General features: G+C 36.4%; 57 protein-coding genes and 1 pseudogene (1 of these 58 running past the window's edge). 45 read left to right on the forward strand and 13 right to left on the reverse strand.

The genetic code is table 11. From position 1 onward, the window contains the following. Positions 1 to 471 precede the first annotated feature (471 nt). The 3 genes from QRN68_RS01750 to QRN68_RS01760 all read left to right on the forward strand — a co-directional run bounded on the left by QRN68_RS01750 (position 472) and on the right by QRN68_RS01760 (position 2552). The gene (locus tag QRN68_RS01750; RefSeq protein ID WP_285394902.1) at positions 472 to 1140 is read left to right on the forward strand and encodes an SMI1/KNR4 family protein; all 669 of its coding nucleotides are present in this window, start codon (positions 472 to 474) and stop codon (positions 1138 to 1140) included. Between the two features lie 162 nt (positions 1141 to 1302). Further along, complete coding sequence (locus QRN68_RS01755; RefSeq protein ID WP_285394903.1) at positions 1303 to 1770, forward strand: hypothetical protein; 468 nt, start codon at positions 1303 to 1305, stop codon at positions 1768 to 1770. A gap of 503 nt (positions 1771 to 2273) precedes the next feature. Then, positions 2274 to 2552 (forward strand): YuzB family protein, encoded by a 279-nt coding sequence (locus QRN68_RS01760; protein WP_285394905.1) that lies wholly within the window; start codon positions 2274 to 2276, stop codon positions 2550 to 2552. Positions 2553 to 2627: 75 nt separating this feature from the next. On the opposite strand, the gene namA is transcribed toward QRN68_RS01760, so the two are convergent. Both namA and proC read right to left on the reverse strand, forming a co-directional pair. Beyond that, entirely contained in the window at positions 2628 to 3638 is a 1011-nt protein-coding gene (namA, locus tag QRN68_RS01765) for an NADPH dehydrogenase NamA (protein WP_285394907.1), read from the reverse strand. A 45-nt stretch (positions 3639 to 3683) separates the two neighbouring features. After that, positions 3684 to 4490, reverse strand: coding sequence for a pyrroline-5-carboxylate reductase (gene proC / locus QRN68_RS01770; protein ID WP_285394977.1), 807 nt, complete (start codon positions 4488 to 4490; stop codon positions 3684 to 3686). A gap of 563 nt (positions 4491 to 5053) precedes the next feature. Here proC and QRN68_RS01775 point away from each other — a divergent pair. The 13 genes from QRN68_RS01775 (at position 5054) to QRN68_RS01835 (ending at position 19632) form a co-directional block, all read left to right on the forward strand. Next, on the forward strand, positions 5054 to 6001 hold the full coding sequence (locus tag QRN68_RS01775) for an MBL fold metallo-hydrolase (RefSeq protein ID WP_285394909.1): 948 nt from the start codon (positions 5054 to 5056) through the stop codon (positions 5999 to 6001). Positions 6002 to 6009: 8 nt separating this feature from the next. Continuing rightward, positions 6010 to 6765: an SDR family NAD(P)-dependent oxidoreductase gene (locus QRN68_RS01780; RefSeq protein WP_481817422.1), complete on the forward strand. Its 756-nt coding sequence runs from the start codon at positions 6010 to 6012 to the stop codon at positions 6763 to 6765. Between the two features lie 845 nt (positions 6766 to 7610). After that, the gene (locus tag QRN68_RS01785; RefSeq protein WP_285394910.1) at positions 7611 to 8804 is read left to right on the forward strand and encodes an argininosuccinate synthase; all 1194 of its coding nucleotides are present in this window, start codon (positions 7611 to 7613) and stop codon (positions 8802 to 8804) included. A gap of 117 nt (positions 8805 to 8921) precedes the next feature. Beyond that, positions 8922 to 10295, forward strand: a complete 1374-nt coding sequence (argH, locus tag QRN68_RS01790; RefSeq protein WP_285394911.1) for an argininosuccinate lyase — start codon at positions 8922 to 8924, stop codon at positions 10293 to 10295. Between the two features lie 208 nt (positions 10296 to 10503). Then, on the forward strand, positions 10504 to 10902 hold the full coding sequence (locus tag QRN68_RS01795) for a carboxymuconolactone decarboxylase family protein (protein ID WP_285394912.1): 399 nt from the start codon (positions 10504 to 10506) through the stop codon (positions 10900 to 10902). A gap of 394 nt (positions 10903 to 11296) precedes the next feature. Continuing rightward, a complete protein-coding gene (locus QRN68_RS01800; RefSeq protein WP_285394914.1) occupies positions 11297 to 11674 on the forward strand; it encodes a GntR family transcriptional regulator in 378 nt (125 codons plus the stop codon). Positions 11675 to 11681: 7 nt separating this feature from the next. Next, complete coding sequence (locus QRN68_RS01805; protein ID WP_285394915.1) at positions 11682 to 12761, forward strand: DUF1648 domain-containing protein; 1080 nt, start codon at positions 11682 to 11684, stop codon at positions 12759 to 12761. Between the two features lie 13 nt (positions 12762 to 12774). Then, positions 12775 to 14034 (forward strand): alpha/beta hydrolase, encoded by a 1260-nt coding sequence (locus QRN68_RS01810; protein ID WP_285394916.1) that lies wholly within the window; start codon positions 12775 to 12777, stop codon positions 14032 to 14034. Positions 14035 to 14408: 374 nt separating this feature from the next. Next, a complete protein-coding gene (locus tag QRN68_RS01815) occupies positions 14409 to 15146 on the forward strand; it encodes an ABC transporter ATP-binding protein (protein ID WP_285394979.1) in 738 nt (245 codons plus the stop codon). Next, positions 15115 to 16683 (forward strand): putative ABC transporter permease subunit, encoded by a 1569-nt coding sequence (locus QRN68_RS01820; RefSeq protein ID WP_285394917.1) that lies wholly within the window; start codon positions 15115 to 15117, stop codon positions 16681 to 16683. Before QRN68_RS01815 ends, QRN68_RS01820 begins: the two co-directional genes overlap by 32 nt. Before the next feature lie 164 nt (positions 16684 to 16847). Continuing rightward, complete coding sequence (locus tag QRN68_RS01825) at positions 16848 to 17168, forward strand: hypothetical protein (protein WP_285394919.1); 321 nt, start codon at positions 16848 to 16850, stop codon at positions 17166 to 17168. A 424-nt stretch (positions 17169 to 17592) separates the two neighbouring features. Next, on the forward strand, positions 17593 to 18441 hold the full coding sequence (locus tag QRN68_RS01830) for a MerR family transcriptional regulator (protein ID WP_285394920.1): 849 nt from the start codon (positions 17593 to 17595) through the stop codon (positions 18439 to 18441). Between the two features lie 87 nt (positions 18442 to 18528). After that, positions 18529 to 19632, forward strand: coding sequence for a C45 family autoproteolytic acyltransferase/hydrolase (locus tag QRN68_RS01835; RefSeq protein WP_285394921.1), 1104 nt, complete (start codon positions 18529 to 18531; stop codon positions 19630 to 19632). 72 nt (positions 19633 to 19704) lie between these two features. Here the strand turns inward: QRN68_RS01835 and QRN68_RS01840 are convergent, their stop codons facing one another. Next, positions 19705 to 20292 carry a hypothetical protein gene (locus tag QRN68_RS01840; RefSeq protein WP_285394922.1) on the reverse strand — a complete coding sequence of 196 codons (588 nt, stop codon included), beginning with the start codon at positions 20290 to 20292 and terminating at the stop codon, positions 19705 to 19707. A gap of 343 nt (positions 20293 to 20635) precedes the next feature. On the opposite strand from QRN68_RS01840, the gene QRN68_RS01845 reads away from it, so the two are divergent. From QRN68_RS01845 to QRN68_RS01890, 10 genes are all read left to right on the forward strand, one after another. Beyond that, the gene (locus QRN68_RS01845) at positions 20636 to 21358 is read left to right on the forward strand and encodes an ATP-binding cassette domain-containing protein (RefSeq protein ID WP_285394923.1); all 723 of its coding nucleotides are present in this window, start codon (positions 20636 to 20638) and stop codon (positions 21356 to 21358) included. After that, positions 21355 to 22104, forward strand: coding sequence for an ABC transporter permease (locus QRN68_RS01850; protein WP_285394924.1), 750 nt, complete (start codon positions 21355 to 21357; stop codon positions 22102 to 22104). The genes QRN68_RS01845 and QRN68_RS01850 overlap by 4 nt, the downstream gene beginning before the upstream one ends. An 8-nt stretch (positions 22105 to 22112) precedes the next feature. Next, a complete protein-coding gene (locus tag QRN68_RS01855; protein ID WP_285394925.1) occupies positions 22113 to 22493 on the forward strand; it encodes a group-specific protein in 381 nt (126 codons plus the stop codon). Positions 22494 to 22500: 7 nt separating this feature from the next. Further along, positions 22501 to 23004 (forward strand): RNA polymerase sigma factor, encoded by a 504-nt coding sequence (locus tag QRN68_RS01860; RefSeq protein WP_481817423.1) that lies wholly within the window; start codon positions 22501 to 22503, stop codon positions 23002 to 23004. Further along, the gene (locus tag QRN68_RS01865) at positions 22997 to 23245 is read left to right on the forward strand and encodes a hypothetical protein (protein ID WP_285394927.1); all 249 of its coding nucleotides are present in this window, start codon (positions 22997 to 22999) and stop codon (positions 23243 to 23245) included. The genes QRN68_RS01860 and QRN68_RS01865 overlap by 8 nt, the downstream gene beginning before the upstream one ends. Positions 23246 to 23451: 206 nt before the next feature. Then, positions 23452 to 24243, forward strand: a complete 792-nt coding sequence (locus QRN68_RS01870; protein ID WP_285394928.1) for a nucleotidyltransferase domain-containing protein — start codon at positions 23452 to 23454, stop codon at positions 24241 to 24243. Between the two features lie 71 nt (positions 24244 to 24314). Further along, the gene (locus QRN68_RS01875) at positions 24315 to 24467 is read left to right on the forward strand and encodes a YpzG family protein (protein ID WP_285394929.1); all 153 of its coding nucleotides are present in this window, start codon (positions 24315 to 24317) and stop codon (positions 24465 to 24467) included. Positions 24468 to 24612: 145 nt separating this feature from the next. Next, positions 24613 to 25488, forward strand: a complete 876-nt coding sequence (locus QRN68_RS01880) for a YwqG family protein (protein WP_285394930.1) — start codon at positions 24613 to 24615, stop codon at positions 25486 to 25488. A 17-nt stretch (positions 25489 to 25505) separates the two neighbouring features. After that, on the forward strand, positions 25506 to 25979 hold the full coding sequence (locus QRN68_RS01885; RefSeq protein WP_285394931.1) for a hypothetical protein: 474 nt from the start codon (positions 25506 to 25508) through the stop codon (positions 25977 to 25979). 232 nt (positions 25980 to 26211) lie between these two features. Next, positions 26212 to 26550: a cupin domain-containing protein gene (locus QRN68_RS01890; protein ID WP_285394932.1), complete on the forward strand. Its 339-nt coding sequence runs from the start codon at positions 26212 to 26214 to the stop codon at positions 26548 to 26550. Between the two features lie 48 nt (positions 26551 to 26598). Here QRN68_RS01890 and QRN68_RS01895 read toward each other — a convergent pair whose 3' ends face one another. Next, on the reverse strand, positions 26599 to 27084 hold the full coding sequence (locus tag QRN68_RS01895; RefSeq protein ID WP_285394933.1) for a GNAT family N-acetyltransferase: 486 nt from the start codon (positions 27082 to 27084) through the stop codon (positions 26599 to 26601). 69 nt (positions 27085 to 27153) lie between these two features. On the opposite strand from QRN68_RS01895, the gene QRN68_RS01900 reads away from it, so the two are divergent. Continuing rightward, the gene (locus QRN68_RS01900; protein WP_285394935.1) at positions 27154 to 27582 is read left to right on the forward strand and encodes an NUDIX hydrolase; all 429 of its coding nucleotides are present in this window, start codon (positions 27154 to 27156) and stop codon (positions 27580 to 27582) included. An 82-nt stretch (positions 27583 to 27664) separates the two neighbouring features. Here QRN68_RS01900 and QRN68_RS01905 read toward each other — a convergent pair whose 3' ends face one another. Both QRN68_RS01905 and QRN68_RS01910 read right to left on the reverse strand, forming a co-directional pair. After that, a complete protein-coding gene (locus tag QRN68_RS01905; RefSeq protein WP_285394936.1) occupies positions 27665 to 28825 on the reverse strand; it encodes an aminotransferase class I/II-fold pyridoxal phosphate-dependent enzyme in 1161 nt (386 codons plus the stop codon). A 2-nt stretch (positions 28826 to 28827) separates the two neighbouring features. Then, on the reverse strand, positions 28828 to 29943 hold the full coding sequence (locus QRN68_RS01910; protein WP_285394937.1) for a methionine biosynthesis PLP-dependent protein: 1116 nt from the start codon (positions 29941 to 29943) through the stop codon (positions 28828 to 28830). A gap of 199 nt (positions 29944 to 30142) precedes the next feature. Between QRN68_RS01910 and QRN68_RS01915 the strand changes: the two genes are divergently transcribed. Beyond that, positions 30143 to 30691, forward strand: coding sequence for a Rossmann-fold NAD(P)-binding domain-containing protein (locus QRN68_RS01915; RefSeq protein WP_285394938.1), 549 nt, complete (start codon positions 30143 to 30145; stop codon positions 30689 to 30691). 84 nt (positions 30692 to 30775) lie between these two features. Here the strand turns inward: QRN68_RS01915 and mscL are convergent, their stop codons facing one another. Next, the gene (gene mscL / locus QRN68_RS01920) at positions 30776 to 31165 is read right to left on the reverse strand and encodes a large conductance mechanosensitive channel protein MscL (protein WP_285394939.1); all 390 of its coding nucleotides are present in this window, start codon (positions 31163 to 31165) and stop codon (positions 30776 to 30778) included. Between the two features lie 169 nt (positions 31166 to 31334). Here mscL and QRN68_RS01925 point away from each other — a divergent pair, with 169 nt between their 5' ends. Next, complete coding sequence (locus QRN68_RS01925) at positions 31335 to 32033, forward strand: lytic transglycosylase domain-containing protein (RefSeq protein WP_285394940.1); 699 nt, start codon at positions 31335 to 31337, stop codon at positions 32031 to 32033. Positions 32034 to 32238: 205 nt separating this feature from the next. On the opposite strand, the gene QRN68_RS01930 is transcribed toward QRN68_RS01925, so the two are convergent. Beyond that, the gene (locus QRN68_RS01930; protein ID WP_285394942.1) at positions 32239 to 32496 is read right to left on the reverse strand and encodes a GlsB/YeaQ/YmgE family stress response membrane protein; all 258 of its coding nucleotides are present in this window, start codon (positions 32494 to 32496) and stop codon (positions 32239 to 32241) included. Between the two features lie 167 nt (positions 32497 to 32663). Next, positions 32664 to 32961: pseudogene (locus QRN68_RS27015) on the reverse strand (cysteine hydrolase family protein); the annotation flags it as partial. 679 nt (positions 32962 to 33640) lie between these two features. Here QRN68_RS27015 and QRN68_RS01935 point away from each other — a divergent pair. The 14 genes from QRN68_RS01935 to QRN68_RS02000 all read left to right on the forward strand — a co-directional run bounded on the left by QRN68_RS01935 (position 33641) and on the right by QRN68_RS02000 (position 52609). After that, a complete protein-coding gene (locus QRN68_RS01935; RefSeq protein WP_285394943.1) occupies positions 33641 to 34816 on the forward strand; it encodes an amino acid deaminase/aldolase in 1176 nt (391 codons plus the stop codon). Next, positions 34804 to 36126, forward strand: a complete 1323-nt coding sequence (locus tag QRN68_RS01940; protein WP_285394944.1) for a D-arabinono-1,4-lactone oxidase — start codon at positions 34804 to 34806, stop codon at positions 36124 to 36126. Before QRN68_RS01935 ends, QRN68_RS01940 begins: the two co-directional genes overlap by 13 nt. A gap of 357 nt (positions 36127 to 36483) precedes the next feature. Beyond that, entirely contained in the window at positions 36484 to 38154 is a 1671-nt protein-coding gene (gene ilvD, locus QRN68_RS01945; RefSeq protein WP_285394945.1) for a dihydroxy-acid dehydratase, read from the forward strand. Positions 38155 to 38612: 458 nt separating this feature from the next. Continuing rightward, positions 38613 to 40379 carry a biosynthetic-type acetolactate synthase large subunit gene (gene ilvB, locus QRN68_RS01950; protein ID WP_285394946.1) on the forward strand — a complete coding sequence of 589 codons (1767 nt, stop codon included), beginning with the start codon at positions 38613 to 38615 and terminating at the stop codon, positions 40377 to 40379. Then, positions 40376 to 40891, forward strand: coding sequence for an acetolactate synthase small subunit (ilvN, locus tag QRN68_RS01955; RefSeq protein ID WP_285394949.1), 516 nt, complete (start codon positions 40376 to 40378; stop codon positions 40889 to 40891). The genes ilvB and ilvN overlap by 4 nt, the downstream gene beginning before the upstream one ends. Positions 40892 to 40989: 98 nt before the next feature. After that, positions 40990 to 42024 carry a ketol-acid reductoisomerase gene (gene ilvC, locus QRN68_RS01960; protein ID WP_053483880.1) on the forward strand — a complete coding sequence of 345 codons (1035 nt, stop codon included), beginning with the start codon at positions 40990 to 40992 and terminating at the stop codon, positions 42022 to 42024. Beyond that, on the forward strand, positions 42011 to 43549 hold the full coding sequence (locus tag QRN68_RS01965) for a 2-isopropylmalate synthase (protein WP_285394950.1): 1539 nt from the start codon (positions 42011 to 42013) through the stop codon (positions 43547 to 43549). The genes ilvC and QRN68_RS01965 overlap by 14 nt, the downstream gene beginning before the upstream one ends. Before the next feature lie 187 nt (positions 43550 to 43736). Continuing rightward, positions 43737 to 44837: a 3-isopropylmalate dehydrogenase gene (leuB, locus tag QRN68_RS01970; protein WP_285394952.1), complete on the forward strand. Its 1101-nt coding sequence runs from the start codon at positions 43737 to 43739 to the stop codon at positions 44835 to 44837. 16 nt (positions 44838 to 44853) lie between these two features. Then, positions 44854 to 46263, forward strand: coding sequence for a 3-isopropylmalate dehydratase large subunit (gene leuC, locus QRN68_RS01975; RefSeq protein WP_285394953.1), 1410 nt, complete (start codon positions 44854 to 44856; stop codon positions 46261 to 46263). A 36-nt stretch (positions 46264 to 46299) separates the two neighbouring features. After that, complete coding sequence (gene leuD / locus QRN68_RS01980; RefSeq protein WP_285394954.1) at positions 46300 to 46890, forward strand: 3-isopropylmalate dehydratase small subunit; 591 nt, start codon at positions 46300 to 46302, stop codon at positions 46888 to 46890. A gap of 697 nt (positions 46891 to 47587) precedes the next feature. Then, positions 47588 to 48799, forward strand: coding sequence for an MFS transporter (locus QRN68_RS01985; RefSeq protein ID WP_285394956.1), 1212 nt, complete (start codon positions 47588 to 47590; stop codon positions 48797 to 48799). 428 nt (positions 48800 to 49227) lie between these two features. Continuing rightward, on the forward strand, positions 49228 to 50106 hold the full coding sequence (gene rbsK, locus QRN68_RS01990; RefSeq protein WP_285394958.1) for a ribokinase: 879 nt from the start codon (positions 49228 to 49230) through the stop codon (positions 50104 to 50106). Between the two features lie 307 nt (positions 50107 to 50413). After that, on the forward strand, positions 50414 to 52264 hold the full coding sequence (locus tag QRN68_RS01995) for a dynamin family protein (RefSeq protein ID WP_285394960.1): 1851 nt from the start codon (positions 50414 to 50416) through the stop codon (positions 52262 to 52264). A gap of 144 nt (positions 52265 to 52408) precedes the next feature. After that, positions 52409 to 52609, forward strand: coding sequence for a hypothetical protein (locus QRN68_RS02000; RefSeq protein WP_285394961.1), 201 nt, complete (start codon positions 52409 to 52411; stop codon positions 52607 to 52609). A gap of 107 nt (positions 52610 to 52716) precedes the next feature. Here QRN68_RS02000 and QRN68_RS02005 read toward each other — a convergent pair whose 3' ends face one another. Beyond that, the gene (locus QRN68_RS02005) at positions 52717 to 52881 is read right to left on the reverse strand and encodes a hypothetical protein (protein WP_285394962.1); all 165 of its coding nucleotides are present in this window, start codon (positions 52879 to 52881) and stop codon (positions 52717 to 52719) included. A 558-nt stretch (positions 52882 to 53439) separates the two neighbouring features. Here QRN68_RS02005 and QRN68_RS02010 point away from each other — a divergent pair. Then, positions 53440 to 53826 carry a DUF5643 domain-containing protein gene (locus QRN68_RS02010; protein WP_285394963.1) on the forward strand — a complete coding sequence of 129 codons (387 nt, stop codon included), beginning with the start codon at positions 53440 to 53442 and terminating at the stop codon, positions 53824 to 53826. A gap of 151 nt (positions 53827 to 53977) precedes the next feature. Here QRN68_RS02010 and QRN68_RS02015 read toward each other — a convergent pair whose 3' ends face one another. From QRN68_RS02015 to QRN68_RS02025, 3 genes are all read right to left on the reverse strand, one after another. Then, positions 53978 to 54487, reverse strand: a complete 510-nt coding sequence (locus tag QRN68_RS02015) for a ferritin (RefSeq protein ID WP_285394965.1) — start codon at positions 54485 to 54487, stop codon at positions 53978 to 53980. A 219-nt stretch (positions 54488 to 54706) separates the two neighbouring features. Then, on the reverse strand, positions 54707 to 55315 hold the full coding sequence (locus QRN68_RS02020) for a Bax inhibitor-1/YccA family protein (protein ID WP_285394966.1): 609 nt from the start codon (positions 55313 to 55315) through the stop codon (positions 54707 to 54709). Positions 55316 to 55918: 603 nt separating this feature from the next. Further along, positions 55919 to 56680, reverse strand: a complete 762-nt coding sequence (locus QRN68_RS02025) for a TerC family protein (protein WP_285394967.1) — start codon at positions 56678 to 56680, stop codon at positions 55919 to 55921. A 421-nt stretch (positions 56681 to 57101) separates the two neighbouring features. Here QRN68_RS02025 and QRN68_RS02030 point away from each other — a divergent pair, with 421 nt between their 5' ends. Continuing rightward, a protein-coding gene (locus tag QRN68_RS02030; protein ID WP_285394968.1) for an ABC transporter ATP-binding protein crosses the window boundary here: on the forward strand, positions 57102 to 57671 show its 5' end (the start). Its footprint extends 1188 nt past the window's final position; only the first 570 of its 1758 coding nucleotides appear in the window; its start codon is at positions 57102 to 57104; its stop codon lies off the right edge, out of view.

The raw sequence follows: 57671 nt of genomic DNA on the forward strand, positions 1-57671 counted from the left end.
GGATTTGGATGGTTTACTACCGCCCAACCATTATAAAGGATTTTTTTATGCATAGCCGTTATTACAGAAAATTCTGTTTTTATAAATTCATTGAATTATTTTAATGCGACGCTAGTGAAACCTTTCAAGTATATTATTTTGTTCAGAAGAATTTAAAAAAGAAGCTGAAAAACATAAATTAAAGGGCATTATCTTTGTCCCTTCAAATGAAGCTGATGTGTATAAACCTTAGCATTATTGAGATTATTCAGAAACAGAAATTGAAAAAATAAGAAAAACTGTTGTATTTATCATTGTGAGTAGTATGTTAATGTGAAATTAATACTGATGGCTATACTAGAATGAAATTTAAACTTACATCAAAAGAGTAGCATGAATCCTAGAAACCGGATGTTATTGTTACTCCTATTTTAGATGTAATTTTATTTTATAGATGTTTTTCAAAATTAAGCAAGGGGTTCTTTGAAATTAATGAAAAGAAAGGGAGTTAGTATGTCGAGCGTAGAGCGAGCGTTAAAACGTTTTATACAAACAACTAAAAAATTTCCTAGAAGTTCACCTGTTATAAAAACAGGAGAATTTCATTACAGATCAGATCTTTTAACTTTAGAAATAAGTAAAGAAATACAGCTTTCTCCGGAATTAGAATATTTTTATAAAAAATGCGAAATAATTTGTGATGTTAGAGATGATGGATATCATTTAGACGGTATAGGTATCGATTTTGGAGATATTGACCTTTATCTTTACTCACCTGATAATTTGGAGCGTAGGCAAGAAGGATTTCGATGGATTGGATCCGAGAAAAATGAAAATCCAAATTGGGATCCAAATTGGATTGTATTAGCAGACAAGGATGATGATCCAATTGTAGTTGTTACAAACCAAGAAGGTTCACCTGTTTTAGCAAGCTATGAAACGAGTGATTTATTTCCAGTTGCAGATTCTTTTTCGGATTTTCTAGATTCTCTTTCGGTGATATTAGTATTAGTGCATGAGAAATTTGAAGGAGAGATAATGGACGAAGAAACCTTTGAATTCTATGATGATTTTATTGTAATGTTAAAATCTTCTTTGAATAATATTTTGAAAAAAGAAGAGTATGTTGAAAATTTGATTAAGTATTTGTATATCGGTTAGTTGAAATTACGGGAGGTAGAGGTTTAATCTGTACAGCGCCCTTATTACATATATAGCACGGAAGTAGATTCAATGGAAACTAGGAAACAATTATAAAGACTTGAAAAATTACAAGTAAAGTTAAAACAAAAAAATCTGAAGAAGTTCCCAGGGGGAAGAATCATGCCAGAAAATTGGTTAGTTTGTCAGGATGATCTTAAAGTGCGCACATTAAAAAGTGAAGAAATGGATGAAATAAAGCGTTTATCTGTTTTGAGTCAGGAAAAATTAGAAATAGTAGATATTGATAATTATTTAATGTCACTCGACAATATTAAATCAGCGTTGTCTCATTATAGAGATAATAAATTAATAGACGAAGAAGTGGAAGAGATAGCATTTGAAATTGGTTCATTATATGGATTTATTGTAGAAAAAAAATACGGTTGGAAATGGAGGCATATAGAGAAAAATGAAAATAGAGGTTATTGTGTAGTCTCTGAGGATGAAACGTTTTGTTGTCCAGTGCATAACTATATCTATACTATTTTAACTGATGGAAATAAAAGTAACAATGTTAAGTTATTGTTTAATATGTTGGAAGTTATTCATGAAGAAAAGGTGAATGGTTTATATAATTTTATCAGTTAAGAGCTTATTCTAGCACTATTAGTATTTACTTTTACTTGCAAAACAAATGTAAAGAATAACTCAAAAGACCACCTTTAAATATGTTTTTTTAACAGGCGTGTTGATTGGGGAAAAATAGGTTTATTATTGAGCAATAAAAGGATTTTTTTGTTACTATTTTGCTAATATATTTCTATTTTAACTGATTGCAGCGTAGGGCTACTCGACTCCGGCGGGAAAGTGAGTAGCCCGTAGCGGAAATCAGAGCCTTCAAATTAATAATAATGGATAAAAATGGTTAATCAACACACCTGTTTTTTTAATTGAATTTTCGCGTATTTATTGTCTCACTTCATCTAGGACAAGGCTTTTTTGCTAAAACGTTAGAGGTTTTAATCTTAAAGCTTTTAACTAATGCATTCAGCTTTACAGAACTAAAAAAATCAAACGTATAAAATTTGTTTAGGATGGAATATATTTCATTTTCATTGATAGTTGTTTGAGAGAGTAGGGGAAATCAAAAGATGGTATTTTCTCTTTTCAAGAAAAAGAAAGAGCCGCAGCAATTGAAAAATAGAGTGGAGTTTTGTATTACAAACTTATCCCTAGGTGCGGCAGATGCCTATGATGTATTAATTGAAAGATCCGATATTGAAATTGAAGAATCCGGCTGTACATCCCATTGTGAAATTTGTGAGCAAGGGATCTTCGCTATCGTCAATGGAGAAGTCGTCACTGCAGATGATGCAGAGACGTTAGTGAAGGCAATTGATGAAGAAATTACACAAAATCCTCTTTATTGAATAAAAACAGCTTGTTAACATAAATCAACAAGCTGTTTTTTTACATTATAGTGAATAGTCACTATACCGTTATTTTTACCAACCTCGTACGTATTGCACTGGAGGTTGAACTTCTTTTCCTAATTCCTTAGCAGCATGCAGTGGCCAATAGGGCTCGCGAAGGAGAACGCGTGCTAAGAAAATTAAGTCAGCACGATTATTTTGTAAAATTTCCTCTGCTTGAATGGCTGTCGTAATAAGGCCGACTGCACCAGCTGGGATATCAGCACCGTGCTTAATCGCTTCAGCATGAGGCACTTGGTAGCCTGGAAAAACATTAATATGTGCTTGCACGACACCACCTGTAGAAACATCCACAAAATCGACACCCTGTGATTTCATCCAGCGACTGAAGATGATAAAGTCATCCATTGTTGTACCATCTTCTGCATAGTCTTCAGCGGAAACACGCACAAGCAAAGGACCTTCCCAAACACTACGAATAGCATCGATAACTTGACGTAATAAGCGATAACGATTTTCCTGTGAGCCACCATATTGATCATTGCGTTTATTCGTTGCAGGTGATAAAAATTCACTAATTAAATAGCCATGTGCGCCATGTATTTCAAGTACATCAAAGCCTGCTTTAGATGCACGAACAGCTGCTAGCTTAAATGCTTCTATAACATATTCAATGTCTTCTAATGTCATCTCAGTTGGTGTTTTATAAGCATCACTAAATGCTATGGCTGATGGTGCAAATATTTCTCCCTCTACAGTTGCTTTACGGCCAGCGTGTGCAAGTTGTATACCTGTTTTGGCTCCGTATGCCTTCATGCCTTGAACTAATTGACTGAAACCTTCGATGTGAGCGTCATCCCAAATACCAAGATCGTTACTAGATATACGCCCCTCTGGTACGACACCAGTAGCTTCGACAATGATTAAACCAACTTGACCAGCCGCTCGTGTTGCATAATGTACTTGGTGAAATGGTGTAACAAGGCCATCATCCTGTGCCGAGTACATACACATCGGTGCCATAACAATACGATTTTTTAATGAGATAGTTTGTAATTGATAAGGTTCGAATAATTTAGTCAAAATAAAGCCCCCTAATTCCCAGTAATATACTTTATTTTGCACTCATTACTTACTATTTGCAAGTGAACGTGATCGAGCTTCAGCTTCTTTAATACATGCTTCAATGGCCTCATTAAAATGATATTGTTCAAGAGCCTTAATTCCAGCTTCCGTTGTGCCACCTGGACTTGTTACTTTTCGGCGCAAGACATCAGGCTCGTCAACAGATTGCTTTAACATTTCAGCAGTGCCAGCAAGTGTTTGTGTCATTAATAGTCGTACAGTATCCTTTGGGAGCCCCACCTTTGTACCGACTCGTTCAAAGGCCTCCATTAAATAATAAATATAAGCTGGACCACTACCTGAAAGGGCCGTTACTGCATGTAGTTGATCCTCATCCACTTCAATGACTGAACCAACCGCCTCTAAAAGCTGTAAGAAAATTGAGCGCTGTGCTGCTGTTACTTTGTCATTAAATGCAATCCCACTTGCAGACATCCCAATAGTGGCAGATGTATTAGGCATAACACGTGCGACTGGACGAGTACCTAAATGTTCTGTAATAGTAGTAATAGCAATCCCTGCTAAAATAGAAAGAACGGCTGATTGCTCTGTAATTTTGGGCTTTAACATATGCATCGCTGCCACGGCATCCTTAGGTTTCATTGCTAAAATGATTAAATCAGCCTGTTGATAAATATCATGACTAAAATTGCAATTCACACCATATGTGTCGTGTAAAAAATGTAAACGTTCTTTGTCTGAGCGATTGGTGACGTAAATTTCTTGTGCTGTAAATACCTTTTGCTTAATCCAGCCCTGAATCAATGCCTCTGCCATAGAGCCTGCACCAATAAATAGTATTTTTTTCATGAATAAAACCTCCAGTTCAAAATCAATTTCGCCTTGGCGTAATTGTAGCTGCCGCGTTGCTTTCGCTACAGAAAACATTTGTAGCTGCCGCGTTGCTTTCGCTACAGAAAACATTTGTAGCTGACGCTTCGTTTTCGCTACTAAAACATTTGTAGCTGCCGCTTCACTTTCGCTACTAAAACATTGCTGAATAAAGATAAAAAAGCGTTCTCGTCCTTATATAGAAGGACGAAAACGCTAATGTTTCCGCGGTACCACCTTTGTTTGCCAATTGGCACAACTCACAGCCCTTTTATCGCAAGGGAAACGGTTATGTTTTCATAACTGCTCAGAAGTAGGTTCGGTAATGGGAGCGGGTGATGTTACTTTCAGCAAATGTAACACTCTCTAATACACCTTCACCAAATACGTACTTGGCTTCATCAACGCACAATATAATTTGATTATTCAAAATTATATTGATAATACGTCAACCTGTCAACAGGAGGGTGACGAAAGGAAGAAAAACTTGTAAAATAGAATGAATCATTATTCACTAGTTGCACTAAAGGGGGAGACAGCTTTTGTCTATATATAAAATAGAAATACCAACACCCTATCAAGTAGGAGATGTAAATGCATTTGTTGTGAAAGGCGATGCATTGACAATATTTGATGTTGGACCAAAAACAATGGATGCCTATGATGCACTAAAATGGGGTATACGGGCAGCGGGCTATGATATGAGAGATATTGAACAAGTTGTATTAACCCATCATCATCCAGATCATGCAGGTTGGGTGGATGCCTTTCCACATGCAGAAATTTTAGGGCATGCCTATAACGATAAGGTGCTTCGCCATGATGAGGATTTTTTACGCTATCACGAGGAATTTTATAGTGAGTGCTTGTTTGAACACGGTGTTCCTCAACAATATATTCAACCAAGTGCACATGTACGTAGTGAAATAGAGCTTGTAGGTGAACGACCACTAACACAAATTCTTTATGATGGTGATGAAGTGCCAGGACATCCTGGATTAAAGGCTATTGAAACATTAGGTCACGCACAAAGCCACCTTATCTTCTGGGATGAAAAATCTCATCATGTAATCGGTGGCGATTTATTGCTTGAAAAAATAACACCAAACCCATTAATTGAACCACCGTTGGATCGTTCCTTAGGACGGACTAAATCTTTACTACAATATAATGAATCACTTGAAATTTTGCGTCGATTACCAGTAAAAACGATGTATACAGGACATGGTGCAGAGTTAGAGGATATTCCTCATATAATTGATAAACGACTCGAACACCAGCATCAGCAATCTCTGAAGGTTTGCGAATTATTTGAGGACGATCCATTAACTGTAGTACAAGTAACGAAACGCTTATATCCAGCAATTTTCCAGCGTCAATTTGGTCTGACGCTGTCCAAAACGCTCGGCCACATAGATTACTTAGAAGCAAATAATTACATTACATCGACGAAAACGGAAGAAGGTATCTATTTATTTCAAAGGAAGTAGGTTTAAACATGGATATGAATAAAAAGACTATCTTCGTTACAGGTGCAACAAGTGGTGTAGGATTGAAAATTACTGAATTATTAGTAGCACAAGGTCATACGGTTTATGCAACAGGACGTAATACAGTAGCATTGAAAGCATTAGAACGCTTAGGAGCAAACGTTATCCAAGCGGATTTAACGAATGTAGCTACAATGGATGCAGTATGTGAACAGCTACCAATTCTCGATGTAGCAATTCTATCAGCCGGGGTAGGTAAATTTGGCATTGCACCTGAATTGTCAGATGAGGCTATTTCACAAATGATTGAGCTAAATGTTAGTGTGCCGATGTATTTATCAAAGCGTCTAGCAGCGCCTATGATGCAAAACCAGCAAGGTCAGTTAATCTTCATTGGCTCACAGGCAGGAAAGGTAGCGACACCGAAGGCCAGTGTTTATGCAGCTACAAAGCATGCGATTGTTGGCTTTACGAATGGGATTCGCATGGAACTGGCTCCGTATAATGTGAAAGTCACGGCAATACATCCAGGTCCAATTGATACACCATTTTTAGATAAGGCGAGTGATGACAGTAGCTATCGAGCTTCTTTAGGAAGATTTTTATTAACAGCTGAAGAAGTGGCACAGGCTACTGTAAAAACGATTGAACGCCCTGTGCGAGAGGTGAATTTACCAAAAATCATGGGGTTATCAAGCAAGCTATATGCAATAGCTCCAGCAACTGTTGAATTTTTAGGTAAGTCATTTTTCAATAAGAAGTAACGAAAAACTCAATAAAATAATATTAATCAAACTGTAAACATACTTAAGTAAGAATGGAGTGTGTCTACAGTTTTTTTATGTCTCTACACCAATACGTGTGATTGATTTCTTTGATAGAAAGAGCTTGTTTTTCGATAAAAGCTCAAAAAGTTTCGATAAAATGAGATTTTGTTTCGATAAAAGCTCAAATAGTTTCGATAAAGAGCGATTTTGTTTCGATAAATCTTCAAAGTATTCCTATAAAAGGGGCGAAAGGAGCTTTAGCGATTCTGTTTTGGGGCTCGATACTAAAACAGTTCACAAAAATTACCTTGATCTTTTTGTTTTTCGATATTAAGAAAAGAGTTGTCTCTTGCGCTGAGACAACTCTTTTTTGTGTCTGTCAACTAGGTGATGAAAGTTCAATGTGGGCGTTATGATATGCGAACCACTAGCTAAGTGCAAGGGTGTCCATTCGCGAAAAAAAACAACCTGCCGCTGCCGCTAAGTTACCGCTACGTTTTCGCACAGAAAACATTTGTTGCCCCGACGCCCCAAAGAAAGCGCACATCCGAAACGGAAACCCATACCTCGTTTTGCCGAAGAACCGTTTACTTTCCTGAAATTTATATTATATACATTCATGTAGCGAGTAAAAAATCGTTTTTCCGAGTAAAAATATTCATAGTTTGTACAAGCTCTTAAAGTATTGGAATGACACACTTTTTACAATAAACATAAAAGTCTATAAATTTATAAAAATACACTTGTTTTTATTTTTATAACATGATACTATTCGTGTATAAACTTTTAAGTGGATGTATAAAAATACATATCCTATAGAGCAAATTGGAGGCGCATTTTTTATGGCGAATAAAAAAGTAGTATTAGCATACTCAGGCGGACTTGATACTTCGGTAGCAATTCCATGGTTAAAAGAACAAGGTTGGGACGTTATTGCAGTTTGTCTTGACGTAGGTGAAGGTAAGGATCTTGAATTCGTAAAAAACAAAGCTCTTCAAGTAGGAGCAATTGAATCATATATGGTAGATGCGAAGGATGAATTCGCAGAAGAATATGCATTAATTTCATTACAGGCCCATACTTGGTATGAACAAAAATACCCGCTAGTATCGGCACTTTCTCGTCCATTAATCTCGAAAAAATTAGTAGAAATTGCAAACCAAGTAGGTGCGGACGCAGTAGCTCATGGTTGTACAGGGAAAGGGAATGACCAAGTTCGTTTCGAAGTTTCTATAAAAGCGTTAAATCCGGACTTAGAAGTATTAGCACCTGTGCGTGAGTGGGGCTGGAGCCGTGATGAGGAAATCGAATATGCAATGAAGCATAATGTACCGATTCCTGCAACGTTAGATTCTCCATTCTCAATCGACCAAAACTTATGGGGCCGTGCAAATGAAGCGGGCATAATGGAAGATCCATGGGTATCTCCACCAGAAGAAGCTTACGGTTTAACAGTTTCTGTGGAAAATGCTCCAAATGAAGCGGAATATGTAGAAATTGAATTCGTTGCTGGTAAACCAATTTCTTTAAACGGAAAAGAAATGAAGCTTGCTGATTTAATCCAAGAACTAAATGCAGTAGCTGGTGCACACGGTGTTGGCCGTATCGACCACGTTGAAAATCGTTTAGTCGGCATTAAATCTCGTGAAGTATATGAAATCCCAGGAGCAAAAGTGCTATTAACGGCGCATAAAGAGCTTGAAGACTTAACGCTTGTAAAAGAGTTAGCGCATTTCAAGCCAGTCATTGAGAAAAAGCTATCTGAATTAATTTATGATGGTTTATGGTTCTCTCCATTACGTGATGCTCTAGAGGCATTCCTTGCTGAATCACAAAAGTTTGTGAATGGAACTGTACGCGTGAAGCTTTATAAAGGTCATGCAATTGTGGAAGGACGTAAATCTCCAAATTCACTATACAACGAAAAATTAGCAACATATTCAAAAGAAGACCAATTCAACCATGCTTCAGCAGTAGGCTTCATCGAATTATGGGGTCTGCCAACAGTGGTTAATTCTTCAGTAAATAAAAAATAATTTTGACATGTAAGGTGTAGTGTAGCATTGCGCTGTGCTGCACCTTTTAACTTCTTTCAGCAAATATATAAAATTTGCTGAATAATTGAAAAAATGTGAAGGAAAAGGTGAGCTGTTATGACAAAACTTTGGGGCGGACGTTTCCAAAAATCAGCAGAAGCATGGGTGGACGAGTTCGGCGCATCGATTGGCTTTGACCAACAGCTTGTTCTAGAAGATCTAGAAGGTAGTGTAGCGCATGTTACGATGCTTGGCGCAACAGGTATTTTACCAGCTGCTGACGTAGAGGCCATACTTGGTGGTCTTGCACAATTACAGGAAAAGGCAATTGCAGGTGAGCTTGAATTTACAGTTGCCAATGAAGATATTCATTTAAATCTGGAAAAAATGCTTATTGATTTAATTGGCCCTGTTGGTGGTAAACTGCACACAGGTCGTAGCCGAAATGACCAAGTGGCAACGGATATGCATATTTTCTTAAAGAAGCGTGTGAAGGAAGCAATCAATTTAATTGAAACATTCCAAAAAACATTGCTTGAAAAGGCAGAAGAGCATGTGGAAACAATTGCTCCAGGCTATACACATTTACAACGTGCACAGCCAATCTCGTTTGCTCATCACTTAATGGCCTATTTCTGGATGTTAGAGCGTGATAAACAACGCTTTACGGAATCGATGAAGCGTATTGATATTCTGCCTTTAGGTGCAGGAGCAATGGCGGGTACAACTTTCCCAATCGACCGATTAAAATCAGCGGAGCTTCTAGGCTTCAGCGAGGTTTATGCTAATTCAATGGATGCGGTAAGTGACCGTGATTTTATCGTTGAATTTTTAAGCAATTCATCATTATTAATGGCACATTTATCTCGTTTTGCAGAGGAAATTATTTTATGGTCAACAGATGAATTTAAATTTATTGAATTAGATGATGCTTTCTCAACAGGTTCATCTATTATGCCCCAAAAGAAAAATCCTGATATGGCTGAGTTAATCCGTGGAAAAACAGGGCGTGTTTACGGTAACTTAATGGGCTTATTAACGGTTTTAAAAGGAACACCGTTAACATACAACAAAGATATGCAAGAAGATAAAGAAGGAATGTTTGATACAGTCCATACAATTCTTGGTTCCTTAAAAATCTTTGAAGGTATGATTCGCACAATGACTGTCAATACAGAGCGTTTGCACCAGGCAGTACACTCTGACTTCTCAAATGCTACGGAGCTTGCAGATTATCTTGCAACAAAAGGTATGCCTTTCCGTGAAGCACATGAAGTGACAGGAAAACTTGTATTCACATGTATTCAAAAGGGCATCTATTTATTAGATTTACCGCTTGAAGACATGAAAAAAGAAAGTGAGCTTATCGAAGGGGATATTTACGACGTATTAGCACCTGAAGCAGCAGTTCGTCGTCGTCACTCTTTAGGTGGCACAGGATTTGATCAAGTGAAAATCCAAATCGAAAAAGCGAGTGCTTGTCTTTCTTAACAATTACTTTAGCGTGCATGTCCTCGTGACTTTGCATAGATATTCATTAAAGCTGTCCAGTGAGGCACTATGAAAACCTTTATCCTTTTTCGTCAGAGCCAGAGGGTGAGACGGAATAGAGAACCTTACATATGTGAAGGACAATCCCCAATTCTGGAGACGCGGAATTGGGGTTTTTGTGTAAAAAAACAATGGGGGGGATTTACAAATGAATGATCGTTTTACAAAGGGGTTAGAAACAATTAAACAATATGTCACAGAGGATGAAGCAGCACGAATGATTGAGTCGGACGCACTGGCTGATGTGGCACCAGATTTACGCAAAATGATTATTGAATTTGCCTATGGTGATGTTTATTCACGACCAGGGCTAGATGCAAAAAGCCGTGCACTTGTTGTTATTACAGCAGTAGTAACTCAAGGTGCTGCTCCACAAACTAAAACACATATTAAACGTGGTTTACATGCAGGCTTAACACAGACAGAAATTGTGGAAGCATTATTACAATTAGTGCCATACATTGGTTTTCCGCGTGTGCAAAATGCTTTAACCATTGCGCAACAGGTCTTTAAAGAACAAGAAGATATTGCAAATCAAAACAAATAATAAAAGCATGAATAAATACTTGTTAAACGACTCATATTATATGCGGAAACACTTATTAATCTAATATGATTAGGAGGATGTAGAATGAGTAGTCAAATACCCAAAGACCAAGAATCTCAGGAAAGTCCGCCACAGTTGTATTAGGTGAGCTTCTAATAACTTAAAGCATTGGTGAGGCAGAGGATATTCTGTTTTGCTGTAGCTTAAGATGAAGCAAAATCCATTACAAATAAAATCAAATAGAAGTAATAAGTGTTTGTGGGATCCAGAATTATTCTGGGTCCTTTTTATGTTGAGTAGATTGTAAAAAAATTGACAATAAATATAAATCTGTATTATTCTAAGTATGACAGATTTCTGTTTGTTTATAAGCGATACAGATTGGAGGAGTAAAATGAATATTCATTTAGATCCAAGCAGTGAACTACAGCTTTATAAACAATTAACGAATCAATTGGTGGAGTTAATTGCTAAGGGAGAGTTGAAAAATGGTGATACATTACCGTCAGTTCGGTCTATGGCTGCAGATTTAGGGATTAATGTCAGTACAGTCAGTAAAAGTTATCATGAACTTGAAGAAAAAGGGTTAATCGAATTAAAGCCGAAAGCGAAAGCAATTATTATCGGTGGGCAAAAACGAGAACTGGAAGAGACAGAAGTGGAAAAAGTAGAAAATGCATTAAAGCCAATTATGGCTGAAGCATTTGCACGTGGTCTTGAAAAAGATCAGATGACGAGTTTGTTTCATCGAATTTTAAAACAATGGAAGTAGGGGAATTATGCTTTTTGTATTAGGCATTTTTATCTTCGTAGGAGTATTGGAAACAATAACACCACATTTGACTAGAAAATCAATAGTGTTTGGTGTTTCAATTCCAGAGCCCTATGTGCAACATCAGCAATTACGAACATTTAAAAAGCATTACAGCATGTTGGTAGGGAGTATAGCAGCTACCTTTCTGTTAGGTCAAATTTCACTATTATTTCTGTCCATTCAAGAAGAGAAATTTGTTTTATTATCTTTTATCTTGCTATTTGTCATGCTTCTCGTATCAGCTGGGCTTTATATGTCTTATCATATAAAAATAAAAAAACTAAAAAAACAAGAAAACTGGGAAGCGCATGTTAAAACTGTTTATGTGACGGATCTATCTATACGTGATAAAGATGAAGTACTCTCACCTACATTTTTCTTATTACCAATCATTGTCACATTAGCATTGATAACCTTTACTTATATGAATTACAATGCCATCCCAGATGTTTTTGCTACCCATTGGAATGCAGCAGGTGAGGTTGACGGTTGGACTGAAAAAACATGGATCTCAGTAATAATAATGCCACTTATTTTACTAGGGACACAAATTAGCTTATTTATCATGAGTTTTGGTATGAAAAGTGCCAAAATACAATTGAGCGCGCAGGCGAAAGAAGCTTCAGCCAATAGGGAGCTTACACAGCGTAAATATGGTAGCTGGTACTTAGTGGCGATTAATTATAATATGACCATTCTTCTTGTTGTTTTACATTACACGACAGTGATTTTAAAAAAACAAACAGCTCCTTACTTCTTCCCTCTTTTTATTGTTTTTATGATTGTCACTTTTGGGGGACTTATACTCTTCATTTGGAAATTAAGTAGAAGTAATGAGCGCTTTGATGATTTACATACAAACGAAACAGCTTCAGCTGATGATCGCTACTGGAAATGGGGTATTGTTTACATCAATAAAAATGATCCATCACTATTAGTGCAAAAGAAATACGGTGTTGGTTGGACTGTGAACATGGCGAATAAATGGAGCTATATTATTTTACTTGTTATATTTTTACCAATCTTGTTAGGGATTTTCATATAGAGGGAGAAATTTTATGAAAAAACTATTATTTTTATGTTGTGCACTTTTATTATTAGCAGCATGCACTCAGAAGGAAGACAACACAAAAGGGAAAGAGACGAAAGGGGACAATAAAATGAATGAACAGCTAGTAGGAAAATGGGAAGGGAATATTGTGATACCAAACGGAGCACTGCCAATTATGCCAATTATTGTTGAGTTGCAGAAAGATAGCGGGACATTATCAGTACCAGCACAAGGATTATCCAATTATCCATTTAAAAGCATTAAATACAATGGTGATCAAGTAAGTGTATCGATCAACTTAAACGGCTCGGCTATTGAAATTAACGGAACATTAAAAGATGGACAAATTGAAGCAACTTTTCAACAAAATGGTGGCAAACTCCCACTTGTCTTAAAATCATTCAAAGAACAATCCGAACAACCAGTTACGTATGAAACGTTAAAGATTCCTGTTAAAGATGGTGAGTTAACAGTGGCCCTTCAAAAGGCTAGCAAGGAGCCATCTCCAGTTGCACTTATCATAGCAGGCTCTGGTCCAACTGATAAAGATGGAAATTCAGCCATAGCTGGTAAAAATAATAGCTTAAAAATGATTGCAGAAGGATTAGCAAAAGACGGTATTGCTACGGTCCGCTATGATAAACGAGGAGTTGGCGATAATCAATCCCTTTTAACAAAGGAAGAGAATATGACTATTGACCAATACGTAGATGACGCAGTTCAAGTAATCAATACCCTTTTAGCCGACAAAGCTTATTCAAGTGTTCATATAATTGGACATAGCGAAGGCTCACTGATCGGTTTACTAGCAGCAAAAAAAGCAGATGTAGAATCCTTTGTTTCTATAGCAGGTGCAGGAAGACCAGCAGATGAAATTTTATTAGAGCAATTAAAAGCTCAATTTTCACCAGCCCTTCTAAAAGAAACAACAGATGTTCTTGCATCCTTGAAAAAAGGTGAGCTAGTGAAGAACGTTTCTTCGCCAGAGTTACAATCTCTCTTCCGTTCTTCCGTTCAACCATATATGATTTCATGGTTAAAATATAACCCTGCAAGTGAATTAGCAAATTTGAAAAGCCGAGTTTTAATTCTTCAAGGTACAACTGACTTACAAGTAGTTACGACTGATGCGGAAGCGTTAAAGAAAGGTAAACAAGATGCTAAGCTTGTATATATGGACGGCATGAATCATGTTTTTAAAAAATGCTCCAGCAGATCGTGCGAAAAATTTTGCGACGTACTCAGACCCATCATTACCACTCCATAAAGAACTGCTGCCAGCCATCCAGCAATTTATTATGAATGAAAATAGAGACTAGCTATGGTGAATGCCATTGTTTTATCATTATGAGTCCATTTCTAATCTTTACGATAGTTCTATCTCAAGGAAAAGATGCATTTTTATTAGCGGGCTATAATACTATGCCCGATTACCGGTATACAAGATAAAGAGGCACCAATAAAAGATATGAAGGGATAAGGGATGTATACAGAAAGTGGATTTAAACTTCAAACATTTGATGATATCCACTTTCTTTTCATTCACTTGTGATGATTTCCATGAGAGCTTTTACGAAGGTCATTAGCGAGGGTGTAGGTAATCGATCGGTAATAATAAGATAAGGAGATGAAAGAATGGGAATCCTAGATATTAAAAATTTTTCAAAAGTGTATAAAGGTGAAAAAAAAGCTGTCGATAACATTAGTTTATGTGTTGAAAATGGCGATGTTTTTGGATTTATAGGTCATAATGGAGCAGGGAAAAGTACAACGATCAAATCAGTAGTAGGAATCCTAGATTTTGAGGAAGGCGACATATACATTGATGGGCATTCTATTAAGAAAGAGCCTCTTGAATGCAAATCGAAATTTGCTTATATTCCTGATAGTCCCGAATTATATGAACATTTAACAGGAATCCAGTATTTAAATTTTGTAGCAGATATTTTCGGAGTGCCGGAAGATGTTCGAGTAAAGAGAATAAAAGAATATTCTGGAATGTTTGGAATAACAGAAAGTCTAGGGAATCTAATATCCTCTTATTCTCACGGAATGAAGCAAAAGTTAGCAATAACTGGAGCTATTATTCATGAACCAAAGCTTTTGATTCTGGACGAGCCATTTGTAGGTCTTGATCCAAAAGCAGTAGTTGATATAAAAGAGATAATGAAGAAAATGACTGCTAAAGGGAATGCAATATTTTTTTCAACACATGTCTTAGATGTTGCAGAAAAGCTTTGTAATAAGGTGGCCATGATTAATCGTGGAAAGCTAGTTTATAGTGGTACGATGGATGACATAATACAAAATCAAACATTGGAAGAGTTCTTTATGAAGGAGTTAAAAGATGAAACACTTATCGATTCTTCTGAAAATTAGGATTATTTCACTAGTGAGACTTAATACCCTAAAAGGTAAAGCCAACTTTGGTGATAAAATGGCTATTGTTGGTATATTTATTGCGTCTGCTTTCGGGCTAGCGTATATTACAAGTCTTGGATATTTGCTGAATGAATATAATATGAGAGAACACATACTTGCATATTCATTTTTAGTGAGTACTCTAATATCATTGTTTATAGCATTTTTTAGTGCTAGTGATGAGTTTTTTGGAAAAAGGGATTATGACACATTAATGTCACTTCCTATTAAAACATCGATAATAGTAGTAAGTAGATTCTTATATATATATTTCTTGAATACGGTAGTATCTTTAATAATCATGCTTCTAATGGGAGCAGTATATTTCTTTACAGGAACAGTAAGCGGCGTTTTTTGGATAAAGATACTGATTGGAATACTTACAGTTGCATTAGTGCCATCAATTATAGCATCAATTGTTAGTATAGTAGTTTTAGAAGTTTCATCGAGAGCAAAATATTCTCGTGCGGTTTCTTCATTTAGCTATATGTGTATTATTTTATTTTTAGTATTAGCACCAACATTGAGTAGTTATAAATTAGACCCAAGCGATATGAAATTGATCTTAACAAATATATTGAATCAGGCTAACAAAGTGTATCCAATGTTTTATTTGTTTAATAAAATACTGGTAACAGGAAAAGTGGGAGATTTTCTTATATATATAGCAGTTTCAATAGTGTTAACAGTGATTTTCATTATAGGTCTCTCGTATGTATACAAAGGACTAAATACTAAAATTCGATCAATGAGTAGTAACAAAAAATATGAAATAAACACATTAAAAAGATCAAGTAAATTAAAAGCATTATATGTGAAAGAAATCAAACGACTATTTTCGTCCACAACGTACTTAATAAACACAACATTCGGAATGATCATGATGGTTATTTTTACGATTTCTTTAATGATTTCAATCACAAAAGTGATGGAAAATATGCCGATAAATACTATTAATACAGTAGAGACTCTGTATGGTGTAACACCGTATATAATGTCATTGATGGTATGCCTATCAAATACAAGTAGCGTGTCTTTTTCACTTGAAGGTAAAAATATTTGGATAATCAAAACTTTTCCATTGTCGAAAGAATTGGTTGTAAAGAGTAAGATACTTGTTAATCTTACGCTTACAATACCTCTTACGATAATAAACGGAATAATAATCGGAAGAGTGTTTGAAGCAACATTATTTCATTCCATGACATTAGTACTTCTTCCATGTGCATTTGCAGTATTTTCAGCAATATACGGAGTCGCTATTAATTTAAGATTTGTCAATTATAGTTGGCAATCAGAACTCCAAGTAGTAAAGCGGAGTATATCAAGTGTATTGGGGTTTTTCGGTGCAGCGATTCTGGTATTCATTGCAGCAGTTCCAAGAGTACTATGGTCAGGTTCGATAGTAGGTATATATGATGTTATTATTATTTTATGCTTGGGCATCGTAACTAGCATGTTATATGCAAAAACAATAAATGGTGAGCCTATTTAATTTGGGAAGAGTAGTGTGAAGATGAAATTATTAAATATTATTGAAAAAAGTAAGCTAAATAAAGACTGAAATTAATTGAAAAATCGAAAAATAGAGTGTTCCGCTCACTCGCTTTCATTACTGTTTGTATCGTGAAGCGGACACGGGAGAGAATGGAGATTATCATGAATACATCTAAAAAGTCAGTACGTATAATTCCTTGGATATTTTGTGCCTTGTTTTTGGCGTTTTCAATTATTGGTGTACAAAATATATCGGATGAGATTCCTATTACCTTCAACATAGCCGGTCCCAATTTAAACGGCAGTAAGTATTTTATCTTTATATATCCTGCATTGTCTTTATTTATAGGGATTACTGCGTTAGGTGGAGTAGGGAAAAAGAAAAATACTAAATTACAAGGAAACTTACCATTTATAATTATTGGGAACTTAATAGTAGGTGGATTTATGGTTTATACAATCTTATCAAATTGGAATATGTAATTCCTCTTGCAATTCTAAGCTTCTTTGCAATTTTACTTGTTGAAAACCAAGTTTTCGCATTAGAAAAATTTGATATAAATTTCCATTTTTCCACCCTCTGCGCCATCCATTCTGATAGTCTTCAACTAATCTATCATATTATGGATAAGTTTACCCGTGGAAGCAGGGCAAATACCCGTACGAAACAAATTAGTATATAACCAAAAGAAGTATGCTCAAATCAAAAAATGATGAGCATACTCTTTTGTTTTTTGAGCAAATTGTCCATGATATTTGTTAAAACGTATACCATGTTAATAAGTTCATTATAGTGAAACATTTACCACTACTTTATCGTACAATAACTAAGCAAGGAGAGGTTTATTTTAATTCATTTAAAATGAATGACATAGCACATGTAACTATTTAAAAAGAAGGTGTTTTTATGTATAGCATTGGGAAATTTTCGAACCTGTGTAATGTTCCTGTAAAAACTATTCGTTACTATAGTGATATAGGATTACTCAAACCATCTTTTATAGATGAAGTGACCGGCTATCGTTATTTTGATTACGATAAAATGAAAGAACTGAATACGATTCAGGTACTAAAAAATTGTCATTTTTCATTAAAAGAGATTGAACAGATTATGAAAGGAAAAAATGATTGGCAAGATTTAGAGCTAAGATTACATAAAAAAGTTCTGGAATTAGAGCATCAACAAGAAATAATTGCTGAACAAATTCAAAATATTGTCCATGTAAAAAATTCTATTAGGAACACTGAAATGTTTAATCCAAAGCCAATATTATCAAGTTGTTACATAGAAGAACGACCAAAAATTCAGGTGCTTGCCATCCGTGAAAAGATTAATGTAATGGACATGGATAGGCTAGTTCAAAAATTATTTGAACGAATATATGCGTATCAATTAGAGATAGAAGGGGAGCTAACTGCAATTTTTCATCAACAGCACAGGAAGCAAAATATAGCGGATGTTGAACTACTGTTGCCGTTAAAAGCAACTCAACTTGCAGAGCATATTAAAGTAATACCAGAAGGCATCTATGCTTGTATCAATGTAAAGGGACCGTATTCAGAGTTACATTTTGGCTATAGTCGCTTGCAGGAATGGCTGACTGAGCAAGCTCTTCAGGCAGAAGGGACATTTATGGAGCAGTATATAAAGGGCTTAATCCCAACTGAAGTAGTAAATCCAATTAATATTAAACCAAATATTGGGCTACATCCAAATGATTTTTTGACAAAAATATTTGTGAAAATAAGAAACTAGCTAAACTCTCCAGTAGATGGAGACTTTATTCTGTATTTAGCAAGATAAGAAATGTCTTGCTACTTAAATATAGAATGGGGTATATCGATGAAAACAAATACAGGACAGTTTGCATTTCTTCAAGGTAGTTCATACGAGATAGGACAACAACAAGCGGGAGAGTTTCAAAATAACCCTTTTGCAAAATCGTTATTCTTTACGGAAAAACTAATTTCGAACAACACTTATTTTGAAATGAAAGCACAAATAGAGCAGTATTGCCCAGGTTTAAATAAAGAATTGGAAGGATTTGCAGAAGGCTTTGGTTATGCGCCTGAACAACTAAATTTTTATCAAAATGCGTGGTTAATTCCTGGAGGGTGTAGTTTAGGGGCTATTTTACCAGGGAAAATGGCTGATGGTAAAACATATGTTTTAAGAAATTATGATCTATCACCTAATATTTCAGATATGCGCTTATGTACAACAAATGTAGAAGGGAAATATACTCATACAGGATTTTCTGTTTCCACATTCGGTCGGAGCGAAGGTTTAAATGACAAGGGGCTATGCGTTGCATTTGCATCGTGTGGTATGCCCATTGGTAATTATCCTGGCATGAGACCACCGGTAGTACCTGGCTTACAGTTTATGGTTATCGTCAGAACTCTATTAGAAAATTGTAAAAATGTTGAAGAAGCTATTTATACGGTTAACAATATGCCGATCGGAACGAATATGAATTTACTAATAGCTGATGCAAGTGGCGACGCAGCTTTGATTGGAACATACGACGGTGTAAGAGAAATAAAGCGTGCAGAATTAGATTATCTTATTGCAACTAACCATGGACTGTTTCCGACAATACAGGAGAAGGAGCCAGGCAAGCTCGAGCATTCTCAGCTAAGATACGATATTTTAGAGAAAAAATGTAAGGAAAACGGAAAAAGATCTATAGATGAAATCCAAGAACTACTTTTAACAGAGTTTCCTAAAGGGTTAGCAGTTCATAATTACAAAGAAGGCTTTGGAACAGTGCATTCAATTTTACTTAACCTTACTGATTTGCAACTGGAGTTTTCATTTGGCTCGCCGTTACAAAATCAAGTTAATAAAATAGGCGTAGGCGACAACTTTGCGAAAACGCAAATACCTGTTGAATTTTGTAACAAAAGCTATGGAACAGAATTTTGGAAAATAATTAAATCCTAAACAAGAAAAGACCTTTCTGATGAGAGGTCTTTTATGATGTAAGGCAAGCTAATCAAAGGACTTTCTTGTTCATTAACTTAATTCGTTCGTTACGACTTGGATAAATTCATCTCTATATTGGGAGTCTAGAATATAAACTTCTTTTTCGTTTGCAAGTTGGAGTAACTTTTGAATTTTAATTTCATCTTTCTCCATAAAGACTTTTTTTACATATTGTAAATCCTGCAAAATATGATGAATAAATGTATCGCCTTCTCTTTTTATATCTATAACAATAAAGTCAAAAGATAACAATGTTTTAGTTGGGATAATAACGGTATCAAATAAATAGTTTAACGCTTTAAAAGGTACATAGGGGATATCTTCCTTATATTCATATTTCTCAATAATAGGTAAGATTTCATCAATAAATCTTTGTATTTTTTTTATATCATAAAGCTTTGTATTTTCTAAATCATTCTTGTCAATAATCTGTTGTATTTTATCGTACTGATTTTGTTCTAACAGTTGTTTTATATGAAGAAGTTCTTCTTTAAATTTGGAACGTTCTTCTCTACTTAGTTTTCTATGATCAATAACAGCGTGCTCGATTAGCTCCCAGCCAATCCCTGGACCAAAATGTGGCCCCAAAAAATACTTAAGTTCTTTAAAATCGCTCACTTATGTAACTCCCTTTAAAATAGTTTTCTATTATTCGTGCTATAAAAATATTATAGGTCCAATTTTAGTTTTGTTCGTTGCGAAATACCATAGTCAATAGGATATTAATGGGTGAATTCTAATCGAACATTTGTTAAAACGTTTGCCATGTATACCCAGAAAATGACTTCACGTTATGATGATAAATTTCTGCATTTCCTAAATTACCAATTATTATTTATTTTACATAAAAAATCATTTTATAGAAACATATAATTTAATTTCATTTTTTTTAAAATAAAATGAACCTTTTACAATCCCCGTTTGTATAGTCAGTGAACATATAAAACAGGGAGGGTTTGTTTTGGAGCTTATTGTGAAGGATCTTGTGAAAAATTATAATGGTGTGAACGTTTTGGATGGTGTGTCTGCCACATTTAAAATGGGTTATTGCTATTTATTGTTGGGTCAGAATGGAGCAGGGAAATCTACGTTATCAAAATGCATAGCTGGAGATGAAAAACCTGATGGAGGTTCCATTTTATTCAATGATTCGTCGCTACATGTGCATGAGCAAGTAGCGTTGCAATACCAATTTTTTTCGAGTTATCAACATCTTAAAATTCGTGAAGTGATGGCACTTTTTTCTACATTGACCAACAATCAGGTTGATTTGGGAGAGCTTTATGAAATATTAGGGTTACCAACTTATGACCACATCTTGTTGAAAAATGCGTCAGGCGGTCAGCGAAAAGCAGTATCGATTTTCCTTTCTTTTTTATTAAATAAACCAATTATCATTTTAGATGAGCCGTTTGCTGATTTAGATTTAACGAAGAAAAAGCAATTGATGTTTTACTTACAGCATGAAATTCGTCAACGTAACAAAATGATTATTATTATTAGCCATGAGGTAGCAGGATTAGAATCGTTATTTGATTATGTAGTGATTTTAAAAGACGGAAAACTCATTGAAAATAGCACACAGGATGAACTTTATAGAAAATACGCAGAGGCGAAGTTGCCAGGAATCGAAGGTCTCTACTATGAAGTGACAGGCCAAATTTTAGGAGGAAGAGCAGGATGATAAAGCAAATTGCACGCATGTATATGTTAGAAAATATTCGTAGTCTAGGGATGGCTTTTGGAAATTTGTTACCAGCTTATATCTTTTTGGGTATATCATTTTTTGCTAAAAGCGCGATGACTGATGAATCATTTAATTTTTTGATTAAAGGTCAGTTTTTACCGATTTCTATAATAATGTTAATCTTCTTCTTTTGTTTTTCCAATGCTACAATCTATTTAACAGATATGAAAGCCAATAAAACCCTCCAATGGGTGCAGCGTACAGGCATTAAGCCACACACTTACTTTATAGGAATGGGAATCGGTGTTTTTACTTTATTAAATCTATTCTTAGTGTTACTACTCGTTGGCTACTTTTTTATTATTGATATTTCATTATCTTCATTTTTGCTAATTATTTTAATGAGTAACTTTGTGTTATTGGCATTATATCCATTGAGTTTTATATTGGCTGGTCTATTTAAAAATGAAAGAGTGGCCACAAGTATGTTGCAACCGATTATGTTGATATTTATGTTTTCAATACAAATGTCAACGATGTTTTTAACATTAGCGAAAAAAAACCCCCAGGATTATTTTATTTTCTTAATCTGGAACCCGATGCTATATTTATTTGATAGCTTGCAAGTGTCTTTAAATTTAATAGGCGAAACTTGGCTTCCACAATATCAGTATTTTATGATTTTAACAATTCTTAGCTTGGTGTTAGCAGCCATCGCTAAAAAAATATATACCAGTAAGTAGGTGATTTTATGGGAATTGGATTTATCGTATCTTTTATTGTAGTTGGTATTTGGAGTATTATTATTTTGGGAATTACAATCCCGATGGATAAAAAATATGTTGTACGCGAAAATGGAAAAATTAATTATAAAAAAACAACAATTTATTTACGTTGGAATGTATTTGATACGTTAACGCTCGTTTTAGCCATTTATACAATACTTTGTGTGCAGGCAGTTTTCATACTTTTGACTTCCTCTCAAACAATCGAAAATCCATATATGCAGTTTTTTGCAAATCAATCGTCAGCATGGGTCATTGTAATAGTTGGATACTTAGTTTCACGTGTGTCCATAACATTAAAGTCCATTAAGGCTCATTGGGGGGATGAGCTAGATGATGAGCAATGAGGAGTGGATGGAGGCCTATAAAAACGGCGAAGTCGAGGGCTTTGAACAGCTCTATAGTCGTTTGTATGAGCCATTGTACTGCTTTTTGTTTCGTTATACTCGGGAAGATCAGCTAAGCATTGATATTGTGCAAGATACCTTTGAGCGTTTACAATATATAAAAGAAGATTTTGATCAGCAAAAGGGAACGGTGAAAGCATTTTTATTTCAAATTGCTTATCGCTTAATGATTAATAAATTAAATCGGCGCAAAAAATGGCGCACGCTCTTTCCGTTTTTAGTACCGACGACCAGTCATCGAATGTCTGCTGACGAGAAATTAACGATACAAGAAGCGATACTTCAATTACCCGAAAAGCAACGAGCTGTTATTTTGCTCGTTTACTATCATGATTTGCCACAGGAGGAAATTGCACAAATTTTGTCCATTCCACTTGGCACAGTTAAATCAAGGCTACATAATGCGATAAGGACTTTAAAGGAAGAGCTAAAGGAGGATTTCGATGCTTAAGGATGAATTTCAAAAGGAACCATGGTTAAAAGACAGCTTAGATCGCGATAAAGTGGAGATTCCTAAGCAGCTAATGACATACAAGAAAAGTCGCTGGCAACGTTTTCTTCAATATTTAGCTTCACCAACGAAGGATCCGTTAGAGCCAATATGTACATCTTCAGTCGGCTACACCTCTTTAAAAATAGTGCCCATAGTTGCGGCTGTATGTATTACAATTCTTCAAATTTTATTGCAATAAACGCGATGAATTATTAAAATTCTCACTGCCACAATCACTCGGTTGTGGTATTTTTAATGAATAAAAGAATACCAATTATTGTCTATTTGCAGGTGATATACGGGTGGTTTATTATAGTTGTAGGTGCTTTGAAGGTTTTAAAATGTTGATACGAACTGTTTTAAAAATCTCATCTAAATAGTGGAATTTGGAAAGTGGTGTATTAAATGAAAGAAATTATACTAAATAAATTAAAAGAAATTGAAAAAGAGTATCAAATAAAAATTTTATATGCAGTAGAATCAGGTAGTAGAGCTTGGGGATTTCCTTCTAAAGACAGTGATTATGATGTTCGTTTCATATATATTCATCAACCACAGTGGTACCTTGCTATCGATCCACAAGGAATAGGTGCTAAGAGAGATGTCATTGAAGTGCCTATCAATGATTTATTAGATATTAGTGGGTGGGAAATAACAAAAGCATTAAGGCTTTTTCGCAAAAGTAATCCACCGCTTTTAGAATGGTTACGAAGCAATATTGTTTATGAGCAGCAATATTCATTTATTGACAATGTACGATTATTGGAAAAAGAAGTATTTTATCCAAACGCAAGCTTATACCATTATTTAAATATGGCTAAAAACAACTATCGGGAATATTTGCAAAGTTCAGAAGTTAAAATAAAAAAATATTTCTATGTACTAAGACCGGTATTGGCATGTAAGTGGATTGAAAAAAACCAAACGGTACCACCAATTGATTTTCAAGAATTATTAAATGAAATAATCTCTGACGGCCCTTTAAAAACGGACATTGAGCAACTTTTAAAGAGAAAAATAGCTGGAGAAGAGCTAAATATGGAACCGCGTATTGAAAGTATTAATGAGTATTTAGATAAAGAATTAAAGCATATTGAGACTTACTGTAAAAATTTAAATGTCAAAGTGGATGATCCTACACAAAAATTAGATGCGTTATTTAGAAGTACATTGCAAGAAGTATGGGGAAAAGAATAATTTTTACTTGCAAGGTCATACTAAAAAAGGTTTCACTTATGAAATCTATATTGATGAGGAGGATGGCGCGAATGAGTAGGTTTGAACATTTAGACCCAAAATCTCAAAAAATCCACCGCAACTGGTCAAGGATTAAGCACTCAAAATCTCAAGTTAACGGTGAAACGGAGATCACACTCCATAACCGTCTCTTGAGAAGTGAAGCAAGAGCCCGACAGTTTTAATCATGCTAGAAAAGTAAGTGTCATCAAGCCCAGAACGTATTCTGGGTTTTTCTTTTGTGTATTGTTAAATTATAGGGTTTTTATTTTTGTTTTGGTAAAATGAATATATATGAAAAAAATACGAGATTTTAGGAGGGGAAAGGAAATGAGCAAAGTAGAAAAACTAAAAAAGGGATTAAAGGAATTTGGCTTAGCGCATAAAGCGGAGGAATTATTACCTCTCGCAAAAGAATCCATTCGAATGATGGTAAACCAAATATCTGAAGAAAAAATTCAGATTGGCAGCTCAAAAATGGGTGGCTGTCCGGATGTACCATCTGATTTCTCATGGCCACATACAAACGACAATAGACCGTTGTATTTTCTTTGCCAACTAAATCTAATAGAAATCAAGCCTAATGATACAAACAGCTTATTACCTTCGGAAGGTGTGCTGTCCTTTTTCTATGATGCTGTCGAGCAACCTTGGGGATACGACCCGAAAGATCATGATGGCTTTAAAGTTTTCTATTTCTCTCAAGAGACTAGTAGCCTGAATAGAATGGAAATTCCCGCATCATTACACGAGCATGGTAACATCGACAGCGCGGCGCTACAATTTGAAAATGAATGGACACTTCCATCATGGGACTCGCCATACTCGATGTATTTACAAGAAATTTTAAGCGAAGAGGAGGCTGATAGCTATAGTGATTTTGAATACGAGTGGATGGAGATAGATGATTCTAGGGCTACTCATCGCATAGATGGTTATCCAGATGCGATTCAGGGTGACATGTATTTGGAATGTCAACTGGTAACAAATGGCTTATATTGTGGCGACTCAACAGGTTATAGCGATCCATTACGAAAGGAATTAGAGGCAGGAGCGACTGATTGGCGATTATTACTCCAAATTGATTCGGAGGATGAACTAGGGTTTATGTGGGGCGATAGTGGCAGATTATACTTCTGGATTCGTGAGGAAGATTGTAAAAATAAACAATTTGATAAAGCATGGGTTGTTTTACAGTGCTTTTAACGGAGGAGGGTGATGGAATGCGAGATAGTACATTTATTCAAGACTATTTAACGAATACTGATGATGAAAAATTAGCGGAACATGTTTTTTGGATTGACTGGCGTGAAGACAATGCTGATATTGTCCATTATAGCGAGAAACGCTTAAACACAGGGAAGCTGACGTATGAGTATGTTGTAGACAATGAGAGAGGTGTTGAATTTTATATCATCTATGGTGATAAAAAATCCCTTGTAGTGATGGATGCTGATGATAGTTGTGATCCAACTATCATTGCCTTAAACGAGATTTTACAGCCTGATTATGAAATACGCATGTGGATGGAATCAAGAGGTTCAGATACATTAGGCTTTGTTTTCCTAACACCTGCTGAATGGTCAACTCTTGAACAGCAATTCGGATTAGAAAACGTACAAGAGTATTTTATGAGTATTACACCTGATACAAAAATATTCCGACTAACCTATGATGATGTCGAGCATCTGTTGTAGAATCGTAAGCTTTGAAAATAAGCTACATGACAATGACTATATAGATGATGTTCTAATGTATAAAATGATTCGTAAATAGCTCATCACCAAAAATTGTGGATGACATATATGCCCTGTAAATTAGTTGATCTTCGTTCCGACTGGGCGACTCCAGAAAATCAACCACACGTTATGGTGATGAGTCTCACTAATAATAATTGTGAGTTTTAATAGAAAGGAGCATACAAATTACATGAAAATATATAAATTCACACAAGAGTTGGCCAATCAAATTAATAATTATCAATCAATGAATTCTTTTTATACGAAAATCATGAAAACGGTGGAACCTACTAATATTGGCTTCATCTATATAGAGCCAGGTGGTGTTGTTGGAATGCACGAGGCGCCAGTCCCACAGTTATTTATTGTTATTCAGGGTGAGGGATGGATTTGTGGTAAAGATAAAGAGAAAGTAAGTATAAAAACTGGAGACGGTGTACTTTGGCAAACAGGAGAGGCGCATGAATCTGGGAGTCATACAGGGTTAACAGCATTAGTCATCCAATCCGAGCATATCAATCTTGCATAGATTACATAAATTAAATCATCAAGAGTAACGGAGTAGATTGTAGCTCCGTTATTCTATTGTTAAGCCGAGTTTAACTGTTTTTAATATATGCCCATCGAAAACGTCATCAAATTCCTCTATTTTCAAAAAGCCTTTTGCTTGATAAAAATTCATACCAATTGTATTTTCTTTCTCTACACAAACGATAACTGACGTTAAATCTGGAAACATGTTGATACCCTCTTGTAAGAGTGCTGTACCAATACCTTTGCCCTGTGTTTCAGGTAGTAAATAGATTGCGAATAGTTCAGCCACACCATTAACCACATTAGAAAAATTTGCAAAGCCTACTACCGACTCTTCAAATATAGCAACTAAAAATGGACTACTTTCTAGACGTAGTTTCAATCGATCGTAACTATAAGCAGCTTGTAAAAATCGATCTTGGATGTTACGTGGAATGATTCCCTCGTATGTTTTGTGCCAGCTTTTCTTGGCAATTTCTTGTACAAAAATGATGTCATTCTCTTGCATCTGTCGTATAATTAATGTCAACACTTTTTACCTGCAATTCCAATTTTTTTATTTATTGTAACATTAAATAACTCGAAGGGGGATGACTTCATGCAAGTTGTTGAAAAAGCGTTTGGCTATATTACGAGGGAGCATGAGGGGCAGTTACAAGTGCTAGTATTTGAGCAAAATACAGAAGGAGTAGGAATTCAAATTCCTAAAGGCACGGTAGAAGAAGGGGAAACACCGCAAGAGGCTGTAACCCGAGAGATGTTTGAAGAGACAGGTTTATTCGATTTAACAGTTAACGGGTTAATTGCCCAAGATTATTTTAATCACCATTCAGGGGTTCTACAAAAACGTTATTTTTATCATTTAACTACGAAGGAAAAACGAGATACATGGCAGCATTGTCCTACAGGTGAAAACGAGTCAGGTTTTGTGTTTTCATTTTACTGGATTTCAGACGAGCATGAAGTGACATTAGCTCAAGGACATGGAGATTATTTGTATCGAGTATTGGCTCGTGTGAAGAATTGATTGTTATCTATTTAAAAGCTGTATTTAATTGAACAAAACCGCGTCTCTCAATATAAGAGACGCGGTTGTTTTGTCAATTTTTCTAAGCTTTTGCGGCAACCTCTAATGCTTGAGCAAAATCTGCAATTAGATCGTCAACATGCTCAAGACCAACTGAAAAACGTAATAGTCCATCCGTAATTCCACGTTTTTCACGCTCTTCAGGCTCCATTGCTGCATGACTCATTTTAGCAGGGTAGGATAAGATCGATTCAACGCCACCAAGAGAGACAGCGAAAACTGGAATTTTCATCGCTTCTACAAGTGCTTTTGCCTCTTTATAGCTTGGTAGGCGGAAAGAAAGAACTGCGCCTGCACTCGTGCACTGATTATGATGAATCTCATAGCCAGGATGTGAGGCAAGCCCTGGGTAGTATACTTGCTCAACAAGTGGATTTGCAGCTAAAAACTCCGCAATCTTTTGTGCCGACTCAGCAGAACGACCATAACGCACATCTGTTGTTTTAATATTTTGCAATAGTGTAAAGGAGTCCTGCACACCTAATATATTGCCGAATGAATTTTGGATAAAGTATAAATCCTGACCAAGCTTTTCGTCAGCAGTTACTGTCAATCCTGCAATAATATCAGAGTGCCCAGATAAAAATTTTGTAGCAGAATGAATAACAACATCGACACCTAGCTCAAGTGGACGTTGGTGTAAAGGTGTCATAAAAGTATTGTCTAAAAATGTTAAGCAATGATGCTGTTTGGCTAGAGCAACAATTCCGCGAATATCTGTGATGCCAAGTGTCGGATTTGACGGTGTTTCCATATAGAGCAGTTTTGTAGCTGGTGTAATGGCTGCTTCAACCGCCTCTAAATCTGTGAAATCAACGAAAGTATGGGAAATACCGAAGCGTGGTAAAACTTTGGAGACGAAGCGGTATGTTCCTCCATAAACATCCTCCGTAATGACCATATGATCACCCTGAGATAATAGCATTAATGCTGCAGATACAGCTGCAATTCCAGAAGAAAATGCATGGGCACGTACTCCGCTTTCAAGCTCTGCGACTGCTTTTTCTAGTGCATCACGTGTAGGGTTACCAGAACGAGCATAGTCATATTCACCAAATTCATCGATACTCTCTTGATGGAAAGTAGATGATAAATACATAGGCACATTGACTGCACCTTTTTTATTTTCATAGCCGTCACGAACTCCTGCGTGAATTAGGCTTGTTTCAATATGTTGCTTCATCTTTAAGCCTCTTTTCTAAGGATATCGAATACTTGTTTTAAATCCGCAATTAAATCTTCAGCCTCTTCAACGCCAACAGAGAAGCGCAATAATCGGTCACAAACACCACGTTCAATACGTTCTTCATAAGGCATATCTGCATGTGTTTGAGTAGCAGGATACGTAATAAAGCTTTCAACACCACCAAGGCTTTCAGCAAAGGTAATTAACTTCAAGTTACGAAGGAATGGGTCAATCCAGTCAGCCTTTTTCAAGCGGAATGAAAGCATGCCACCTTTTCCTGTGTATAGCACGTCTGTCACAAGTTCTTCTTCTTCTAAATAGGCAGCAATTGCTTTACCGTTCGCATCGTGCTGCTTTAATCGAAGATGCATCGTTTTTAAGCCACGAATAAGCAACCAGGAATCCATCGCACCTAATACCATCCCGCTACCATTATGAATAAAGCCAATACGTTCTGCTAATTCAGCACCTTTTGCGACAACTAAACCAGCTAACACATCATTATGTCCGCCTATATATTTAGTAGCAGAATGAATGACAATGTCAGCACCTAATTCGATGGGGCGTTGGAAATATGGTGTATAGAACGTATTATCAACAATTAACCACGCACCGTGCTTGTGAGCTAATTCAGCATACACTTGCAAATCAAATTCCTGCATAAGCGGATTCGTTGGCGTTTCAATGAAAAGAGCACGCGTATTGTCATTGATTAATGCTTCTACCTGCTCAACTGATTCAAATTTAGAGTAAACAGGCTTAATATTGTATGTCTCTTCGAAGAAATTAAAAAGTCGATATGTACCTCCATATAAATCATCAGGTACAACTAATTCATCACCAGGCTTAAACAACGATAGAACTAGTTGAATGGCTGCCATGCCAGAGCTACAGGCAAAGCCCATATCTCCACCCTCTAAATCAGCAATTCCCGCTTCTAATAGGGCACGAGTTGGATTTTTGGTACGTGCATAATCAAAACCAGTGGATTCACCAATACCAGTGTGTTTGTAAGCTGTCGATAAATGAATTGGTGGGCTAACAGCGCCTGTTCTCGGATCACTTAAATTCCCAAGTTGTACAAGTTTTGTTTCAATACTTCTGTTGTTTGTCATGTCGTCACTCTTTTCTTCATTATAATATCGGGCAGGCAAAATATCCTGAAATACTAGACCACATTTCCCATATTCTAAATAATTGTTATCAATTTAACATGTATACTAAAGAAGAACAAGATGATTTCAGAAAATTGGTGATATTATTTGTAGGAAATCACCTAGGAATAGTAGGATATGTAAAAAGGAGGAGAGTTAAATGAGGAATTGGCTTGTAATTGGAGGAACAGGAATGCTAAAGGATGTTTCTTTATGGCTTCTACAGCAAGGTAATCATGTAACCGTTATTGGGAGACAACAAAAGAAAATGCAAAGTTTGATAAATGATGTTAAAAATGATTCGAAATTGTCACCTTTAAGAGTGGATTATACGAATTACAATAGCTTTAAATTAGCATTAATAGAGTCTCAGCAAACTAATGGATCATTTGATTGTATTATTGCTTGGATTCATGGTTCTGATAAAAGAATTTGGGAGTCACTTTTCCAAGCAATTCCTAACACAAAAAATGTGATTTTATACCATATAAAAGGGAGTAGCTCTTACATAAATAATGACCGTACAAAAAGTTATTTACCTTGTAGTATAATTTATCGAGAGGTAAAACTTGGATTTATTATAGAAAGCAACAACTCCTCAAGATGGCTAACAAATAATGAAATTGCACAAGGAATTATCGATGCAATACAACAAGAAATACCAGAAAAACATGTGGGTGTGTTTGAACCATGGAATTTGCGTCCTTAAAGAAATAAATCTATTAAACAAAAAGAATCTGCCTATTTCCTCGGTTTATCCAAGGGAAATTAGACAGATTCTTTTCAGTATAGTTTAAGCTTGCTCTTTTTTTAATAAATCTCGAATTTCTTTTAGAAGCTCTTCTTTAGCATCTAATTTTGGTGCCGGCTCTTCCACAACAGCTTCTTCTTTTTTACGAGTTAGCTTTGTCATAATTCTTAATGCCATGAAAATTGCAAAGGCAATAATTAAAAAGTCAATGATTGACTGTAAAAATACACCTAATTTTACTTGAGCAGTACCTGAGCCATATACAAAGCTCTCTGTCAAATCAATACCACCAGTTAAAACACCAACTAATGGCATAATGATATTTTCAACTAAGGAGGTAACAATTTTACCGAAAGCACCACCAATTACTACTGCCACTGCTAGATCGACAATATTGCCTTTCATAGCAAACTCTTTAAAGTCTTTCCACAAAATAAATTCCTCCTATTTTTATCCTTATAAAATAATCGAATTATATTTTACTATATTTTTCCCTTTCATTTCAACTATTAAAATATTGGTAATCATATACTAAAAAGGCTACGACATAAAACGAAAATTTTGGTAATATAGAAATAGAATACAAGATTAGGTGTGACATATGGCGAAAAAAAAGAAGAAAAAACCGATGCTATCGCCTTCCGCCCAATTGGGCATGATAGCATTATTAATACCAATAGCGATAATTGTTTATGTATTCGCTTTTTTTGCATGGAAGGAGCTACAAACATTACCGATATTTGAAAAACTAGAGCAAGAAAAGGCAATAGAAGAAATTCAACAAAATTTCGATATGGAAATTCCTGAGCAATATATTCCTGTTTATGTAGCGGCAGAAGAGAAATACGGTGTACCTTGGACATTACTTGCCGCCCATCATCGAGTTGAAACACGCTTCTCCTCAATGAAATCACTTGTATCACCAGCCGGGGCAGAAGGACATCTGCAATTTATGCCTTGTACATTTGTAGGTTGGCAACATCCTTCCTGCTCAGGATTAGGAAAAGGGGATATACCGAAGGCTGAATTAATGAATCCAGTATCAATAAAAAAATATGGTGGATTTGGTGTAGATGCTAACGGAGATGGTCTGGCAGATCCTTATGATATTGAGGACGCTATATTTAGTGCAGCGAATTATTTATCGAAAAATGGTGCAGCAAATGGTGATGTGAAGGGAGCTGTTTTTCAGTACAATCACAGTGATGAATATGTTGAAAAGGTGTTATATTATTTCAATTTATATAATGATTATCATGATGAACTGAAAGAAGTCGTCCTTTTAAATACGGAAAAATAAAGAGGCTGGAACAAAAAAAAATTCTACATCAGAAAAGTTTATTGTTGTATCACTATTAATTAGATTTGACATGCCCTAAGTAAAAAACTGGGGGATCAGCGGCTCATCGAACGCTCCAGAATCACCCTTCGTTTTGTCGAAGAGCTACAATAATTTTCAATAACAAATAAAGAGCCATCAAAAAAGATGGCTCTTTATTACATATTTAGGTTGCTTTGTGCATACTTTTTAAAATAAAGCTTACAATGAAAATCAGCACGATAGCACCAATTAATGCTGGGAATACGTAAAAATTACTAACTCGCCAACCCCAGTTACCAAGAACCATACTACCAATCCAAGAACCGACAATCCCTGCAACAATATTCCCGATGACGCCGCCAGGTACATCTTTACCTAAAATGACGCCTGCTAACCAACCTAAAAGCCCGCCAATGATTAAATACCAAATGAAGCTAATCATTTTTTTCATCTCCTTAAACTTAAGATATAATGGCGATTGCTTAGTTATGCCCTGAAAGGAACAGATTAAACGCGTCTAGCTTCTTTGGTAATCATTACAATTTTGCGAAATGGTTTTTATGACTTAACAACTGTTGCGCCTAACGTATGCTCAAAATGACGTCATGCCTATTCATGACCTACATCATCAAAACTTGCAACACCATTTGCATAAACAACCGTTGAAATGCTCAAATTATAGGCATCAACTTCAGTATGTAAAATATAAAATCAGTACAAACGCCACTAAATGAATTTCTTTGATACCTCTTTCTCAGTAAATGCGCTATATCGAGTTTTATCGAGCCAAAAAACTTTTTTGTTGTTATAGATTTCACCAAAAACAGCGTCCTTTAGTGCCGCGAACTTTATGAGGTGAAAATAACTTTGATTCAGGATGAAATGGATCATCTTCCTCATGTAAATCATTCGAAAAAAAACAAATTCGTTCTTAGCAATAAATATTCAAATTAAGGATGAGATCTTTTTATTTTCATTCGAGCAGAGTCTCCTATTTCTAGAGGTTTGAGTTGAATGCAGTTGCTTTTGTGTATATCCAAATATCAATTGAATGAAGATAAAGCCTCCAGACGCAAATACGAAATTGATCTAATAATGCTTGACCGGGCTCACCATTTTAGTTTTCCATCATTAGCTCCAAAATCATACATATAATCTACAACTAATAGAGCCTTTTTCAACGTTTCCACTCTCCTTATAGGTATAATTTCGCTTTTATCATGCCATATTTGGGCCTGTTTGTCAGAAAAATGATTCAAATTTAATATTAAGAATAGTTTGAAAATTGGTTTTTCTGAGAGTATAATGTGAAAAAAGGAGAGTGTTCAATATGAATATGACAGCTATGAAACGTTTAAATCGACAAGGATTTCTTATTGCAGGCTTACATCTTCTAGTAATGTTAAACTTTGCGGCGGAATTTTTATTCGCCTCTTAATCTCTCAAATAAAATAGAAAGGTGAGTTAAATGCTAGTCCAATTCTAAAACAACCGTGAAGGCAAATGTTATTGTGTCCACGGTTGTTTTTTATTGTCTTGAGGGAATTTGCATAGAGGACATATAGTACAAATAGAGGGGTGATAGAATGACAACTAGATTTGATCGAGCGTTCCGTGAACTAGAGCGACCATTTGCTTGGTTGGACTTTGATGCACTGGATAACAATATTACAACTGTACACAACTCTTGTGGAGAGAAAAATATTCGTATTGCGACGAAATCAGTTCGTTCTGTGGAAATGTTACGTTATTTACAAAAAAACCTCCCAAATGTGACTGGATTTATGACGTTTACAGCGGCAGAAACAATTTTTTTACTTCAACAGCATTTTGATGATTTGCTACTAGGGTACCCAGTGATGGAAGAAGCTACTGTTCGACAGTTATTACATTTTGTAAAGGCGGGGAAAACGGTCACTTTTATGGTGGATAAGCAGGAACATATAAAATTTTTGGCTGAGCTAGGGCAAGAGCTAGGCGTTCTTGTGAGGGTATGCATTGATATTAATGTTTCCAATGATTTTAAAGTTCTTTATTTTGGTACAAAACGCTCTTCACTTCATTCACTCGAGTCACTCACACCATTTCTTGAATATATTAAAAATCAATCATTTATTGAAGTAGTTGGAGCTATGGGCTACGAAGCTCAAATTGCAGGAGTCGGTAATCGCCCAGCAAATGCTGTTAAAGGGAGAATTATAGAAGTAATGCAATTGCAAGCCAAAAAACAAGTTACCCAGTTTCGTAGATTGGCTATTGCTCATATAAAAGCGTATTTTCCAACTCTGCGTTTTGTAAATGGTGGAGGCTCAGGAAGTATGGCCTACACCGCACAACAGAAAGAGGTAACAGAAATTACGGTTGGCTCTGCGTTTTATGCACCAGCTTTGTTTGACCAATTTACCCATTTACAGCTTGAAAAGGCAGCTGGATTTGCTTTAAGGGTAACAAGAAAACCAGAAAAAAATATTGTTGTTTGTCATGGTGGAGGTTATACAGCGTCAGGAGCAATCGGTGCTGATCGATTACCGGTATTCTATGAACCAACCTTTTTTTCGTATTTTAATTTAGAAGGAGCAGGAGAAGTTCAGACACCGATTCAGGTAAGGCGTAAAAAAGTCAATGTGGGAGACACGCTATATTTTCGACATGCTAAGGCTGGTGAGTTGTGCGAAAGATTCCAAGTGTTACATGGAATTAGAGGGGACAAGTTTATAGGAACTTATACAACCTATAGGGGGAATGGACAATGTTTTCTATAGATAAGTGGGGTAATGGGGAGAAGTGGACGAACTGGGCTGGTAATGTAATCTCTTATCCGTCTGAGATGTACTTACCTCAATCTATTGAAGAGGTTACAAATATCGTGAAGCATGCACGTGAATTAGGAAAAACGATTCGTGTAACAGGTGCGGCTCACTCCTTTAGCGCTGTTGCAATGCCTGAGCATATAGCACTCTCTTTACATAATATGCGTGGGCTAATAGCTATGAATGAAGATAGGCAAGAAGCGACATTTTCGGCTGGCACGTATTTATATGAAATAGGACCATTACTTGCAAAGTATGGCTTTGCCCTTATGAATATGGGAGATATTCAGGAGCAAACGATTGCTGGAGCGGTGTCAACAGGTACCCATGGAACAGGTGTAACACTTGGTTCGTTATCTTCAACTGTAACAAAATGGGGTTTTGTAGATGGTACAGGTACGTATAGAGAGCATATTAGAGGAATGGATGATTTATCGGAAGCTTTACATGTTTCACTCGGCTTGCTTGGAGTGCTTGTGCAAGTAACAATCAAGGTGATACCGCTGTACAGCTTACATTATGTGGGCACAAGAGATACTTTAGAAAATGGGCTGGCGATATTTGCTGAAGATATTCGACAGCATCGACATGTTGAGTGGTTTTATTTTCCTGGTAGCGAAACCATTCAAGTGAAGCGCATGAATGCTGTAGCACCTGTTTATCAGAGTGATTGGAGTAAGAGAATGGAAGCCTTGAAACTTCAAATAGTAGAGAATGGTGCTTTTTATGCTATTTCAGAGCTTTGTAAATGGAGGCCTTCGTTAAGTGGTGCGATGAGTAAATTAGCAGCAGCCAATGTTGTTGAAGGGGAGAAAACGGGGATCAGTTATGAAATTTATCCGTCTCCACGTAGTGTAAAGTTCCAAGAAAGTGAATATGCTATTCCATTAGCGCAATTTGAGGCGTGTATGGAAGAGATACACGAAACCTTTAAAAAAGGAATTTTTAATGTACATTTTCCGTTAGAATGTCGGACAACGGCAGGAGAAGCAGGTTATTTAAGTCCTACCCAAGGACAAGAATCAGCATTTATTGCCTTTCACATGTATAAAGGAATGCCGGAAGAGCCTTATTTTGAATGGGTTCATACGATGATGAAAAAATATAAAGGACGACCACATTGGGGCAAACAAAATCATTTAACGGCTAACTATGTGTATGAGCTATATCCAGATATCGAAAAATTTTTAGGGATTCGTCGTCAATATGATCCAGATCATGTGTTTTTTACAGGCTACTTAAGAAAATTATTCACACTGTAAGCGTTATTTCATTATATAGCTATTCAATCTCCTTTAAAGGATTTGAAACATTTTTTGAAAGATTATTAAAAAAATTTAAATTTGAACGAAATGTCAAAATATTTATCAAAACGAGATAAAAGTGATGCTTAATCAGCATGAAAACGATTTCAAAATTTGCTAGATTATTTAAATTGTTTAAACAATTCAAAAAATGGTGTTGACGAGACCTTTTTTTCGTACTATGATAACAACAATTTAACACGTTCGTTACAGCAGTTAGTTGTCTTCAAGGCAATTAACATATACACAAAAATGAAATAGACAGAACATTTTGTATAAAGCAACGAACATAGCAATAAATGAGGGGCGTTTAAAATGAGAAGTGACATGATTAAAGTAGGCGTAGATCGTGCGCCACATCGAAGTCTTTTATATGCAACTGGCAAAGTAAAAGCAAAAGATCTAGGCAAGCCATTTATCGGGGTTTGTAATTCATATATTGACATTATTCCAGGTCACGTTCATTTACGTACATTTGCTGATGTTGTCAAAGAGGCCATTATTGAAGCGGGTGGTATTCCATTCGAATTTAACACAATCGGTGTAGATGATGGTATTGCAATGGGGCACATTGGTATGCGTTACTCGTTACCAAGCCGTGAAATTATCGCAGACTCTGCTGAAACAGTTATAAATGCACACTGGTTTGATGGCGTATTCTATATTCCTAACTGTGACAAAATTACACCGGGGATGTTAATGGCAGCAGTTCGTACGAACGTACCATCAATTTTCGTATCTGGTGGTCCAATGGAGGCAGGTACTTCTGCTACTGGTAAGCAGCTTTCATTAACCTCAGTTTTTGAAGGTGTAGGGGCTCTTAAATCAGGCAAAATGTCATCTGAAGAGCTGTTAGATATTGAAAATAATGCATGCCCAACATGTGGTTCATGTTCAGGAATGTTTACTGCAAACTCTATGAACTGCTTAATGGAAATGCTAGGAGTAGCTTTACCTGGTAATGGAACAATCGTAGCTACTTCTGAAGAGCGCCATAAGCTTATTAAAGAAGCTGCTAAACAATTAGTCCGTATGATTAAAGAGGATATTAAGCCTCGTGACATTATTACAAAAGAAGCAATAGATGATGCATTTGCACTTGATATGGCGATGGGTGGTTCGACAAACACAGTCCTCCATACATTAGCAATCGCCAATGAAGCTGAAATCGATTATAACATTGAAGATATTAATAAAGTTGCAGAGCGTGTTCCATATCTAGCGAAAATTATGCCTGCTTCAGATATTTCAATGGATGATATTAATAAAGCAGGTGGCGTTAGTGCCATTATTAATGAATTGACATCTATTCCAGGTGCTATTCATCCAGATCGTCCAACTGTTGCAGGAGTGACAATGGGTGAGCTTGTAAAGGATTATCATATTACAAATGATCAAGTTATTCGTACGAAAGACAATCCTTATAGCCCAGTTGGTGGTTTATCGGTGTTATTTGGCAATATCGCTCCAGATGGCTCTGTTATTAAAGTAGGTGCTGTAGACCCTTCTATTAAAGTATTCAAGGGCGAAGCAATCGTCTTTGAATCACAAGAAGCTGCACAGGAAAACATTGATAATGGGACAGTTAAAGAGGGTCATGTAGTCGTCATTCGTTACGAAGGACCAAAAGGTGGCCCAGGGATGCCTGAAATGCTTGCACCAACGTCTGCGATTCAAGGTCGTGGTCTTGGTACAAAGGTTGCGTTAATTACAGACGGACGTTTCTCAGGTGCATCTCGCGGTATTTCAATCGGACATATTTCACCAGAGGCAGCAGAAGGCGGTCCAATCGCTTTAGTAGAGAACGGTGACATGATCACAATTGATCTACCAAATCGTACGATCAATTTAGAAGTTTCAGATGAAGTATTAGCTGAACGTCGTGCAAAACTACCGGTATTTGAACCGAAAATTAAACGCGGATGGTTAGCAAGATATTCAAAATTAGTAACAAGCGCCTCTACAGGTGGCGTCATGAAAATTTAATAAGTTAAAGCGTTGATGAGGTAAAAGGTTCTAGAGCCTTGTATCTACCAGAGAGCCGGTCGTGCTGGAAGCCGGCGATACAACTAGATCCGACATCCCCTCGGAGCGAGCTATTAAACGCGCATTCGCCATTAGATAGCTCCGGGCATAATCGAAAGTGCTCGTTATTAATGAATAAATGATTTATGACACCTTATTGGATGCGAATTTTCTCGCATTGGTGCATAAATGCTTACATTTATTCACGAGGTAGCAATTATTTGCTATAAAAAAGGGTGGTACCATGGAAAGTCTTTTTCATCCCTACGTAAGGTAGTTCTTTGCGTGTGGAGAAAAAGGCTTTTTATTTTTTTGACAATGTTAGCAGGAGTCTCTTTATAAGGAGACATCCAGCTTGTATTACTTCACTGATGCGCATTACTAATGTGAAATTGAATAATAAGAAGGAGGCATATTTGATGAGTGCGAATGTTTCTATCAATGAAAAAGAAGAATTAACGACAACAGCAAAAGCTGAACAAACCTATCAAGCGAAAGATGGTGCTGACGTATTAGTGCAAGCATTGCATGAACAAGGTGTTGAAATTGTTTTTGGTTACCCTGGTGGGGCGGTACTACCAATCTACGATGCAATGTATAAAAATCCGATTCGTCATATTTTAACTAGACATGAACAAGGTGCAATCCATGCAGCGGAAGGTTATGCACGTGTTTCCAATAAACCTGGTGTTGTAATAGCAACGAGTGGTCCAGGGGCAACAAACCTAGTAACAGGTATTGCTGATGCAATGATTGATTCCATTCCATTAGTTGTTTTCACTGGTCAAGTTGCAACGTCTGTAATTGGTACAGATGCTTTCCAAGAAGCAGACATTATGGGCATTACAACACCAATCACAAAGCACAATTATCAGGTGCAGGATGTCAATGATATCCCGCGCATCGTTAAAGAGGCTTTCCATATTGCAAGCACTGGTCGAAAGGGCCCTGTTGTAGTAGATTTCCCGAAAAACGTTTCTCAAATGTTATTTGATGTAGAGAACCCACCACAAGCACCTGAAGAAATTTATTTACCAGGTTATCAGCCAACATACAAACCGAACTATTTACAAATTCAAAAGGCCATTCAGGCAATTTCATTGGCCAAAAATCCATTAATTTTAGCTGGAGCTGGTGTACTCTTTGCAGATGCCAAAGAAGAACTAACTGCATTCGCTGAGAAATATCGTATCCCTGTAACGAACACTTTATTAGGGCTTGGTTCAATCCATGGAGAACATGAATTATTCCTCGGTATGGCTGGTATGCATGGAACTGTAACTGCGAATACAGCAATTACAAAAGCAGATTTATTATTGAATATTGGTGCTCGTTTTGATGACCGTTTAACTGGTGATTTAGCAACATTTGCACCGAATGCAACGATCGTACACATTGATATTGATCCAGCGGAAATCGGAAAAAATGTCCCGACTGATATTCCAATTGTTGCAGATGCCAAAGAAGCATTAAAAGCGTTATTGAAAAAAGACTTCAAAGGTCCAGAGACAACAGATTGGCTAGCATTCTTAAATAATCATGCAAACGAATATCCATTATGGTACAACAAGGTGCCTGGGGACAAAGTAATTTTACCGCAAGAAGCATTGGAGCTTGTGCATAAAATTACAGAAGGTGACGCAGTTGTTACTACAGATGTTGGTCAGCATCAAATGTGGGCTGCACAATATTATCGCTTAAACAATGATCATGGATGGGTAACGTCTGGTGGACTTGGTACGATGGGCTTCGGCTTCCCAGCTGCAATTGGCGCCCAGTTTGCGAAGCCAGACAAAAAAGTTGTAGCTATTGTAGGAGATGCAGGATTCCAAATGACTGCACAAGAGCTTTCTATCCTACAAGAATTCAACTTACCGGTAAAAATCGTGATTTTAAATAACAGCTGTTTAGGAATGGTACGCCAATGGCAAGAAACATTTTATGAAGAGCGTTATTCATCTTCACTTATGCCGATCCAACCAGATTTTGTTAAATTAGCCGATGCATATGGCATTAAAGGCTATCGAATTGACACAATCGACGAAGCGGAATGTATTTTCCGTGAGGCACTACTTTCTGATGAGCCAGTGTTAATCGATTGTCGCGTTAAACAGCTTGAATGTGTGTACCCAATGGTAGCACCAGGCAAAGGCTTACATGAAATGATTGGGGTGAAAAAGAATTGAAACGAGTAATTACAGTAACAGTGATTAACCAGAGCGGTGTGTTAAACCGTGTAACAGGTTTACTTATGAAGCGTCAATTCAATATTGAATCAATCACAGTTGGTCATACTGAACAGCCAAACTTTTCGAAAATGACTTTTGTAGTAAACGTAGAGGATGAGCGTAAAATTGAACAACTAGTGAAGCAATTATCAAAGCAAATTGATGTGCTAAAGGTCAATGACATTACAGATAAATCGATCGTATTACGCGAGTTAGCACTTGTGAAAGTAATTTCACCACCAAACTTACGACTAGAAATGAATTCAATTATCGAACCATTCCGTCCACAAATTATTGATACAGCGAAAAACGTTGTCACATATCAAGTAGTAGGACATCCAGAGAAGATTGATGCCTTTATTGAACTAATTCGACCTTATGGTATTAAAGAATTAACGCGTACAGGGGCTACTGCATCTGTTCGTGAAACACAAAAAATCTCAAATACGCAGCTCTCTATTTTAAAATAGTTTGCATATAAAATTGAAAGCTTTGGATTTATGACCCTTAGTCGGGTTATTCGCATCCGAAGTAAAAAAATAAACCCAAATTTAGGAGGAAACAAACAATGGCTACAATGTACTATGATCAAAACATCAACGAGGAAGTATTAAAAGGAAAAAAAATCGCAATCATCGGTTATGGCTCACAAGGTCACGCACATGCATTAAACCTTAAAGAATCAGGATTCGATGTAGTAGTAGGAGTTCGTCCAGGCGGATCTTTCGATGCAGCAAAAGCTGATGGATTAGATGTAAAAACTGTTGCTGAAGCAGCACAGGAAGCAGATGTGATCCAAATTTTACTTCCTGATGAGCGTCAAAAAGCTGTATATGAAGCTGAAATCGCTCCACATCTTGAAGCAGGTAAAGCACTTATGTTTGCACACGGCTTCAACATTCACTTCGGTCAAATTACACCACCAGCAGATGTTGACGTATTCTTAGTTGCGCCGAAAGGTCCAGGACACTTAGTTCGTCGTCAGTTCCAAGAAGGTGCTGGTGTACCAGGCTTATTCGCAATTCACCAAGATGCAACTGGTCAAGCGAAAGATATAGCTCTTGCTTACGGTAAAGGAATCGGTGCAGCTCGTGGTGGATTACTTGAAACGACATTCAAAGAAGAAACTGAGACTGATTTATTCGGTGAGCAAGCAGTACTTTGTGGTGGTGCTACACAATTAGTTAGAGCTGGTTTCGAAACATTAGTAGAAGCAGGGTACCAACCAGAGTTAGCATACTTTGAAACACTTCACGAATTAAAATTAATCGTTGATCTAATGTTTGAAGGTGGTATGGCAACAATGCGTTACTCAGTATCAGATACAGCTGAGTGGGGTGACTATGTTGCAGGACCACGTATTATCGACGACTCTGTAAAAGCTCGTATGAAAGATGTTTTAACAGATATCCAAGATGGTACATTCGCTCGCCGTTGGATTCAAGAAAACGAAAATGGTCGTCCAGAATATACAAAATTCAAAGAAGCTGGTGCAAATCACCAAATCGAAGAAGTTGGTGCTAAATTACGTGCTATGATGCCATTCATCAACGAAGGTAAAGAAAAAGTTGTGAGAGAAGTGGCTACAAGTGCGAAAAATTGATATTTTCGACACAACACTTCGCGACGGCGAACAATCTGCTGGTATTAACTTAAACACAGCAGAGAAAATTGAAATCGCCAAGCAACTGGAGCGCCTAGGAGTGACAATTATTGAAGCAGGTTTTCCTGCTTCGTCACCTGGCGACTTTGATGCGGTCAATCGCATTGCAGGTACAGTGAAAAACTCCATCGTTACAGGTTTAGCTCGCTGTGTACAAAAGGATATCGACACAACTTGGGAAGCGATTAAAGTAGCGGAGCAGCCACATATTCATATTTTCTTAGCAACTTCCCCAATTCATATGGAATACAAGCTAAAAAAAACACCCGATCAAGTGGTAGAACAAGCGATTGAAGCTGTAAAATATGCGAAAAAATTCTTTCCGCTTGTGCAATGGTCAGCAGAAGATGCATTCCGTTCAGACCGAGAATTTTTAGTGCGTATTATGAATGAAATTATTGCGGCTGGTGCGACAACCATAAATGTACCTGACACAGTAGGATATGCATCGCCACAAGAATATGGTGCATTATTTAAATTCCTACTTGAAAACGTAAAAGGTGCTGAAAAGGTAAAATTCTCTGCACATTGCCATGATGACCTAGGTATGGCAACTGCTAATACGATTGCAGCCATTGAAAATGGTGCCTCGCAAGTAGAGGGTACGATTAACGGTATTGGCGAGCGCGCTGGAAATGTTGCGCTTGAAGAAATTGCAGTTGCACTTCATATTCGCCAAGATATTTACCGTGTAGAGACAGGGATTAATTTACAAGAAATTAAACGTACATCTCAATTAGTCAGTAAATTGACGAATGTAGTTATTCAGCCGAATAAAGCTATTGTTGGTAAAAACGCATTTGCACACGAATCAGGTATTCACCAAGACGGTGTGTTAAAAAATCCAGAAACGTATGAGATTATTTCACCTGCTCTTATCGGTGAAGGTGAGGTACCGCTCGTTCTTGGCAAACACTCAGGTCGCGCAGCATTCCGTGATCGAGCAGAAACAATGGGCTTTAATCTTTCGGATGAAAAAATCAATAAAGCATTCACTGAATTTAAAAAATTGGCTGATCGTAAAAAAGAAATTACAGAAGAAGATTTACTAACTCTTCTTACAGAACAACAAATTCAAGTAGAAGATGTGCCACTCTTCGAACTGAAGATGGTACAGGTGCAATATGGTACAGAAAATATACCAACAGCAACAGCGATTGTTTTAACACCAGAAGGTCTAGAGAAAACAGTTGTTGCAACAGGTTCAGGCTCGGTGGAAGCTATTTTCAATACGCTTGAGCAACTTGTACAAGGAGATATTCATGTGATTGATTACCGAGTTACGTCTGTCGGTAAAGGGCGAGATGCACTCGGTGAAGCCGTGATTAATATCCGCTATGATGATGTATCGACAACTGGACGCAACTCATCACAGGATGTTTTAGAAGCATCGGCAAAGGCTTATTTAAATGCTATAAACCGTCATTTAATTCAAGTAAGCCTTCATGCACAGCCTGTAAGTTAATCGATCATCAAGCTTCTCGTGAGTGTCACAGTTTTTAGTGGTAGTGAATTGTAAGAGCTTCATTCACATCCAAATGAATTATGCCAATTACGCGTGGTCGTAATTGATGACCCTCACCTATTACTATAGGTGAGAGTCTTACTAAAATGGCGTATTTCAACGCTATAAAAAGAAAGGTGTTTTGACGATGGAGAAAAAAATTACAGTACTTCCTGGTGACGGAATTGGGCCAGAGGTTGTTGCTTCTGCTGTACGTGTATTACAGGTGATTGGAAAGCGATTTAACCATAAATTCCATTTAGGCTATGCAACAATCGGAGGCGCTGCCATCGACCAACACAATAATCCACTACCAGATGAAACGATTGAGATGTGTGAAAATAGTGACGCTATTTTACTAGGAGCCGTTGGTGGTCCGAAATGGGATCGTAACCCACCAGAATTACGTCCAGAAAAAGGATTATTACGTATTCGCAAGCACTTTGACTTATTCGCAAATCTACGTCCAGTAAAGGCGTTCCCGAGTTTACTAGATGCTTCACCATTAAAGCGTGAAGTAGCCGAAAACGTCGATTTAATGATTGTACGTGAACTAACAGGCGGCGTATACTTCGGGGAACCACGTATGCGTACTGAGAATGGCGCGATTGATACAACTGTTTACTCAACTGCAGAAGTTGAGCGTATCGTTGAAAATGCCTTTGAATTAGCACGTTTACGTGGAGGTAAATTATGTTCTGTTGATAAGGCAAATGTACTTGAAACAAGTCGCTTATGGCGTGAAGTTGTAGAAGCGAAGAAAAAAGATTATCCAGATGTGTATGTGGAGCACAATTTAGTAGATTCTGTTGCTATGAAATTAATTACAAATCCTAGTCATTATGATGTGGTAGTTACTGAAAATATGTTTGGAGATATTTTAAGTGATGAAGCATCTGTTATTACAGGCTCTTTAGGCGTACTACCATCTGCATCCATTCGCGGAGATAATTTTGGTCTATATGAACCAGTACATGGCTCAGCACCGGAAATTGCTGGTCAAGGTGTAGCAAATCCAGCTGCAACAATTCTTTCAGTTGCCATGATGCTACAATATTCATTTGGCTTAAAAGAAGAGGCTGCTGAAATTGAACGTGCTGTAGGTGCAGTTTTTGATGATGGTTATTTCACAGCAGATCTTGCACGTGATGGCGGTCGTATACTATCGACGAATGAATGGACAGATAAAGTAATTAACGAGATTGATACAAGCTTTGTTTCAGAAAGCATTATGACAACATACATTTAAGAAATGAGTGAAGATAATGGGTAAAAATATAATTGAAAAGATTTGGGATAAACACGTTGTTTATCAGGAAGAGGGCAAACCGGACCTGTTATATATTGATCTCCATTTAATTCATGAAGTAACTTCTCCGCAAGCTTTTGAAGGTCTACGTTTGAACGGACGTCAAGTACGTCGTCCAGATTTAAGCTTTGCGACAATGGATCATAACGTGCCTACAAAAAATCTACCGACGATTCATGATCCAATTGCACGTAACCAAATTGAGACGTTAGCTAAAAATGCTGAAGAATTTGGCGTTGAGCTTGCAGGAATGGGGCATCCGGACCAAGGGATTGTTCACGTAATTGGACCTGAGTTAGGATTAACTCAGCCTGGTAAAACGATTGTCTGTGGTGACTCCCATACGTCTACACATGGTGCGTTCGGAGCGATTGCCTTCGGTATTGGTACATCTGAGGTAGAACATGTAATGTCAACACAAACGCTATGGCAAAACAAGCCAAAAACAATGGAAATTCGTGTAGAAGGTGAGCTTCCTGTAGGTGTAGCTGCAAAAGATATTATTTTAGCGATTATTTCTAAATTCGGTATCAGTGTCGGCACAGGACATATTGTGGAATTCACTGGAGAGGCTATCCACAAGCTTTCTATGGAAGAACGGATGACAATTTGTAACATGTCGATCGAGGCTGGTGCGAAGGCAGGGCTAATATCTCCTGACCAAACGACTGTTGACTATATCCGTGGACGTAAACATGCACCACAAGGAGAAAAGTTTGAGGAAGCAGCAGATTATTGGTTAAGTTTAGCGTCCGATGAAGATGCAACATATGATACAGTTCGAATCATTCAAGCAGAAGAAATTGAGCCAATCATCACTTGGGGAACGAATCCGTCCATGGGTTCAGGTGTTTCAAGTAATGTTCCAACACAGGCAGATTATGAGGATGAGTCAGATAAAGCCGCTCTTCGTAAAGCACTTGCCTACATGGGCTTAGAAGAAGGTCAACCATTAACTTCAATCGATATCCAACACGTATTTATCGGTTCATGTACAAATTCACGCATCAGTGATTTACGTGCAGCAGCAAATATCATCAAAGGACGTAAGGTGCATGGAAATGTAACAGCTATCGTTGTACCAGGCTCATATTCGACGAAAATACAAGCAGAAGCAGAAGGATTAGATAAAATCTTTACAGATGCTGGCTTTGAATGGCGTGAGACAGGTTGCTCAATGTGTCTGGCGATGAATGATGATGTAGTACCGGCTGGTGAACGCTGTGCATCAACATCAAACCGTAACTTTGAAGGACGCCAAGGAGCTGGATCTCGTACACACTTAGTATCACCGCCAATGGCAGCGGCAGCAGCAATTGCTGGTCACTTTGTAGATGTTCGTGAATTGGTAAAGGAAACTGTGTAATTTTTTATCTTCATTACACGGAAGGGATGATTGAAAATGGAACCAATTAATATCGTAAATAGTGTGATAACACCACTTGATCGTAAAAATGTCGATACAGACCAAATTATTTCGAAAGAGTTTTTAAAACGTATTGAACGTACAGGTTTTGGTCAGTTTTTATTTTACCATTGGCGCTTCGATGCAGAGGGCAATGAAATAAAGGATTTTGTATTAAACAAACCTGAATTTAAAGACTCCAAAATTTTAGTAGCACAAGATAACTTCGGCTGTGGTTCTTCTCGTGAACATGCACCGTGGGCAATTTTAGATTACGGCTTCAATGTAGTGATTGCGCCATCTTTTGCAGATATTTTCCATAATAACTGTTTCAAAAATGGCATTTTACCAATCAAACTAACTGAAGCAGAGTGTGATGAAATTTTAGCTAAAGGCTTAGCAAAACCATACCCGTTGGAAGTTAGTCTTGAAGCACAAACGGTAACAGGTGAAGACGGGAAAGTGTATCATTTTAGCATCGATCCTTATTATAAAGAAACATTACTAAATGGTTGGGATGAAATTGCCCTAACATTTAAATATGAGGAACAAATCGCTGCGTACGAAGCAAAACGTATCGCCTATTAATAGATGAAGCGATTACCTTTAGACTGAAGACATACTAGTTGTCTTCAGTTTTTTTCTTGTAAAAAGAAGGAGTTGCTCGGGTTGGAGTGAGAAATGCTCAGGTAGAAGGAAGAACTGCTCGGGTTAGAGTGGAAAATGATCGGGTAGCAGAAAGAACTGCTCGGGTTAGAGTGGAAGGTGATCAGGTAGCAGAAAGAACTGCTCGGGTTAGAGTAAAAAGTGATCAGGTAGCAGAAAGAACTAACCTCAGAACTGTCAGGTAATGAAAAAAACTCATTGATAAGTAAATGACTAGTCCTTATAACTTTACATAATAAAAATACAGCATTAGTTATTTTAATTTGTTGTTTATTTGTAAAAAAAGCATTACGAATTGAAGCAATATTTTGATAATATGTAAATGGAGTTATGGTAAATAAATGGAATGTTATCCAGTTTATTGTCTCATCACTAAAAGGTAGAGATAACATTTGATAAAACGTATGTCATGTATATAAGTTGAGTGGAGACAGGGCGATTCCTTGGGGATTAGCGTCATAGAGGAGCCTTGGGACGCAGCAAAGTGGCTCATCGGACTTCACTGGGAAAGCGCCCAGTTGGAACGGAAAATCAACCGCATGTTTTGGTGATGTGCTAGTTTAATTAAACATTTATTGGAAATTTTTATCAAAAGTGAAAAATAAGGAGGGGAACCATCATGACTATCATTCGTAAATACAGTTTGTTAATTGGAGGCTTAGGTTTTTCCAATTTAGGAAACTGGATTTACCTCATTGCACTTAATTTATTTGTATGGCATTTAACACAATCACCTGCAGCGATGGCTGGGATCTTTATTGTCGGTCCTATCGCCAGAGTTTTAACCAACTTGGTAGCAGGCTCTTTTATTGATCGTATGAATAAACGCAAGTTGATGATTACAACTGATATGATACGAGGTGTTATCGTTTTTTGTATGCCGTTTATGGAATCTATTTGGCTAATTTATGCATTGTTATTTTTAGCGAATATAGCAAGTAGTTTCTTTGGACCTAGTAGTACATATTATATTACAAAATTTATTCCCTCAGAAGATAGACAACGATTCAACGCAATACTTGGTACGTTCAATTCAGGTTCGTTTTTAGTAGGTCCAGCACTTGCGGGTCTCCTCATCATGCTTTTTAATACAACAGTAACAATTTGGTTCAACAGCTTTACATTTTTTGTATGTGCAATAATCATTTATTTATTACCTAATGTCGATGATGTGCAGGAAACTTCGAGGCAACGTATTACTTGGCAAATATTAAAAAGTGATTATGTAACTGTAGTGGCTTTCATCCGACAAAATCCATTATTTATTACGATTTATTTATTGTTCCAAAGTGCGTTAATGATTGCTTTTGCGCTTGACTCCCAAGAAGCAACATTTATAAAACAAGATTTAGCTTTATCCGATAGCATATATGGAGCTTTTGTGAGTGTTGCAGGAGCAGGAGCAATTTTAGGTGGAATGGTTGCTGCAAGCTTTGCAAAAAAATGGTCCACTCGTTCATATATGGCTTTTGGCTTGTTCTTGACAATGCTGTTTTATACAGCCTTTTATGCTTCGACATCAAGTGTATTGGCATGTGTAAGTTTTGTTTTTCTAGGCTTTTTTATGGCGTTTAGTAATACAGGCTATGAAACATTTTATCAGCAAAATGTACCGCCTGAAATGATGGGGAGATTCGGCAGTATTTCGAATATTTTTCAAAGTATTTTACAAATTACCTTTACGTTTTTATTAGGTCTGTTTGCAGAATTATTTACGCTTCAAATGACTGCCATTATTTTAGGTATTATAAGTATTTTATGTTCGGTTTCATTATGTTTTGTGCTATATTCCAAAAAAATCCACATAGGTTTAAAGGAGGAAACATTATGATTAGTTATTCGCTTAGTTGTATTTTTTGTAAGAAAACATTTGAGGTTGTTGAAGGATCAAAGAAATATAGACTGTATAAACAAAATATGCAAGGGAAATTTTCTTGTGAAGATTGTGATAGAAAAATTGAATTGGAGTCAAGGAAGGGCTTATTAGGAAAACTATAAATCGAAAATAGGCATATTGAAAATAATTAACTATACTTTCAGGCGTGTTGATTAGGAAAAAATAGGTTTATTATTGAGCGATAAAAGGATTTTTTTGTTGCCATTTTGCTAATATATACCTATTTTCAACTGATTGTAGCCCGTAGCGAAAATCAGGTGAGATGCTAATACTTCAAACGTAATAATCAAATGTAAATGATCCTGTCTTTCTACTGTTTTCTCAGTTAGAATGGAAAAATAAGAAGGAAGGCAGGTCAAAAGATGATTACAGTTATAGGTAGCTTAAATATGGATTTAGTTGTGCAAATGGAGGCTTTTCCAAAGCAGGGTGAAACAATTCTTGGTAAAGAATTCCAAACAATCCCAGGTGGAAAAGGGGCGAATCAGGCAGTTGCTGCTGCACGCCTTGGAAGTGAAGTTACAATGATTGGCTGTGTAGGATCAGATAGTTTTGGTGAGTCATTACGTAAAGTTTTACAGCAAGAGCACATCCAAACAGAAGCGATTACAAGCACATCGGTTCCTACTGGGATTGCTAATATTCTTATCTATAATAACGATAACCGTATCATTGTAGTGCCAGGAGCTAATTATGAATTAATGCCTGCGCATATAGAGGCAGCGAAAGAAATCATTCAAAAAAGTCAGATGGTGATAATGCAGTTAGAAATTCCAAAGGAAACGACTGCCTATGCAATTAAACTGTGTAAAGAAGCCAATGTACCTGTTTTATTAAATCCAGCACCAGCGGCAAATTTTGATGTGCAATGGATGGAGGATATCACCTATATCACACCAAATGAAACAGAGTGTACAGAAATTTTTGGAGATAATTTTGATCAAGTATTAGAAAAATATCCTAATAAAATGATTATTACGTTAGGTAGTGATGGAGCACGCTATTTTGATGGTGAGTATCCTATTCATGTTCCAGGTTATATGACAAGAGCAGTAGATACAACAGGTGCAGGCGATACGTTTAACGGTGCACTTGCTTATGCATTAGTAGAAGGACAGTCTTTGGATCAGGCTGTGTATTTCGCTAATATTGCAGCTTCTTTATCTGTAGAGAAATTAGGTGCACAAAGTGGCATACCAACACTTGGAGCGGTTTACGCACGTATGGCTGGAGAAGAGTAAAGTATAATGACGGTGTGCTAATAGTAAAAAAGTCACTTTAATAAGATAGAGTAGGAGAGAAGGTGCTGGAAACCTAACTCTCCTATCAATTTTTATAATAACTATTTATATATAATATTTCTTTTAGTCTGAGTGGGAATTAATATCTGTGATTGTAGGTTTTATAGTATAAGAATGATTTCCTATTTGTGACAACTGAAAGTAAGTAAATTGTCCTTTTTTATCGTTAATTCTAAGTACTATGTATTAGAGAGGGGATAGTTTCATTTATAATGAATATATATACATACGAAAAGAGGTTTTGGGGATGACAACTATAGATAATGTACCAATCGAGTATACAGCCTCAGCGAATAATATTTTGCCACAGCTTGTTGATCATTTACGACAATTGCATGGCATTATTGGACAAAATACATATGTGAAAGATACAGCTAAACACTTAAACCGTATCATTCAAGATGCTAACAATGAAACGATGATTCTTATTGTTGGGAAAGAGCGTGTTGGAAAAACAACACTTGTGAATGGATTGCTAGGGCGTCAAGTATTGCCTGTTAGTGATCAACATCCAACAGGTGTAAATACATTTTTGCGATACGGTGAAACTGAAGAAATAAAGGCGTATTTTTTAGATGGCGTTGTAGCGATATTCGATATGAGTAAACTAGAATTATTGACAACTGGTGATACTTTTGCATCTCAAATACTACGCGAACATTTAGATTACCTTGAAGTGTATTTGAAAAATGATTTATTAAAATCAGTGACAATTATTGATTCTGTTTCATTGGAGGCAGGGGGAGGAGAAATGGCCTATTTCCCAGAATCTTTAATGAACCGGGTTGACGAAATCTTTTGGGTATTACGCTCAGGTTCAATGGCTATTTATCCAGAAATATTATTGATGGAAACGTTAAAAAATAAAGGTGTTGAACCTCTTTGTGTCATCAATGGTATTGATTCTAATGAAAATACGGAGACGTTTATCAATACAGAGAGAGAACGATTTGGCCATTTAATCAGTAATTTTGTTGCTATCTCTGCAATAGAAGCGCTTGAGGCTAAACAGACTAACAGTGATGAGCTTTGGCAAAAAAGCCAGTACGACCATTTAATTATGGAGATTCAGCGAGTTGCAGAAAATAGTGATAAGAAAACGTATGCCATTTTAATTCGCTTCTTACAATGGCTTGAACGATTCCGCTTCGAACTAACCGTTATTCCACAAAGAGATCCTTTCCAATCTGCTGTTGAGAATATTGAAAAGTATGCTGTCGACACACAATATGAGTTTTCGCGCTATCAAAGGGATTTAGCTATTGTAACTGAATATGAGCAAGAGTATGAAGTGGTGGCCAATGTATTTACAAAAGTTCAAACGCTGTATCAATTATTGCAAACAATTTCGCAAAATGACTATTTACAAGATGAAGTAGTAGAAAGTTTTACAGAAAATGCAATCAGCTATCAGCAAATGTTACGTGAATATCGTAATATGCATAGAGAATATATACGTGAATATGAACGATTGGACGCACAACATAAAAAAATTCATGGTAAAGGGCTAATGAAAGCAATTTTTGGTCAAGATACACAAAACGAATTTTTCAAGGATCGTGTCAACAAGTTAAATGGGCAGCAAGTACTGTGTATTGAACATTTGGAAAAAGTGCAGGAAGCGGAGACATTAATGCTTCAGTCCATTCAATCAGTACAAAGTCATCTTATGGATTTATCGAAAAAACGTTTGGCACGTATTGAGCAAAAAGTGCAAGAGCTTAATCAACAACGTTCAAAAGAAAAGCGTCAATTACAATTATACGCTAATAAATTAAATGAATTTTCTTGTTTGATTGAGGCACAGGGCTTTATTAAAGAAAAGATTCAACCATTTTTAATGGACGAGCAAATGCCTCTTAAAGCAAAAGATATTGAAATGCTCAAAGAAACAATAAACAGTATTTTGAGCATTGACTTATCAAATAATGGTTTGCTTGCACGTAGTCAGATGAACAATAAAATGGAAAGTACTGCGATTCCTTTTGATGCTCAGCAAAAATATCCATTACATACGTTAGCTCTAGCTGAAGCAGATGTAAAATCAAACGATATACCAGAAATTCCAAAAAAATTAGAAATTCAATATGCAGAATAGACAGTAAAAGAGAAAATGTCCTAAAAGTAATTTAAACTTTTAGGACATTTTTTGTAACTGTACTTTTCCATCGATTAGGACTAAATTCCAAATAATTGAAACATAATACAGGATTTTTTCGTATAGATAGAAGGGGGGATTAAAATGATTCAGATTAATGGACGTTTTACGGAAGCAAAAATTTATTCTAATACAGCATTACAATCAGCTATCGATCAAATTAAAGAATTGGCAAATCAGGCTTTTATGGCAGGAACAAAAGTACGGATTATGCCAGATTATCATGCAGGGATGCTGAATTTTATATGTCAAAACTTACACACACAGGAAGCGGATACTTTATAGCCTTTTATGATTAAAAATTAAAAACTAAAGAGTAGTTCTTGCGCTACTCTTTTTTTCAATAATTATTTTTTGGATAATAATCTTCTCTGCTCGGAAAATACACTTTTCTAAAATTCTGGGATAAAAGCATTCAAGAAGTAAATTATCAAAACTATTATAGCTAGAATAATAAACTCTTTTTTATCGAAATCTTTATTAACGCTGTTTTGTTTTTTTACTCTCCTATATTTACCCTGCACCTTTTTTTGTATATATTTTTTGTCTTTTGACATCAAAGCCCCCCTATAATCGTCTCCTTTGAATTTTTATTTAAGTTCCTTTCATTTCAAATTATCTATCTTTTTTATAAACAACCAATCTTTTTTACAAAACTACACGACGTCCAAAAGGTTAGAGAGGGAATGGCCTTAAATAACCATTAATTCAGAAACTTCTCCTTACGCTCAATCACCAAAGCAAGACCTATTTTAAAGTTCAGCCAATCGTGTATTTTTCGAGTACTATTAAGCCATCAAATTCTCTCATTGCACTCTACATACAATTGAAACGAGCAAAATTACCATTCACATACACAAGTGGTTATTGAAACTATTGTAGCGAAAAAACAGTAAAATTTGTACATAAATGTATAAAGTGCTTTTGTTATATATTGAATATTCCTCCTTATTTCAAAATAAATGGCCGCTCCTAAGAGCGACCATATTATTAGGTTTTTTTTTCTTTATTTAAGCTTTCAAGGATTTTTGATATTAAGATATCCGTATATTGTTTTGCTACAAAAGAATCTAAACTCATTCCTATTTCTCAATGGTAAGGTATTACTTCCTGGAATGAGTTACAGCTGGTTTGACAAAAAGGAAACATTTTTGATTGAAGGAAAATTTGAGGCTACATTTAAGAGTCCTATTAATTACGACAATGCCGAATTTAAATTATATTTACAATTTGCAGATGAAAAACAAACAGAGCTTACAATCCCATTTTCACTTAAAAAGCCAATAGCGAAAACGAAAACCTATGAATTGAATGAAGAAATGAGTTTTGAAGAACAGCATATCATCGTCAAGTCCGTTTCCATTTCACCACTTCGTACAGGTATTACAATTGCGCTTGACCCAAATAATGAAATGCGTATTTTAGGATTTGATGATATACGTCTATTGGATGAAAAGGGGGAGATGTCGATATTTTTCGAAAGTTGGGTGATAAATCTATAAAGTTGGTCGATAAATCGAAAAAGTTAGTCGATAAACAATCAAAAGTTCTCGATAAATCTCAAAACTGTAGCTCATTAAAGATCAAACAAAGAAAAAAGAGAAATCGAACAGCATCGATTTCTCTTTTTTCTTTAATATCAGCTAGTTAATTCTATGCTTCAGCATCAGGTGTAAATGTACGACTCGCTAACTCAGCGTCAAGCATAAAGATTGCGTTGGAGTCATTTTCGATGCGTTCAAATTTACGGATTAATGTGTCAAACGTTGATTCTTCTTCTACTTGCTCGTCTATGAACCATTTTAAGAAAGCCATTGTTGCGTGCTCGCGTTCATCTAAAGCGATATCGGATAAATTATAAATGCGGCGAGTCACTTCTTTTTCATGTGAAAGAGCAGATTTAAAGGCATTTAAAATCGAATCAAAATGATTTTCTGGACTATCATAGCCATGGATTGTTGCGCGGTAGCCCATATCACTTAGGAAATTATAAAATTTCATGGCATGGAAGCGCTCTTCTTCAGCTTGTACTAAAAAGAAGTTGGCAAAGCCATCGTAATCTTGATCTGTGCAATATGCCGCCATCGCCATATAGGCATGTGCTGAGTAAAATTCAAAATTCATTTGTTCGTTTAGTGCTGTGTGTAGTTTTTCAGATAACATAAAAGTTTTCCTCCCTTAGTAGTAAATACCTGATGATGTCTTTTAGTATACAACGAAGATAGACTGTAATACAAATGATATTAGTTCTCAATTAGAAAAAATTTATCTGTACCGAAAGTGAAGATGGGAGGTGGGTGAATAACTGCCCGAAAAAGCCCGATTGGTAAAGACTAAAAATCGGTGGGGGATGAAGAAACCCCCACTGATTAAAGTTTCATTTTATTCAAATTCATTTTTTAATCGCCAAATTACTTCTAGCAGATTAGTAAATAAATTAATAAAATCTAAGTAAAGATTTAAGGCCATACCAACGACTTCAGCATCTGAAACGTGATTATGTTTAATTTGATTAAAATCATACACAGTATACAGGCTAAATAATAGCACGGTAATTCCAGCTATAATCAAACCTACCATATTGCTAACAGGGATAAACATAAATATTAGCGAAAATACGAGTACGACGATTAATACAGTGAATAAATAGCTTCCCCAATTGGAAATGTCTTTATTCATCATCATACCAATCAGTGCTAGCACAATGAAGATGGCTACGGTCGCTACGAAAACAATTAACACAAGCTGTTGTCCTAGCTCTGCAATGAAAAATTGTGTTGTCCAAAATAGTAAAATTCCCATTAAAAAGGGGATCGTATACATAATGGAATTAGCGAGTTTCAGACTTCGCACAAAGCAGGCGATGATAAGAAGCACAATTGTAATAATGGATAGCGGCATGATAATAGCAGGAGGTAATAATGTAGCAATGTACATACCGACTACTGTCAGCACCCACATAAAGGCGAAGTGTTTCAAAATTTTGTTCAAGTTATGATTGCGGTTTGCATAAGTCATAATAAAGAATCCTTTCTTTTTTTAATAATATTAACTATACGAATCAATTTCTAAAAAGTTTCATACTTTTAAAAATTTGGGTTCATCACCATAACGTGTGGTTGATTTCCGTTCCGACCGGCGCTTTGTTGCTGCCGCTTCGCTTTCGCACAGAGCAAAGCTTCCAGGGGGCGTCCGAATGAGCCGCTTTACTCGCGTTGCTTGCTCTAGGGTCTAATCTGTGACGCTAATCTCCTAGGAGTCGCCCAGCCTCCACTCCAATCAACCAATATACAGTGCATATATTTTTAAAAATGTCATCCACAACTTTTGGTGATGAGCCAAAAGTTGGTTCTTTATTAAATGTAGGTGTAAGGCGTAATGTGAAGTTTTCACAAAATGCCCCTTCCTTTCTGAAGATTGACTGCAAAGCTTTTTCGAATTATTGATATTAAACATTGAGGATCTTGACTAGCCAGTATTTCGGCAGGAGTTTGGGGCATTTTTCTCCATCTTTAAATGGTTTGGATGCTCTGAGAAATAGTATGGAACCAAAAAATTCGCCAAGATGGTATGTCTTGGCGAATTTTTTACTAATCATTGTGCATCTTTCTTTTGGTTTTTCACTCCAACTAAATATCCACCAAGGGCAATACCAATTAATACAGTCCAGAAAATAACTGTCCACGTTGTTGAGTGTGGGAAATCATGTGGAATTATACCTAGTTTTTCGTGTGCTAATGCTAGAACAGCCAGCTTTACACCAACCCAGCCTACGATTAGGAAGGCAGCTGTTTCTAGTGATGGGAATCTTTCAAGAACTGACACGAACCAACGAGCCGCAAAACGCATCATGATCACACCGATAATCCCACCTAGGAACATCACGGCGAATTGACCCGCATTAATACCGCCGATATCAAAATTTCCGATATGTGGTAGTGTTACTGCAATTGCGACAGCTGCTAAAATTGAATCTACAGCAAAGGCGATGTCGGCAAGTTCAACTTTCATAACAGTCATCCAGAAGCCAGATTGTTTTTTAGGCTCTTGGGTTTCTTCGGGGTTTTGTGCAGCCTTCCGTGAATCATAAATATGCTTACCAGACATGAATAATAAGTAGGCAGCACCAATTGCTTGAATTTGCCAGAAATTAACGAGCGTTGTAATAAGGAATAGTGCAGCGAAGCGGAAAATAAATGCTCCCACTAAACCATATAATAGAGCTTTTTGCTGTTGTTCCTTTGGTAAATGTTTAACCATAACGGCCATAACGACTGCGTTATCAGCGGCTAATAAACCTTCTAGTACGATTAATACGATGAGTACCCATGCGTATTCTAATAAAATTGCCTCCAAATTTGTTTCCTCCTTAGTAGTTAGAACAGAAATGAATGTACTGCTTTTAACGTATTGTTTGCATTTTTAGGCAAAGAAAAAGACCCCTGCCTAAAAAATAGGCAAAGGTCTTGCTAAGCAATTAACTGTTTATTACACAGAAAATATCTTATAATTTAAGATATGCCTTCACACCCGATGGTACAGGACCATGTAATGACGAATGTGAAATCAGATGCTTTGTTTACATCTGCTAGCTACTCCCCCTTGACATAATTGTCAAAAGCTATTCAATTCTTTATACATGGATTATATCATGTTTCTAATTTATTGCAAATAAAAATGTGAAGTTATGGTGAAAAAATACTTTACCGAATAATTTGAACAAGTGGTACTATTGGAGATAAGTTGAAATGTTTAGCAGCATAGAGAGGAGACATACATGTATAGAAAGTTTTTTTCATATTACAAACCACATAAGCGATTATTTGTGATCGATTTTTCGAGCGCAATTATTGTGGCAATTCTAGAACTCGCATTTCCTCTAGCTGTTCAGTGGTTTATAGACGAACTATTACCTACAGGTGACTGGGGCATGATTGTCAAAGTAAGTGTGTTATTATTACTTGTTTATGTACTTAGTACAGTCCTTAACTTTATCGTCAACTACTTAGGACATAAACTAGGTATTAATATCGAGACAGATATGCGACAGGAGTTATTTACCCATGTTCAGCGTCAATCATTCCGGTTTTTTGATAATACGAAAACAGGTCATATTATGAGCCGTATTACGAATGATTTATTTGATATCGGGGAGTTTGCACATCATGGGCCTGAGGATTTATTTATCGCGATTATGACGTTTGTTGGGGCCTTTACTATTATGTTTAATGTTAATCCAACACTAGCATTAATTGCCACAATTATGGTGCCGTTTTTAACATGGCTTGTTACATTTAGTAATATCAAAATGAACAATGCATGGAAAACAATGTATGGGAAAATCGCT

Origin of the sequence: Lysinibacillus sp. fls2-241-R2A-57 (assembly GCF_030209535.1) — a bacterium.
In the GTDB taxonomy this organism is placed as follows: Bacteria; Bacillota; Bacilli; order Bacillales_A; family Planococcaceae; genus Lysinibacillus.

Coding starts and splice junctions, on each gene's coding strand:
- QRN68_RS01750 (WP_285394902.1), top strand. CDS start 472: ATGAAAAGAAAGGGAGTTAGTATGTCGAGCGTAGAGCGAGCGTTAAAA.
- QRN68_RS01755 (WP_285394903.1), top strand. CDS start 1,303: ATGCCAGAAAATTGGTTAGTTTGTCAGGATGATCTTAAAGTGCGCACA.
- QRN68_RS01760 (WP_285394905.1), top strand. CDS start 2,274: ATGGTATTTTCTCTTTTCAAGAAAAAGAAAGAGCCGCAGCAATTGAAA.
- proC (WP_285394977.1), bottom strand. CDS start 4,490: ATGAAAAAAATACTATTTATTGGTGCAGGCTCTATGGCAGAGGCATTG.
- QRN68_RS01780 (WP_481817422.1), top strand. CDS start 6,010: ATGGATATGAATAAAAAGACTATCTTCGTTACAGGTGCAACAAGTGGT.
- QRN68_RS01785 (WP_285394910.1), top strand. CDS start 7,611: ATGGCGAATAAAAAAGTAGTATTAGCATACTCAGGCGGACTTGATACT.
- argH (WP_285394911.1), top strand. CDS start 8,922: ATGACAAAACTTTGGGGCGGACGTTTCCAAAAATCAGCAGAAGCATGG.
- QRN68_RS01795 (WP_285394912.1), top strand. CDS start 10,504: ATGAATGATCGTTTTACAAAGGGGTTAGAAACAATTAAACAATATGTC.
- QRN68_RS01800 (WP_285394914.1), top strand. CDS start 11,297: ATGAATATTCATTTAGATCCAAGCAGTGAACTACAGCTTTATAAACAA.
- QRN68_RS01805 (WP_285394915.1), top strand. CDS start 11,682: ATGCTTTTTGTATTAGGCATTTTTATCTTCGTAGGAGTATTGGAAACA.
- QRN68_RS01810 (WP_285394916.1), top strand. CDS start 12,775: ATGAAAAAACTATTATTTTTATGTTGTGCACTTTTATTATTAGCAGCA.
- QRN68_RS01820 (WP_285394917.1), top strand. CDS start 15,115: ATGAAACACTTATCGATTCTTCTGAAAATTAGGATTATTTCACTAGTG.
- QRN68_RS01825 (WP_285394919.1), top strand. CDS start 16,848: ATGAATACATCTAAAAAGTCAGTACGTATAATTCCTTGGATATTTTGT.
- QRN68_RS01830 (WP_285394920.1), top strand. CDS start 17,593: ATGTATAGCATTGGGAAATTTTCGAACCTGTGTAATGTTCCTGTAAAA.
- QRN68_RS01835 (WP_285394921.1), top strand. CDS start 18,529: ATGAAAACAAATACAGGACAGTTTGCATTTCTTCAAGGTAGTTCATAC.
- QRN68_RS01850 (WP_285394924.1), top strand. CDS start 21,355: ATGATAAAGCAAATTGCACGCATGTATATGTTAGAAAATATTCGTAGT.
- QRN68_RS01855 (WP_285394925.1), top strand. CDS start 22,113: ATGGGAATTGGATTTATCGTATCTTTTATTGTAGTTGGTATTTGGAGT.
- QRN68_RS01860 (WP_481817423.1), top strand. CDS start 22,501: ATGGAGGCCTATAAAAACGGCGAAGTCGAGGGCTTTGAACAGCTCTAT.
- QRN68_RS01865 (WP_285394927.1), top strand. CDS start 22,997: ATGCTTAAGGATGAATTTCAAAAGGAACCATGGTTAAAAGACAGCTTA.
- QRN68_RS01870 (WP_285394928.1), top strand. CDS start 23,452: ATGAAAGAAATTATACTAAATAAATTAAAAGAAATTGAAAAAGAGTAT.
- QRN68_RS01875 (WP_285394929.1), top strand. CDS start 24,315: ATGAGTAGGTTTGAACATTTAGACCCAAAATCTCAAAAAATCCACCGC.
- QRN68_RS01880 (WP_285394930.1), top strand. CDS start 24,613: ATGAGCAAAGTAGAAAAACTAAAAAAGGGATTAAAGGAATTTGGCTTA.
- QRN68_RS01885 (WP_285394931.1), top strand. CDS start 25,506: ATGCGAGATAGTACATTTATTCAAGACTATTTAACGAATACTGATGAT.
- QRN68_RS01890 (WP_285394932.1), top strand. CDS start 26,212: ATGAAAATATATAAATTCACACAAGAGTTGGCCAATCAAATTAATAAT.
- QRN68_RS01900 (WP_285394935.1), top strand. CDS start 27,154: ATGCAAGTTGTTGAAAAAGCGTTTGGCTATATTACGAGGGAGCATGAG.
- QRN68_RS01905 (WP_285394936.1), bottom strand. CDS start 28,825: ATGAAGCAACATATTGAAACAAGCCTAATTCACGCAGGAGTTCGTGAC.
- QRN68_RS01910 (WP_285394937.1), bottom strand. CDS start 29,943: ATGACAAACAACAGAAGTATTGAAACAAAACTTGTACAACTTGGGAAT.
- QRN68_RS01915 (WP_285394938.1), top strand. CDS start 30,143: ATGAGGAATTGGCTTGTAATTGGAGGAACAGGAATGCTAAAGGATGTT.
- QRN68_RS01925 (WP_285394940.1), top strand. CDS start 31,335: ATGGCGAAAAAAAAGAAGAAAAAACCGATGCTATCGCCTTCCGCCCAA.
- QRN68_RS01930 (WP_285394942.1), bottom strand. CDS start 32,496: ATGATTAGCTTCATTTGGTATTTAATCATTGGCGGGCTTTTAGGTTGG.
- QRN68_RS01935 (WP_285394943.1), top strand. CDS start 33,641: ATGACAACTAGATTTGATCGAGCGTTCCGTGAACTAGAGCGACCATTT.
- QRN68_RS01940 (WP_285394944.1), top strand. CDS start 34,804: ATGTTTTCTATAGATAAGTGGGGTAATGGGGAGAAGTGGACGAACTGG.
- ilvD (WP_285394945.1), top strand. CDS start 36,484: ATGAGAAGTGACATGATTAAAGTAGGCGTAGATCGTGCGCCACATCGA.
- ilvB (WP_285394946.1), top strand. CDS start 38,613: ATGAGTGCGAATGTTTCTATCAATGAAAAAGAAGAATTAACGACAACA.
- ilvC (WP_053483880.1), top strand. CDS start 40,990: ATGGCTACAATGTACTATGATCAAAACATCAACGAGGAAGTATTAAAA.
- leuB (WP_285394952.1), top strand. CDS start 43,737: ATGGAGAAAAAAATTACAGTACTTCCTGGTGACGGAATTGGGCCAGAG.
- leuC (WP_285394953.1), top strand. CDS start 44,854: ATGGGTAAAAATATAATTGAAAAGATTTGGGATAAACACGTTGTTTAT.
- leuD (WP_285394954.1), top strand. CDS start 46,300: ATGGAACCAATTAATATCGTAAATAGTGTGATAACACCACTTGATCGT.
- QRN68_RS01985 (WP_285394956.1), top strand. CDS start 47,588: ATGACTATCATTCGTAAATACAGTTTGTTAATTGGAGGCTTAGGTTTT.
- rbsK (WP_285394958.1), top strand. CDS start 49,228: ATGATTACAGTTATAGGTAGCTTAAATATGGATTTAGTTGTGCAAATG.
- QRN68_RS01995 (WP_285394960.1), top strand. CDS start 50,414: ATGACAACTATAGATAATGTACCAATCGAGTATACAGCCTCAGCGAAT.
- QRN68_RS02000 (WP_285394961.1), top strand. CDS start 52,409: ATGATTCAGATTAATGGACGTTTTACGGAAGCAAAAATTTATTCTAAT.
- QRN68_RS02005 (WP_285394962.1), bottom strand. CDS start 52,881: ATGTCAAAAGACAAAAAATATATACAAAAAAAGGTGCAGGGTAAATAT.
- QRN68_RS02010 (WP_285394963.1), top strand. CDS start 53,440: ATGAGTTACAGCTGGTTTGACAAAAAGGAAACATTTTTGATTGAAGGA.
- QRN68_RS02015 (WP_285394965.1), bottom strand. CDS start 54,487: ATGTTATCTGAAAAACTACACACAGCACTAAACGAACAAATGAATTTT.